General features: G+C 37.6%; 62 protein-coding genes and 1 pseudogene (1 of these 63 running past the window's edge). 42 read left to right on the top strand and 21 right to left on the bottom strand.

The features are described 5' to 3' along the window. From NY607_RS20235 to NY607_RS20175, 13 genes are all read left to right on the top strand, one after another. Positions 1 to 672, top strand: partial view of a cysteine desulfurase gene (locus NY607_RS20235; protein ID WP_048394396.1) — the 3' portion only. 558 nt of this gene lie to the left of the window's left edge; only the last 672 of its 1,230 coding nucleotides appear in the window; the start codon falls outside the window, past its left edge; the stop codon is at positions 670 to 672. After that, positions 662 to 1,087, top strand: a complete 426-nt coding sequence (gene sufU, locus NY607_RS20230; RefSeq protein WP_036078619.1) for a Fe-S cluster assembly sulfur transfer protein SufU — start codon at positions 662 to 664, stop codon at positions 1,085 to 1,087. The genes NY607_RS20235 and sufU overlap by 11 nt, the downstream gene beginning before the upstream one ends. A 98-nt stretch (positions 1,088 to 1,185) precedes the next feature. Beyond that, entirely contained in the window at positions 1,186 to 2,583 is a 1,398-nt protein-coding gene (gene sufB, locus NY607_RS20225) for a Fe-S cluster assembly protein SufB (RefSeq protein ID WP_016993620.1), read from the top strand. 252 nt (positions 2,584 to 2,835) lie between these two features. Further along, on the top strand, positions 2,836 to 3,831 hold the full coding sequence (locus tag NY607_RS20220; protein ID WP_259420264.1) for an ABC transporter substrate-binding protein: 996 nt from the start codon (positions 2,836 to 2,838) through the stop codon (positions 3,829 to 3,831). Positions 3,832 to 3,987: 156 nt separating this feature from the next. Continuing rightward, positions 3,988 to 4,845, top strand: coding sequence for a DUF72 domain-containing protein (locus NY607_RS20215; protein WP_259420263.1), 858 nt, complete (start codon positions 3,988 to 3,990; stop codon positions 4,843 to 4,845). Further along, positions 4,845 to 5,669 carry a sulfite exporter TauE/SafE family protein gene (locus NY607_RS20210; protein WP_131521222.1) on the top strand — a complete coding sequence of 275 codons (825 nt, stop codon included), beginning with the start codon at positions 4,845 to 4,847 and terminating at the stop codon, positions 5,667 to 5,669. Before NY607_RS20215 ends, NY607_RS20210 begins: the two co-directional genes overlap by 1 nt. A gap of 20 nt (positions 5,670 to 5,689) precedes the next feature. Further along, complete coding sequence (locus NY607_RS20205; RefSeq protein ID WP_131521223.1) at positions 5,690 to 7,057, top strand: bifunctional metallophosphatase/5'-nucleotidase; 1,368 nt, start codon at positions 5,690 to 5,692, stop codon at positions 7,055 to 7,057. Between the two features lie 33 nt (positions 7,058 to 7,090). After that, entirely contained in the window at positions 7,091 to 8,200 is a 1,110-nt protein-coding gene (locus NY607_RS20200) for an HD-GYP domain-containing protein (RefSeq protein WP_131521224.1), read from the top strand. Between the two features lie 43 nt (positions 8,201 to 8,243). Beyond that, on the top strand, positions 8,244 to 9,020 hold the full coding sequence (gene yunB, locus NY607_RS20195; protein ID WP_131521225.1) for a sporulation protein YunB: 777 nt from the start codon (positions 8,244 to 8,246) through the stop codon (positions 9,018 to 9,020). 107 nt (positions 9,021 to 9,127) lie between these two features. Beyond that, positions 9,128 to 10,045 (top strand): lipoyl synthase, encoded by a 918-nt coding sequence (lipA, locus tag NY607_RS20190; protein ID WP_004228269.1) that lies wholly within the window; start codon positions 9,128 to 9,130, stop codon positions 10,043 to 10,045. 33 nt (positions 10,046 to 10,078) lie between these two features. Continuing rightward, entirely contained in the window at positions 10,079 to 10,426 is a 348-nt protein-coding gene (locus tag NY607_RS20185; RefSeq protein WP_004228271.1) for a YutD family protein, read from the top strand. A 112-nt stretch (positions 10,427 to 10,538) separates the two neighbouring features. After that, positions 10,539 to 11,066, top strand: a complete 528-nt coding sequence (locus NY607_RS20180; RefSeq protein ID WP_131521226.1) for a D-glycero-alpha-D-manno-heptose-1,7-bisphosphate 7-phosphatase — start codon at positions 10,539 to 10,541, stop codon at positions 11,064 to 11,066. Between the two features lie 51 nt (positions 11,067 to 11,117). Next, the gene (locus tag NY607_RS20175) at positions 11,118 to 11,312 is read left to right on the top strand and encodes a hypothetical protein (protein ID WP_175400780.1); all 195 of its coding nucleotides are present in this window, start codon (positions 11,118 to 11,120) and stop codon (positions 11,310 to 11,312) included. An 83-nt stretch (positions 11,313 to 11,395) separates the two neighbouring features. On the opposite strand, the gene NY607_RS20170 is transcribed toward NY607_RS20175, so the two are convergent. Continuing rightward, positions 11,396 to 11,662, bottom strand: a complete 267-nt coding sequence (locus tag NY607_RS20170; protein ID WP_009371988.1) for a DUF3055 domain-containing protein — start codon at positions 11,660 to 11,662, stop codon at positions 11,396 to 11,398. 88 nt (positions 11,663 to 11,750) lie between these two features. Between NY607_RS20170 and NY607_RS20165 the strand changes: the two genes are divergently transcribed. Both NY607_RS20165 and NY607_RS20160 read left to right on the top strand, forming a co-directional pair. After that, entirely contained in the window at positions 11,751 to 12,203 is a 453-nt protein-coding gene (locus tag NY607_RS20165; RefSeq protein ID WP_009371987.1) for a DUF86 domain-containing protein, read from the top strand. Continuing rightward, on the top strand, positions 12,200 to 12,952 hold the full coding sequence (locus tag NY607_RS20160) for a TIGR01457 family HAD-type hydrolase (RefSeq protein ID WP_131521228.1): 753 nt from the start codon (positions 12,200 to 12,202) through the stop codon (positions 12,950 to 12,952). Before NY607_RS20165 ends, NY607_RS20160 begins: the two co-directional genes overlap by 4 nt. 79 nt (positions 12,953 to 13,031) lie before the next feature. Here the strand turns inward: NY607_RS20160 and NY607_RS20155 are convergent, their stop codons facing one another. Further along, positions 13,032 to 13,268, bottom strand: a complete 237-nt coding sequence (locus NY607_RS20155; RefSeq protein ID WP_004228286.1) for a YuzB family protein — start codon at positions 13,266 to 13,268, stop codon at positions 13,032 to 13,034. A 269-nt stretch (positions 13,269 to 13,537) separates the two neighbouring features. Between NY607_RS20155 and NY607_RS20150 the strand changes: the two genes are divergently transcribed. Beyond that, entirely contained in the window at positions 13,538 to 14,602 is a 1,065-nt protein-coding gene (locus NY607_RS20150) for an NAD(P)/FAD-dependent oxidoreductase (protein ID WP_004228288.1), read from the top strand. A 54-nt stretch (positions 14,603 to 14,656) separates the two neighbouring features. Here NY607_RS20150 and NY607_RS20145 read toward each other — a convergent pair whose 3' ends face one another. After that, positions 14,657 to 14,992, bottom strand: coding sequence for a YuzD family protein (locus tag NY607_RS20145; protein ID WP_054549443.1), 336 nt, complete (start codon positions 14,990 to 14,992; stop codon positions 14,657 to 14,659). 83 nt (positions 14,993 to 15,075) lie between these two features. Here NY607_RS20145 and NY607_RS20140 point away from each other — a divergent pair, with 83 nt between their 5' ends. Continuing rightward, entirely contained in the window at positions 15,076 to 15,312 is a 237-nt protein-coding gene (locus NY607_RS20140; protein ID WP_004228295.1) for a NifU family protein, read from the top strand. A 50-nt stretch (positions 15,313 to 15,362) separates the two neighbouring features. Here NY607_RS20140 and NY607_RS20135 read toward each other — a convergent pair whose 3' ends face one another. Continuing rightward, the gene (locus tag NY607_RS20135; protein ID WP_048394419.1) at positions 15,363 to 16,055 is read right to left on the bottom strand and encodes a DUF2225 domain-containing protein; all 693 of its coding nucleotides are present in this window, start codon (positions 16,053 to 16,055) and stop codon (positions 15,363 to 15,365) included. Positions 16,056 to 16,241: 186 nt separating this feature from the next. Between NY607_RS20135 and NY607_RS20130 the strand changes: the two genes are divergently transcribed. The 6 genes from NY607_RS20130 (at position 16,242) to NY607_RS20105 (ending at position 22,448) form a co-directional block, all read left to right on the top strand. After that, positions 16,242 to 16,616 (top strand): HesB/IscA family protein, encoded by a 375-nt coding sequence (locus tag NY607_RS20130; protein ID WP_048394421.1) that lies wholly within the window; start codon positions 16,242 to 16,244, stop codon positions 16,614 to 16,616. Between the two features lie 321 nt (positions 16,617 to 16,937). Continuing rightward, complete coding sequence (locus NY607_RS20125; RefSeq protein ID WP_036078588.1) at positions 16,938 to 17,435, top strand: NUDIX hydrolase; 498 nt, start codon at positions 16,938 to 16,940, stop codon at positions 17,433 to 17,435. Positions 17,436 to 17,460: 25 nt separating this feature from the next. Further along, on the top strand, positions 17,461 to 19,212 hold the full coding sequence (locus NY607_RS20120) for a sensor histidine kinase (RefSeq protein WP_131522540.1): 1,752 nt from the start codon (positions 17,461 to 17,463) through the stop codon (positions 19,210 to 19,212). Positions 19,213 to 19,218: 6 nt separating this feature from the next. Further along, complete coding sequence (locus tag NY607_RS20115) at positions 19,219 to 19,962, top strand: LytR/AlgR family response regulator transcription factor (RefSeq protein ID WP_131522541.1); 744 nt, start codon at positions 19,219 to 19,221, stop codon at positions 19,960 to 19,962. A gap of 117 nt (positions 19,963 to 20,079) precedes the next feature. Then, entirely contained in the window at positions 20,080 to 21,873 is a 1,794-nt protein-coding gene (locus tag NY607_RS20110; protein WP_237898570.1) for a carbon starvation CstA family protein, read from the top strand. Between the two features lie 245 nt (positions 21,874 to 22,118). Next, the gene (locus NY607_RS20105) at positions 22,119 to 22,448 is read left to right on the top strand and encodes a YuiB family protein (protein ID WP_004228336.1); all 330 of its coding nucleotides are present in this window, start codon (positions 22,119 to 22,121) and stop codon (positions 22,446 to 22,448) included. An 89-nt stretch (positions 22,449 to 22,537) separates the two neighbouring features. Here NY607_RS20105 and NY607_RS20100 read toward each other — a convergent pair whose 3' ends face one another. Beyond that, complete coding sequence (locus tag NY607_RS20100) at positions 22,538 to 23,020, bottom strand: divergent PAP2 family protein (RefSeq protein WP_131522542.1); 483 nt, start codon at positions 23,018 to 23,020, stop codon at positions 22,538 to 22,540. 123 nt (positions 23,021 to 23,143) lie between these two features. Here NY607_RS20100 and NY607_RS20095 point away from each other — a divergent pair, with 123 nt between their 5' ends. The 7 genes from NY607_RS20095 to cysI all read left to right on the top strand — a co-directional run bounded on the left by NY607_RS20095 (position 23,144) and on the right by cysI (position 30,693). After that, positions 23,144 to 24,652: a leucyl aminopeptidase gene (locus NY607_RS20095; RefSeq protein ID WP_131522543.1), complete on the top strand. Its 1,509-nt coding sequence runs from the start codon at positions 23,144 to 23,146 to the stop codon at positions 24,650 to 24,652. A 135-nt stretch (positions 24,653 to 24,787) separates the two neighbouring features. Beyond that, complete coding sequence (locus NY607_RS20090; protein WP_016991509.1) at positions 24,788 to 24,991, top strand: hypothetical protein; 204 nt, start codon at positions 24,788 to 24,790, stop codon at positions 24,989 to 24,991. 352 nt (positions 24,992 to 25,343) lie between these two features. Then, positions 25,344 to 26,117: a uroporphyrinogen-III C-methyltransferase gene (gene cobA / locus NY607_RS20085; protein ID WP_054549436.1), complete on the top strand. Its 774-nt coding sequence runs from the start codon at positions 25,344 to 25,346 to the stop codon at positions 26,115 to 26,117. A gap of 12 nt (positions 26,118 to 26,129) precedes the next feature. After that, the gene (locus NY607_RS20080; protein ID WP_131522544.1) at positions 26,130 to 26,870 is read left to right on the top strand and encodes a sirohydrochlorin chelatase; all 741 of its coding nucleotides are present in this window, start codon (positions 26,130 to 26,132) and stop codon (positions 26,868 to 26,870) included. Beyond that, a complete protein-coding gene (locus tag NY607_RS20075) occupies positions 26,870 to 27,019 on the top strand; it encodes a YezD family protein (RefSeq protein WP_004228347.1) in 150 nt (49 codons plus the stop codon). The genes NY607_RS20080 and NY607_RS20075 overlap by 1 nt, the downstream gene beginning before the upstream one ends. Positions 27,020 to 27,060: 41 nt before the next feature. Continuing rightward, complete coding sequence (locus NY607_RS20070) at positions 27,061 to 28,854, top strand: assimilatory sulfite reductase (NADPH) flavoprotein subunit (RefSeq protein ID WP_259420261.1); 1,794 nt, start codon at positions 27,061 to 27,063, stop codon at positions 28,852 to 28,854. Between the two features lie 123 nt (positions 28,855 to 28,977). After that, positions 28,978 to 30,693: an assimilatory sulfite reductase (NADPH) hemoprotein subunit gene (cysI, locus tag NY607_RS20065; RefSeq protein WP_259420260.1), complete on the top strand. Its 1,716-nt coding sequence runs from the start codon at positions 28,978 to 28,980 to the stop codon at positions 30,691 to 30,693. Between the two features lie 44 nt (positions 30,694 to 30,737). On the opposite strand, the gene NY607_RS20060 is transcribed toward cysI, so the two are convergent. Genes NY607_RS20060 through NY607_RS20045 form a run of 4 tightly spaced genes read right to left on the bottom strand, consistent with a single transcriptional unit; the run spans position 30,738 to position 34,607 of the window. Next, the gene (locus tag NY607_RS20060) at positions 30,738 to 31,808 is read right to left on the bottom strand and encodes a sulfate/molybdate ABC transporter ATP-binding protein (protein ID WP_259420258.1); all 1,071 of its coding nucleotides are present in this window, start codon (positions 31,806 to 31,808) and stop codon (positions 30,738 to 30,740) included. A 15-nt stretch (positions 31,809 to 31,823) separates the two neighbouring features. Then, positions 31,824 to 32,699: a sulfate ABC transporter permease subunit CysW gene (cysW, locus tag NY607_RS20055; protein WP_048394442.1), complete on the bottom strand. Its 876-nt coding sequence runs from the start codon at positions 32,697 to 32,699 to the stop codon at positions 31,824 to 31,826. A 10-nt stretch (positions 32,700 to 32,709) separates the two neighbouring features. After that, positions 32,710 to 33,543 (bottom strand): sulfate ABC transporter permease subunit CysT, encoded by an 834-nt coding sequence (gene cysT, locus NY607_RS20050; protein ID WP_131522549.1) that lies wholly within the window; start codon positions 33,541 to 33,543, stop codon positions 32,710 to 32,712. A gap of 11 nt (positions 33,544 to 33,554) precedes the next feature. Then, the gene (locus tag NY607_RS20045) at positions 33,555 to 34,607 is read right to left on the bottom strand and encodes a sulfate ABC transporter substrate-binding protein (RefSeq protein WP_131522550.1); all 1,053 of its coding nucleotides are present in this window, start codon (positions 34,605 to 34,607) and stop codon (positions 33,555 to 33,557) included. Positions 34,608 to 35,071: 464 nt separating this feature from the next. On the opposite strand from NY607_RS20045, the gene NY607_RS20040 reads away from it, so the two are divergent. The 4 genes from NY607_RS20040 (at position 35,072) to cysC (ending at position 38,650) form a co-directional block, all read left to right on the top strand. Next, entirely contained in the window at positions 35,072 to 35,773 is a 702-nt protein-coding gene (locus NY607_RS20040) for a phosphoadenylyl-sulfate reductase (protein ID WP_131522551.1), read from the top strand. 12 nt (positions 35,774 to 35,785) lie between these two features. Continuing rightward, positions 35,786 to 36,850: a sulfate permease gene (locus NY607_RS20035; protein WP_048394449.1), complete on the top strand. Its 1,065-nt coding sequence runs from the start codon at positions 35,786 to 35,788 to the stop codon at positions 36,848 to 36,850. A gap of 70 nt (positions 36,851 to 36,920) precedes the next feature. Then, positions 36,921 to 38,060, top strand: a complete 1,140-nt coding sequence (gene sat / locus NY607_RS20030; RefSeq protein WP_259420257.1) for a sulfate adenylyltransferase — start codon at positions 36,921 to 36,923, stop codon at positions 38,058 to 38,060. Next, positions 38,057 to 38,650, top strand: a complete 594-nt coding sequence (cysC, locus tag NY607_RS20025; RefSeq protein ID WP_259420256.1) for an adenylyl-sulfate kinase — start codon at positions 38,057 to 38,059, stop codon at positions 38,648 to 38,650. The genes sat and cysC overlap by 4 nt, the downstream gene beginning before the upstream one ends. A gap of 44 nt (positions 38,651 to 38,694) precedes the next feature. Here cysC and mnhG read toward each other — a convergent pair whose 3' ends face one another. Genes mnhG through NY607_RS19990 form a run of 7 tightly spaced genes read right to left on the bottom strand, consistent with a single transcriptional unit; the run spans position 38,695 to position 44,453 of the window. Beyond that, the gene (gene mnhG / locus NY607_RS20020) at positions 38,695 to 39,063 is read right to left on the bottom strand and encodes a monovalent cation/H(+) antiporter subunit G (protein WP_004228373.1); all 369 of its coding nucleotides are present in this window, start codon (positions 39,061 to 39,063) and stop codon (positions 38,695 to 38,697) included. Continuing rightward, positions 39,047 to 39,328: a Na(+)/H(+) antiporter subunit F1 gene (locus NY607_RS20015; protein WP_131522556.1), complete on the bottom strand. Its 282-nt coding sequence runs from the start codon at positions 39,326 to 39,328 to the stop codon at positions 39,047 to 39,049. Before NY607_RS20015 ends, mnhG begins: the two co-directional genes overlap by 17 nt. Beyond that, positions 39,325 to 39,804 (bottom strand): Na+/H+ antiporter subunit E, encoded by a 480-nt coding sequence (locus NY607_RS20010; protein ID WP_131522557.1) that lies wholly within the window; start codon positions 39,802 to 39,804, stop codon positions 39,325 to 39,327. The genes NY607_RS20015 and NY607_RS20010 overlap by 4 nt, the downstream gene beginning before the upstream one ends. Before the next feature lie 4 nt (positions 39,805 to 39,808). Continuing rightward, complete coding sequence (locus NY607_RS20005; RefSeq protein ID WP_281115513.1) at positions 39,809 to 41,296, bottom strand: Na+/H+ antiporter subunit D; 1,488 nt, start codon at positions 41,294 to 41,296, stop codon at positions 39,809 to 39,811. Further along, on the bottom strand, positions 41,289 to 41,630 hold the full coding sequence (locus tag NY607_RS20000) for a Na(+)/H(+) antiporter subunit C (protein WP_004228379.1): 342 nt from the start codon (positions 41,628 to 41,630) through the stop codon (positions 41,289 to 41,291). The genes NY607_RS20005 and NY607_RS20000 overlap by 8 nt, the downstream gene beginning before the upstream one ends. Continuing rightward, positions 41,630 to 42,052 carry a Na(+)/H(+) antiporter subunit B gene (locus NY607_RS19995; protein WP_004228380.1) on the bottom strand — a complete coding sequence of 141 codons (423 nt, stop codon included), beginning with the start codon at positions 42,050 to 42,052 and terminating at the stop codon, positions 41,630 to 41,632. Before NY607_RS19995 ends, NY607_RS20000 begins: the two co-directional genes overlap by 1 nt. Next, the gene (locus NY607_RS19990) at positions 42,039 to 44,453 is read right to left on the bottom strand and encodes a Na+/H+ antiporter subunit A (RefSeq protein ID WP_131522559.1); all 2,415 of its coding nucleotides are present in this window, start codon (positions 44,451 to 44,453) and stop codon (positions 42,039 to 42,041) included. The genes NY607_RS19995 and NY607_RS19990 overlap by 14 nt, the downstream gene beginning before the upstream one ends. Positions 44,454 to 44,608: 155 nt before the next feature. Between NY607_RS19990 and NY607_RS19985 the strand changes: the two genes are divergently transcribed. Beyond that, a complete protein-coding gene (locus NY607_RS19985; protein ID WP_131522560.1) occupies positions 44,609 to 45,172 on the top strand; it encodes a DUF5366 family protein in 564 nt (187 codons plus the stop codon). A 473-nt stretch (positions 45,173 to 45,645) separates the two neighbouring features. Here the strand turns inward: NY607_RS19985 and NY607_RS19980 are convergent, their stop codons facing one another. Then, positions 45,646 to 47,496, bottom strand: coding sequence for a transglycosylase domain-containing protein (locus NY607_RS19980; protein WP_259420255.1), 1,851 nt, complete (start codon positions 47,494 to 47,496; stop codon positions 45,646 to 45,648). Between the two features lie 237 nt (positions 47,497 to 47,733). Between NY607_RS19980 and NY607_RS19975 the strand changes: the two genes are divergently transcribed. Both NY607_RS19975 and NY607_RS19970 read left to right on the top strand, forming a co-directional pair. Then, the gene (locus NY607_RS19975; protein WP_004228389.1) at positions 47,734 to 48,321 is read left to right on the top strand and encodes a peptidylprolyl isomerase; all 588 of its coding nucleotides are present in this window, start codon (positions 47,734 to 47,736) and stop codon (positions 48,319 to 48,321) included. Positions 48,322 to 48,343: 22 nt separating this feature from the next. Next, the gene (locus tag NY607_RS19970) at positions 48,344 to 48,556 is read left to right on the top strand and encodes a hypothetical protein (protein ID WP_066038174.1); all 213 of its coding nucleotides are present in this window, start codon (positions 48,344 to 48,346) and stop codon (positions 48,554 to 48,556) included. A 50-nt stretch (positions 48,557 to 48,606) separates the two neighbouring features. On the opposite strand, the gene NY607_RS19965 is transcribed toward NY607_RS19970, so the two are convergent. Beyond that, complete coding sequence (locus NY607_RS19965) at positions 48,607 to 50,034, bottom strand: magnesium transporter CorA family protein (RefSeq protein WP_259420254.1); 1,428 nt, start codon at positions 50,032 to 50,034, stop codon at positions 48,607 to 48,609. A 110-nt stretch (positions 50,035 to 50,144) separates the two neighbouring features. Next, positions 50,145 to 51,317 carry a MalY/PatB family protein gene (locus NY607_RS19960; RefSeq protein WP_259420253.1) on the bottom strand — a complete coding sequence of 391 codons (1,173 nt, stop codon included), beginning with the start codon at positions 51,315 to 51,317 and terminating at the stop codon, positions 50,145 to 50,147. A gap of 72 nt (positions 51,318 to 51,389) precedes the next feature. On the opposite strand from NY607_RS19960, the gene NY607_RS19955 reads away from it, so the two are divergent. Beyond that, on the top strand, positions 51,390 to 51,650 hold the full coding sequence (locus NY607_RS19955; protein ID WP_004228396.1) for a DUF1871 family protein: 261 nt from the start codon (positions 51,390 to 51,392) through the stop codon (positions 51,648 to 51,650). A 78-nt stretch (positions 51,651 to 51,728) separates the two neighbouring features. Here NY607_RS19955 and NY607_RS19950 read toward each other — a convergent pair whose 3' ends face one another. Next, the gene (locus tag NY607_RS19950; protein ID WP_259420252.1) at positions 51,729 to 53,069 is read right to left on the bottom strand and encodes a sodium-dependent transporter; all 1,341 of its coding nucleotides are present in this window, start codon (positions 53,067 to 53,069) and stop codon (positions 51,729 to 51,731) included. A 197-nt stretch (positions 53,070 to 53,266) separates the two neighbouring features. Between NY607_RS19950 and NY607_RS19945 the strand changes: the two genes are divergently transcribed. From NY607_RS19945 to yugI, 3 genes are all read left to right on the top strand, one after another. After that, positions 53,267 to 53,815, top strand: a complete 549-nt coding sequence (locus NY607_RS19945) for an RNA polymerase sigma factor (protein WP_237898549.1) — start codon at positions 53,267 to 53,269, stop codon at positions 53,813 to 53,815. Next, complete coding sequence (locus NY607_RS19940; RefSeq protein WP_237898547.1) at positions 53,808 to 55,460, top strand: hypothetical protein; 1,653 nt, start codon at positions 53,808 to 53,810, stop codon at positions 55,458 to 55,460. The genes NY607_RS19945 and NY607_RS19940 overlap by 8 nt, the downstream gene beginning before the upstream one ends. Before the next feature lie 86 nt (positions 55,461 to 55,546). Beyond that, a complete protein-coding gene (yugI, locus tag NY607_RS19935) occupies positions 55,547 to 55,924 on the top strand; it encodes a S1 domain-containing post-transcriptional regulator GSP13 (RefSeq protein WP_004228409.1) in 378 nt (125 codons plus the stop codon). 41 nt (positions 55,925 to 55,965) lie between these two features. Here yugI and NY607_RS19930 read toward each other — a convergent pair whose 3' ends face one another. Beyond that, a complete protein-coding gene (locus NY607_RS19930; RefSeq protein ID WP_237898546.1) occupies positions 55,966 to 57,273 on the bottom strand; it encodes an AAA-type ATPase lid domain-containing protein in 1,308 nt (435 codons plus the stop codon). Positions 57,274 to 57,418: 145 nt separating this feature from the next. Between NY607_RS19930 and NY607_RS19925 the strand changes: the two are divergent. Beyond that, a pseudogene (locus NY607_RS19925) lies at positions 57,419 to 57,671 on the top strand (L-glutamate gamma-semialdehyde dehydrogenase); the annotation flags it as partial.

The raw sequence follows: 57,671 nt of genomic DNA, 5'->3' as shown, positions 1-57,671 counted from the left end.
ATTGCACATGCTAATGGTGCTGTCATGGTAGCTGATGGTGCACAGGCTGCGCCACATATGAAAATTGATGTGCAAGATTTAGATGTAGATTTCTTAGGTTTCTCAGGGCATAAAATGTGCGGACCAACTGGAATAGGTGTACTATATGGTAAAAAGGAACACCTTGAAAAGATGGAGCCAATTGAGTTTGGTGGCGAAATGATTGATTTTGTTGGGCTTTATGAGTCAACGTGGAAGGAATTACCGTGGAAATTTGAAGGTGGAACGCCTATTATTGCAGGTGCAATAGGATTAGGAGCCGCTATTGATTTCTTAACTGATATCGGGTTAGATAACATTCTAGAGCATGAGCATAAGCTTGCAGGCTACGCAATGGATCAACTTGAAACAATTGACGGTTTGAAAATTTTCGGCCCACGTGACCCTATGAAGCGTTGTGGATTAGTAACATTTAATCTAGATGATGTACATCCACATGATGTGGCAACGGTGCTTGACATGAACGGGATTGCTGTTCGTGCAGGACATCATTGTGCACAGCCACTAATGAAATGTCTTCAGCAAGTAGCGACAGCGCGTGCAAGCTTCTATCTGTACAATACAGAGGAAGATATTGACCGTTTAGTTGCAGGGTTACGTTCTGCGAAGGAGTATTTTGGCGATGTCTTTTAATAATTTAGATCAACTATATCGTTCAGTCATTATGGATCACTATAAAAATCCTCGTAATAAAGGCTCTTTAGAAGAGGATGCTGTAACGATTGATATGAACAATCCTACATGTGGTGATCGTATTCATTTAACATTAAAAGTGACTGACGGTGTTGTAGAGGATGCGAAATTTGATGGTGAAGGCTGTTCTATTTCTATGTCTTCTGCATCAATGATGACACAGCTCATCAAAGGGAAAAAAGTAGAAGAAGCTATTGAGCTTTCTGATATTTTTTCTAAAATGATGATGGGTGAAGAGTACAGTGATAAATATGACCTAGAGGATGTGGAGGCACTGCAAGGTGTTTCACAATTCCCAGCACGAATTAAATGTGCAACATTGGCTTGGAAAGCAATGGAAAAAGGTGTGAAATAAATCTTACTTCCTTGTTCTTGAGTGAAAGCTACTATGGCTTCACTCAAAGCAAGGGATGATTACCTAGAAAATACATCTCAATGAACGGAGGAGAAACGATGGCTAAAAAAATGCCTGATATCGGCGATTACAAATACGGTTTCCATGACAAGGACGTATCAATTTTCCGTTCAAAACGCGGTTTAACTGAAGAAATCGTCCGTGAAATTTCAAATATGAAACAAGAGCCAGAATGGATGCTTGAATACCGTTTAAAAGCTCTTGAAACATTTTATACAAAACCGATGCCACAATGGGGTGGCGATCTTGGAGATTTAGATTTTGATGAAATTACGTACTATGTAAAACCATCAGAAGCTACTCAAAAATCATGGGATGAAGTACCTGATGAAATCAAAGCAACTTTTGATAAATTAGGTATCCCAGAAGCAGAACAAAAATATCTTGCAGGTGTATCTGCACAATATGAGTCTGAGGTAGTTTATCACAACATGAAAAAAGACCTTGAAGATCTTGGTATTGTGTTCAAAGATACTGACTCTGCTTTACGTGAAAACGAAGATATTTTCAAACAATATTGGGGCAAAGTGATTCCTTACACAGACAATAAATTTGCTGCTTTAAACTCAGCAGTATGGTCAGGTGGATCATTTATTTATGTGCCACCAGGTGTTAAAGTAGAAACACCATTACAAGCTTACTTCCGTATTAACTCAGAAAATATGGGTCAATTCGAACGTACACTTATTATTGTAGATGAAGGGGCTCACGTACACTATGTTGAAGGTTGTACAGCTCCTGTTTACACAACAAACTCCTTACACTCAGCAGTTGTAGAAATTGTTGTTCGTAAAGATGCATATTGCCGTTATACAACGATTCAAAACTGGGCGAACAATGTTTACAATCTTGTAACAAAACGTACAGTTGTAGAAGAAAACGGTACAATGGAATGGATTGATGGTAACATCGGTTCCAAATTAACAATGAAATACCCAGCATGTATCCTAAAAGGTGAAGGTGCTCGTGGTATGACATTATCGATTGCATTAGCAGGTAAAGGACAACACCAACATGCTGGCGCAAAAATGATCCATATGGCACCAAATACATCTTCAACAATCGTTTCTAAATCGATTGCTAAACAAGGTGGTAAGGTAACGTATATGGGACAAGTTCGTTTCGGTCCTAAAGCAAGTGGTGCACGTGCTAACATCGAATGTGATACGCTGATTATGGATAATCAATCGACTTCTGATACAATTCCTTATAACGAGATCTTTAATGATAATGTATCTTTAGAGCACGAAGCAAAAGTTTCAAAAGTATCTGAAGAACAATTATTCTATTTAATGTCTCGCGGAATTTCTGAAGAAGAAGCAACAGAAATGATCGTAATGGGCTTCATCGAGCCATTCACAAAAGAACTACCAATGGAATACGCAGTAGAAATGAACCGTCTGATTAAATTCGAGATGGAAGGTTCTATCGGTTAATTTATTAGCCACCCCTAGTCACAACATAAATTGTGACTAGGGGTTTTTTGTGTTTTTACGTTGAGAATAAAAATGGATATTTATAATATATCGAAATAGTACTGGATTTTTTAAAGATTACATACTAAAATGATAATGAGAATCAATATCAATTAAAGGGGGCTGATAAATCTAGAAGATGTTCAGTTCTTCAATAAACCAGATGAGATAGTTAATCATCCTAACAATCATCATTCAAAGGAGAATCGGTAAATGAAAAAGAAGTTTTTATTTATTAGTTTCATAGCATTATTTATACTCATTCTCGCCGCATGTGGGGAGAAGAAGGCAGTAGAAGAGGAATCCTCCACTGATACACGAAAAGAAGATGTGACACAAACAAAAGAAGAATCAACAAATGAAAATGGCACAAGAACGATTGAATATCTTGGTGAAAGCTATGAAGTGCCAGAAAAAGTGGAAAGAATTGTTGTAACAGGAGCTATGGAAGCAATGGAGGATATGGTTGTGCTGGATGTTCACCCAGTTGGAGCTATTGCTATTGGCGGCAAATTCCCTGAGCTATATGCTTCGGTAACAGACAAAGCAGAATCTATTGGTGAGAAGATTAAACCAAATTTTGAAAAAATAGTAGAATTAAATCCAGATGTCATTTTAGGCTCCACAAAGTTTCCAGAAGAGGTACAAAGTAAATTAGAGAAAATTGCACCTACAATTTTGGTTTCACATATTTCGACGAACTGGGAATCTAATTTGAATTTACTAGCTGAACTAACTGGTAAGCAAGCAGATGCTGAGAAGATATTATCTACATATAAAGCTGATATTGAAGCTGTTAAATCCACGTTAACTGAAAAACTACAAGATCAAAAAGTGGCGGCTATTCGTATTCGTGGAGGACAAGCGTATGTTTATCCAAAAGAAGTATTTTTAAATGCAGTTCTTTATGGAGAGCTTGGTTTAGCAGTACCTGATGAAGTTGCTAAAGCTAAATCTCAAGAGGCTATTTCTGTTGAGCAGCTTGCAGATATGAATCCTGATTATTTATTTGTGCAGTTTTCAACAGATGAAAATGCGGACGCGCCGAATGCTTTAGAAGACTTTAAAAAGAATCCAATTATCCAAAATATTACTGCATTTAAAAATGATCAAGTATTTGTTAATGTACTAGATCCATTAATGGAGGGTGGCCCTGCATACAGCCGAATTAAGTTTTTAGAGGCTATTCAGCAAAATCTTGTGAAATAAACGTCGCCTGTTATAGTAGCATGAGTTCAATGGAATATGGACTCATGCTTTTTCTTTGGCATAATTAAGTGATAAAAGAAGGTAGATTTTTTACATGATGTTTATTTGTAGTGACATACTGTGTGCTATGATTATGTACATAGAGGAGGATGTCACATGATTGTAGTAGGATTAACTGGTTGGGGCGATCACCCTTCACTTTATAGTGGAGTGACTACTTCAAAGGATAAATTATTTGATTACACAGGTCATTTTTTAACGGTTGAAGTAGATACTTCTTTTTATGCCATACCAGCCAAAGAGCATATTCGGAAATGGTGTGAGGATACACCTGAAAACTTCCGTTTTGTTGTGAAAGCTTACCAAGGCATGACGGGTCATTTACGTGGAGAGATTCCCTTTGAATCAAAAAATGATATGTTCAATGCATTTATTGAGTGTGCCAATGAATTTAAACGTTATGGAAAGCTAGCCATGGTATTAGCACAATTTCCACCATGGTTTGATTGCCAGGGAAAAAATGTGCAATATTTATTGTATATCCGACAACAGCTAAAGGATTTTGAAGTAGCGATTGAATTTCGAAATCAAACATGGTATGCAGAAAATGTTGTCAAGCAAACGATAGATTTCTTACGAGAACATCAATTTATTCATACGATTTGTGATGAGCCACAGGCTGGTGTAGGATCTGTTCCTTTCTACCCTGTAGTGACTGCAAATAAAGCGTTGATTCGTCTTCATGGTCGCAATATACATGGATGGCGGAACACGGGAAATGCAGAAAATTGGCGTAAAGTTCGCTTCTTATATGATTATAATAAAGAAGAATTACTGCAGCTTGGGGATAGCATGAAAAAGCTTGAACCAGAGGTCAATGAACTCTTCGTTTTATTTAATAATAATTCTGGTAATCATGCAGCGAAAAACGCAAAGGAGCTACAAGGTATGTTAAATATTAACGATGTCGGGTTGGCACCTAAACAATTAAACATGTTTGAAGGGGAACTATAATGGAATTTATTTTATTAGTCATCATTGCCTTGCTTGCTGGTCTAATTGGCTCATTAGTTGGGCTAGGCGGTGGTGTAGTATTAGTACCAGCAACATTATACATCGGCTTAAATTTAGGAATGATTCCAGATATTACACCACAAAGAGTAGTCGGTTTATCAGTGGTGATGATGATTTTCACGGGACTTGCCTCCACGCTAAGCTATATGAAATCTAAAACGGTGGATTATAAAAGTGGTTTTATATTCTTTATTGGAAGTATTCCAGGAACAATCCTTGGCGCATGGGTCAATAAAGGGTTAGATTTACCATCCTTTAATTTGTATTTTGGTATTTTACTTATTATTTTATCGATTATTTTGCTTGTGCGGGACAAACTGAAGCCTGTAAAATGGTTTGTAAAAAATGGTATGCAACAAGAATTTACTGACTCTGAGGGAAAAAACTATGTATATGGCTATCCCATTTGGTTTGCTATTACATTAACATTTGGTATTGGCTTTGCTTCTGGTTTATTTGGAATAGGTGGCGGCTCCATGATCGTGCCAGCAATGATTATTTTATTCTTATTCCCACCACATGTCGCGGTGGCAACATCGATGTTTATGGTATTTTTAACGTCCATCGTTAATTCTGCAAGCCATGTTTATTTCGGTCATGTACCTTGGCTTTATACTATTCCAGTTATTCCTGGTGCTTATGTTGGAGCAAAGCTGGGTGCTGCGTTAAATAAAAGAATTAAATCCGATACACTTGTACTAGCTTTAAGGATTATTCTCTTATTACTAGGAATTCGGTCTATTATAGAAGGCATATTAGCTTAATTTGAAGTGAGGTGGCTTTAATGCTTGAAAAGATCCATATTTTTCACACAAATGATTTGCATAGTCATTTTAAGTATTGGCCACGAATGCAAAGCTATGTGAAAGAAATGCGCAATAAATTAGGGAGTATAGGGGAAACAAGCTATTTGTTTGATGTCGGAGATCATTTAGATCGTTCCAATATTTATACAGAAGCAACAGTTGGGAAAGGGAATGTGCGATTGTTAAATGAGGCGGGTTACGATGTGGTGACAATCGGCAACAATGAAGGCATTACATTATCCCATGAAGAGCTCTTCCACTTGTATGACAATGCTAATTTTGATGTTGTAGTTGCAAATGTATATGCCTCCCACGGGATGAAGCCAGCATGGATGAAGCCTTATGTAATCTTAACAACAGCAATGGGTACGAAAATTGGCGTCATTGCAGCCACGGCCATGTTTGAAGTATATTATGAAGAATTAAATTGGCATATGGACGATGCTCGAAGTACACTACTACGTTTAGCGCATCAACTACGTGAAGAAGTAGACATTGTTGTATGCTTATCCCATTTAGGCATTACAGAGGATGAGCTCTTAGCGGATGAGTGTCCAGAAATTGATGTTATATTCGGCTCTCATACGCATCATGTCCTACCAGAGGGCAAAGTGATTAATGGGGTTTTACTGACAGGTGGAGGTAAGTTTGGTCAATATACTGGACATCTTATCATAGAATATGATAAAAAATTGAGGAAAATTGTTGAAAAAAAGGATACTTTAATTCATAATAAGGATTTGCCAATTGTTAAAAATGAACAGATGATGGTACAGTTTTTGGAGGATGAAGGAAACAGAATATTGGATACTCCAGTTTTTACAACAAAAAAAGCCTACAACAAGGAATGGTTCCATTATTCACAGCTGTCTGATTTATTTGCACATGCAATTTTGGAAAAAAGCGGAGCCGACTGTGCATTATTCAATGCAGGGATATTTTTAGATGGTCTTCCTAAGGGAATAGTGACTGCTTTAGATTTGCACCGAATTTTTCCACATCCCATTAATTTATGTACAATTGAATTATCCGTCGCTGAAATGAAAGAAATTTATATGCAATCCAAAAATGAAGAATGGCCCTATATCGAACTAAAAGGATTAGGGTTTCGAGGCGTCATTTTTGGAAAAATATTGACATATGGATTTTCCATGAATGAAAATCGACAATTATTAATTAATGGTAAGCTAGCAGATCAAAATCACACTTATAAACTGGTCACATTGGATCTGTTTACATTTGGTTATTTTTATCCAAGTTTTAAATATGCAAAAAAACAATATATTTTACCTGAATTTTTACGAAACATTATGATAGATTATGGTCAAAGATTCTTTAAACAATAGAGAGAGTTTAAAGAATGGAATGGGGAAGAAGTCATGCGATTAATTTCAATCGATGTATTAAAAGAAGGAATGGTATTAGGAAGAACCATTTGGAATGAGGCAGGTCATCCGCTTTTAAAGAAAGATGTTGTCATTAATGACCGTATTATTCAAAGACTTCAACAGTTAAATACACATTATTTATATATTGACGATGAGATTTCTGAGGGTATCGAAGTAGAAGAGACTGTTCCACCTGCTATGCGAAATAAAGTCATCAAAACTATAAAGGATTCGTTCCAGTCCATTGATGGTTTGAATCCAGTAAATGCTTCTTATATATTAGATCAGCAATCAAAGACAATTGTTTCGATTGTAGATGAATTACTTTCTGCAGTTACTGGAAATAATGAAATTCTAACCATTTTAACAGATGCTTATTTATTTGATGAATATTTATATCAGCATTCTTTCCAAGTGACATTGTATTCTATTGCCATTGCCAAAGAACTTGGCTACTCTGCTGAGGATTTACGTTTGATCGGGATCGGTGCATTATTACACGATGTCGGTAAACTAATGGTACCAAAAGATATTTTAACAAAGCCAGGACGTTTAACGAATGATGAATTTGAAATGATGAAGATGCATGCTCGTTATGGTTTTGATTTATTGCGGAATTTACATTCAATCTCTCTGCTTGTGGCGCACTGTGCTTTCCAACACCATGAGCGTATTGATGGAAGTGGCTATCCAAGAGGACTTGTTGACTTTGAAATTCATCCATTTGCCAAGATAATTGGCGTTGCAGATGTTTTTGATGCGGTGACGACGAATCGTGTATACCGAGAGAAAATGCTCCCTTCACAAGGACTAGCTATTGTTGAAGCTGGCTCTGGTACTCTTTATGATGCTCGAATTGTAAAAGCTTTAAAAAGAGCTGTCGTTCATTATCCAAATGGTGTTATTTTAAAATTATCAGATGGACGCCGTGGGATTGTATCGAGACAAAACACGTTGGATGCGGCATTACCATGGATTCGTATTTTTGAAGAACAAGATCAATTGCTCACAGCTACATATGAAGTTAATTTAGTGGATTATCCTGATGTAACAATTGAAAATGTTGAGACGGATTATGTGGTTCCAGCAAAAGTAGAATAAATTCCTCCTCCTGTTCATACGTTATGGAACAGGAGGAGATTTTTTGTTTTTCCCTCGAAAAAGAATGAAATTACGCTCATATGGTAGAAGGGGAATGCGTCTTAATAAATTAACGATTTTAATTGTTAGTATGGTTGTTTGCCTTATATTATTTATTTATTATTTAAATGAACGGCTCATGCCAACCTATTTGCAATATGCGGAAGTGCAAACTACGAAGATTGCCTCATATGTTGTGAGTAAAGCCATTAATTCACGTACCTCTAATGTATTAGATGTCAATGATATCATTGAAGATATTCCTCCAGGTACGTCTGAAATGATGACGACTAAGTTTAATACAGAAATCATTAATCGTGTTCGGGCAGAGACATTAGAGCTTGTTAAAATGTATTTGGAGCAAGCTGAACAAGGAGAGCTATCCCATTTACCTGAATTAGATAATGTTGAATATGATATTAACAGGATCCAAGATGGTGATGGCATTGTCTTTTTTGTACCGCTTGGTCAAGCAGCTAATATCCCATTACTTGGAAATTTAGGGCCGAAGATCCCAATCCGTTTCCATGTGATTGGGAATGTTCATAGTAATGTGACATCCTCTATTCAAGAATTTGGTATCAATAGTGCTTATGTGGAGGTAGGTATTCATTTAGAGGTAAATGTTCAGATTATTGTTCCTTTCGCTAGTAAGTCTTCTACCGTTGCGCAGGATATACCTGTAGCGATGGGCCTAACAAGGGGACCTGTTCCAAACATTTATACCAATAGTAGTGACGCGCCACAACCGTCCATAGAAATACCTGTCCCTTATAAATAGAAATGTTTGTTGTGATAGTTGTTGGAGTGCCTTTAATATGTTACATTGACAACAGTGAAGATAGTTAATATTAAAAAATGTATATTTTTGATAGGGGCGATATTCGTATGACATCTTGTAAACCTACAAGTAAAGAAGAACATGTAAGAAAACCAGACTGGCTAAAAATAAAACTAAACACGAATGATGAATATAAAGGGCTTAAAAAGCTGATGCGTGAGAAAAATCTGCATACAGTATGTGAAGAAGCTCGTTGTCCAAACATCCACGAATGCTGGGGAGAGAGACGTACTGCTACCATGATGATTCTTGGTTCCGTTTGTACACGTGCTTGTCGTTTCTGTGCAGTGAAAACAGGTTTACCAAATGAACTAGATTTGGCGGAACCTGAGCGCGTTGCAGATTCAGTAGCCATTATGAATTTAAAGCATGTTGTTATTACAATGGTAGCACGTGACGATTTAAAGGATGGCGGAGCGCAAGTTTTAGCAGAAACAGTACGTGCAATTCGTCGTAAAAGTCCTTTCACATCTGTTGAGGTATTGCCATCAGATTTAGGTGGGATGAAGGAGAACCTTCAAATGTTAATGGATGCAAAACCAGATATTTTAAATCATAATATTGAAACAGTACGCCGTTTAACACCTAGAGTGCGCGCTCGTGCAAAATACGAACGCTCTTTAGAGTTCCTGCGTTTAGCTAAAGAGATGCAGCCTGAAATTCCAACGAAATCATCACTAATGATTGGATTAGGCGAGACACATGAAGAAATTTTAGAAGTCATGGACGATTTACGTGCAAATAATGTAGATATTATGACGATCGGTCAGTATTTACAGCCAACGAAAAAGCATTTACCAGTTAAAAAATACTATTCACCAATAGAATTTGGTAAACTGCGTAAGATTGCCATGGAGAAAGGCTTTAAGCATTGTGAGGCTGGCCCACTTGTACGTAGTAGTTATCATGCAGACGAACAAGTAAATGCTGCAACGAAAGAACGTCAATTACAAGCGGAAGTGTAAACGTCAAGGCTGAACGAAAAGGGTGGTGTCACTTTGATTATAGTTGAAGGATTAGAATATGAACTAATAGAAGATTATCGCGAGGCCTTTCAGGAGGAAGTTTTTCAGGAAAGATACTCAGATATCTTAGCCAGATACGATTATATTGTAGGTGATTGGGGCTATAACCAGTTACGTTTAAAGGGGTTTTTTGATGATAAAAATCAAAAATCCACTTTTGATACAAAAATAAGTACGCTTCAAGATTATCTATACGAATACTGTAATTTTGGCTGTGCTTATTTTGTATTACGTAAACTGGGGAAAGTTATGAAACAGCCAGAAGTAGTGGATATGAGTGAAGTAACAAAGCCTACAGACCATGAACCTTTAGCAGAATAAATTCTTATACAAAAACCTGATGTGATAGGCATCAGGTTTTTTTATCATTGTTAGCTTTTGTGTAATTGGGGAAAACTAAAGCACAAAACAGCTTATCGAAGGTGTGTTGCAAATGAAAAGAGCCGTATTTTTAGATCGTGATGGTGTTATCAATGAAGTGCTAACAAATCGTGTGAAGTTTGTGAATAAGCCTAAGGATTTGTACTTTTTACCGCAAGTGCCTGAAGCAATCAGAAAGCTAAATAAGCATTTTGATTATGTGTTTGTCGTGACAAATCAAGGTGGGGTTGGTTTAGGCTTTATGAAGGAAAGTGGTTTACAGAAAATACATGAACATATGGTGAAGGAGCTAAAGAAAAAAGGGGCAACGATCCATGAAGTCGTTTATTGTCCACACAAACCTAAGTCAGGTTGTGCCTGCCGCAAGCCCAATAGCAAATTAATTGTGGATTTAGGAAAGAAATATAACATTGATTTATCAAAATCCTATATGGTAGGCGATACAGATACGGATATTATTGCAGGAAAACGGGCAGGAACAAAGGGTGTTTTCCTAGGAGAACAAGATTCATTAGCAGATGCTGTCTTTCCAGATTTAATAAGTGCTGCCCAGTGGATTATTAAGGATGTCACAGCTTAAACGTATTGAGAAAAAGGGCGTATAAATCATTAAAAAAGGGATAATTTATGAATGGAGGTGATGATGTTGGCAAAAGAAAAACGCAATAAAAAGCCATTAGATCGAGAGGAATATGGGTATGGTTTTGATATTAGTGTAGACGATTTAGCTGTGATTGGTCAAAATCAGCAAGCGAAAAAGCAAAATGATAATGAAAATAAAGACAAGCCCCATAATAAAGATAATCCATCCACTTTAAATAAATAACAATACGTAAAAAGATTTCGCAATCGCTCAGGGTTAGCGAAATTTTTTTATGTTATATAAAAAAACACCCAATAAAATGGGTGTTAGTTCAATAATTCACGCAAGTATTCCCGTAATTCGATTGTTTCTTCCTCTGTGCGATTGTACACATGTTCTAAGTAACCAGGCTCTTCTACATCATCAGGACCAATAATAGCAAAGCGACCGAACTGGATATCCATGACAAGCACTTTTCCAAAGAAGCGGCCAGATTGTAATATAGCTAAATCATAACGTAGCTTTTGTCCAGCAAAACTAACAAATCTTGTTTTCGTATCTTCTACATCATCATATAAAAAAAAACGTTCCATCTTTTAATCTCCTTCCAATCCTATAGTTATGGTACTATAGAAGAGAAAAGACTATCAACTTTTAATGATTTGAATGGGGGCTTTCCTTGTGTATTTTGTAGATCGTAATAAAATCACAAAAAATTTACAGTACTTAGATGGGCTATTAACTATTTTGGAGACAGAGGATAACTGGCTTCAGAATGATATAAAGAAATTAGCTATCGAGCGAATTGGACACAACATTATGGAGTCAATGATGGATGTAGGAAATTTAATGATTGACGGTTTCATTATGCGCGATCCAGGAAGCTACGAGGATATTATTGATATTTTAGTCGATGAAAAAGTTGTAGCTGCTGATTTGGAAGCACCATACAAAGCAGTTGTTGGCTTACGTAAAATGCTAGTGCGTGAGTTTATAGAGGTAGATATCCAAGAGGTTATCCATGTACTAACAGCCAATCTAACGGCTTTAAAGCAGTTCTCGCCAGCAGTTCATAATTATTTAACAAATGAATTAGGACCTGTTTCAGCATTTTTGCCAGAGGATCATCAATGAAACAATATAAGGCCTATTGCTTTGATTTAGATGGTACTGTCTACCGTGGGAAGGAAGGTATTCCTTCTGCGGTAGCTTTTATTCATCGTTTACAGCAAGCAGGAATTGAGCCATTCTATGTAACGAATAATTCTTCCAAGACGCGAGAACAACTGCAAGAAGCTTTACTATCTATTGGTGTGAACGCGCCATTAGAGCATATTTATTCAAGTGCATTGGTCACAGCAAAGTATGTGGCCCTACATTTTTCAGGCAAAAAAGTAGCGATGATGGGTACAGATGGTATTCGTCAAGCACTACTCAATGAAAATATTGTGCCTGTTGAGCATGAACCCGATGTATTTGTTATGGGGATTGATCGTACGCTTGATTATATGGCACTTGCTAGAGCAACGGTTTTTGTTCAGCAAGGAGCGACCTTTATTGCCACGAATCAGGATATTAAATTTCCAACAGAATACGGGTTCTTACCAGGCAATGGTTCTTTTGCACGCTTGGTAGGAGAAGTTGCAGATGTTGAACCAATCTATATTGGTAAGCCATCGCCAGCCATGCTTGAAGTAATTACTACCGAACATGGAATTGCGAAAGAAGACATGGTAATGATCGGTGATAATTATGATACGGACATTATGTGTGGCATTCGCTTTGGCTGTGACACCATTCATGTGAATACTGGTGTGACGCCTACAGAGACTGTCCTCAAAAAAGAATGCCAACCTACATATGTAGTGGACGTACTAAAGTAATAAAAGGATGTTTATGCTAATTTTCAGCATAACATCCTTTTTATTTGTTCAAATTTATTCATATAGGTATTTTAGAAAACTACCATAAAGGATTTTCTTCAATAAATTGATAAATGGCTTTCGTTAATTCATCAGGAGAATCTGCTTCTACTAATTCACCGTTTACTATTGCATAAAAGGATTCTGAGCACTTTGTACAATAACTGAGGCAGCCATATTCCAAAACGTCGATGTTTGGATCGCGTTCGAGTACTTCATAAGTTGCTTGAGAGCCATTTGCTAAATTACTTATACAAAATTCAACCATTGGATTCATCCATGTCACCTCACCAAAGTAATGCTACTCGGTTTTACGATTTTCGTCAATTATTTATGTTTAAGAGAAAAGAAACGTTTTTTAATAAAAGATAAAGGGAATTTGTTATTAATGGCTTAAAAATCAATAGAAATGAACAGGTTCTCGTTTATTTTGTGAAATCTTTCACAAAATTTCATTCTGATATTGTGAAACTTCTCACAATCGGTTATACTCGTTTGTGGATACTTTGTGAACAATTATTAAAAGAGATATAAAAGGAGACTATTATGGGAAAATTAGTACTTTTAGGTGGCGGCTACGGCAATATGCGTGTCATGCTTCGTCTATTAAACAGCCTACCATTAGACAGAGAGGTAGTTATAGTAGATAGAGCCCCTTTCCATAGTTTAAAAACAGAGTTTTATGCATTGGCGGCAGGGACAGCAACAGATAAAGAAATTCGTGTAAGCTTCCCAGAGCATGAACGTTTAACAGCCGTATATGGAGAAGTCGTTGAAATTAATCGTGCGGAAAAAGTAGTCATTCTTGAAGACGGACAACGTATAGAATATGATGATTTAGTCATTGGGCTTGGCTGTGAAGATAAATATCATGGTGTACCAGGTGCGGAAGAGTATACGTACAGCATTCAAACAATGGGTAAATCACGTGCAACATTCCAAGCACTTTGTGGGTTACCAGCTGGGTCTACAGTTGGAATTATAGGGGCTGGCCTAAGTGGAATTGAGCTTGCAAGTGAGCTACGTGAAAGTCGCTCAGATTTAAAAATCAAGCTATTTGACCGTGGTCAACGTATATTGAAAGATTTTCCAGAAAAACTAAGTAAGTATGTAAAGGATTGGTTTGTAAAGCATAATGTTGATGTGGTTGCCAATTCAAATATTACAAGAGTAGAGCCAGGTAAAATTTTTAATCATGATGATGAAATTTTACTCGATGCAGTGGTTTGGACTGCAGGTGTCCAGCCAGTCAAAATTGTGCGTGATATGGATGTTGAGAAAGATAAACATGACCGTCCACTTGTCACACAGTATTTTAATTTACTCGATGATGAACATGTCTATGTTGTAGGAGATTGTGCTTCATCAGATTTAGCCCCAACAGCACAATTAGCAGAGGAACAAGCGGAGCAAATTGTGAAAGTACTTCGTATGCGTTGGAAAGGTGAACATTTACCAGAGAAGATGCCAGATATTAAATTAAAAGGCTTTATGGGAGCTCTTGGTAAAAAACAAGGCTTTGTATACTTAGCTGATACAACAGTAACTGGGCGTATCGCTCGCTTAATGAAATCAGGATTATTATGGTATTACAAACGTCAAAATGATTAATTAGCTGAAAGGGATTGTTTCAAAAATCATTTTGAAACAATCCCTTTATTTTTATTAAACCGTTTCGTCTGGGACAAACCCTAAATTTTCAAGGGCCGTAAATACAGGCTTTAATTGGACATAGCCCTCTCCAACTACCTCATTGTTAATGAGGACAAGGGGGTAGAAAAATTCATCGTCTTGAATACGTGACGCATACTCTTGGTCGCGTTCATTCTCAATTGGACCTTCAATATCGATATAGCGAATATCATATGCTTGATCTGGATATTTGCGATTGATGGCTGCTTGTAGCCACTCATATGTATCCTTGGAAGATGGGGCATTGACACAACTAGCACAGATGACAGCTGTTCCATAAATTTCAATCATAGGTTTTGTTGATGGCATAGTATTTTCTCTCCTTGTGATTCAATATTGGATTTTTTCTGTTGCTAACATTATAATCATTATAAGGAAAGGAGTCGAGATAAATGGCAGAAGCAACAATTAACGACCAAGTTCAAGAGGTATTAGATAAATTACGTCCATTCTTACTACGTGACGGTGGAGACTGTGAATTAGTAGATGTTGAGGATGGCGTTGTGAAATTACGTTTATTAGGTGCTTGTGGCAGTTGCCCAAGTTCTACGATTACATTAAAAGCTGGTATTGAACGAGCATTATTAGAAGAAGTACCAGGTATCGTGGAAGTAGAGCAAGTATTCTAAGCCTTTTTAAAAAGTTCTAGCTGTTTGCAAGCTAGAACTTTTTTATTTACCTATTTATGACGCGCATGTTCTTTTTCTTCACGAATAATGGCCCACTGTTCTTTCGCCATATCTATAATTTTTGCCTCACCACCGACACTTTGTTTTTCAATGACTCTAGAAAAGAAGCGTGTCGCATTTTCAATATCTCCAATACGTCTAGATAATTCAGCAATCATATACATAATTCGGACAGCTGACATTTGTGTAGAGCTGTAGTCCTCGGTAGAATAAGATTCCATATAATAATCACGTGCTAATTTCATAAAGCGCTCTTCTTGTCCACTATTGTTTAAGGAACGATAAAGCCATGCAAGACGTAAAGTTAGTCCAGCAATCGCTACATTTTTTTCTTTTTTAATCGTGCCACAAAGAAACGCTAACTTATAGGCTTGAATGGCTTGAAATACGGTACGTTCACCCTTGAAATCATGATGCACCCATTTTTCTGTAATTTGTGTACGTATATCATCTTGGATACCCGGTGCAAAATATTTTGTAAAGTCTTCTGTAAAGGAAAAGCCACAATGCTCACATACAAAAACATTATAATAGAGAGCATTCACTTCATCTGCATAAATAGGTTGAAAATCTGTTTCCGTATGATCTACTTTAATAAATTTTGAACGCACTTTTAATGTTGGAAATTCTTTTTTGCAATTTAAACATTGAATTTTTTTCTCATAATATGGTGAAATCTCCATATATATTACCCCCTGCCAAGAATTCGTTGTAACTATTATACCAATGATGTTTTTATTAACATGAATAAAAAATACTATTAATGTGAAAAATATGAGAATTATAACTTATAATCGACTTGAAGCTGAATGTTTGTCATACAATGGTCAAAATTGTTATGATAATACGTAAGAAGGAAGGTGATTGGGATGACAAGTACAAAGCAAATTATAGAAGTGACACAGGCTGCTGGCTTTCATATTAATGAAATGATGGAGCATAATGAAGAACAAGGTTCTTTTTTACGTGTAGTGGTGAATGGTGGCGGCTGTAGCGGGCTATCCTATGGCATGCATTTTGATAAAGAGAAAAAAGATGATGATTTTGAAGATGTTCAGCATGGTTTAACAATTCTTGTTTCCCGTGAAGATGCGCCGATTTTGATGGGAACAAAAATTGACTATAAACAATCGCTAATGGGCGGTGGCTTCACCATCGATAATCCAAATGCCATTGCATCATGTGGTTGTGGTACGTCTTTCAGAACAGCAAAGCGTGAAGGTACGCCTGAGGTTTGTGAGTAAAAGTAAATAAATCCATTCGAATAATGGGCTAACAATAATAGGCTTCTTTGATTGATGATGTTGCAAAACATGATGAATGAAAGGAGCTTTTTTCTTTCTTTTTATTTTCCCGTTTGTAAGTAACTATGTTAAAAATCATTTGACACTTCCAACAAATTTTTATGACCTTATTTAGTGAAATTCAAGGCAATGTATAATAGCTTCTTTCATTGAGGTTGAATGAAAGAAGCATTTTCACTGTGGATTAACTGTAAAATTCAGAATAAATGCTTCATTCCATAGAAAATGAGCAGGTATAATAGGTAGATAGAGGTGAAGGTTATGAGAAAAGATCGAGGGAAAATATGGTTGGGTGTATCAGGTGTTACGGTGAATGAGCTTGGACAATGGTTAGTTGTGAAAAAGGCTTATAGCGGATTGAAAGGACGTTGGTCATTGCCAGCAGGTTTTGTTAATGCAGGAGAAACGGTAGATGAAGCGGTTATTCGTGAAATCAAAGAAGAAACAGGCATCGATTGTAGAGTTTCAGGCTTAATTGGATTTAGAACAGGTGTCATCCGTGATGATATCAGTGATAATATGGCGATTTTTTATTGTCGAATGCTAGATGAGCAGCAGCAGGTTTCCATTCAAGAAAAAGAAATTTTAGAAGCTAAATGGTTGTATCCACAGGAACTAGCACAAGATGAAACAACCTCTGTGATGTTAAAGGAAATGGCTTCCAATCAATTTGAAAGACATCAATTAGAGGCGATAGAAGGGATTAATCCTGGTGATATTTTTGGTTATACCTCTTATCGTTTATTCTTTAAAAAATAATATGACTTTTAGGAGGTGACCTTTGATGGAGCTGTTTTTATTTATGTTAGAGCGAGTTGGGCTGATCATTGTGTTTGCCTTTTTAATGTCAAGATGGCGACTCTTTCGAGAAAAGCTGTTTCAGGAGCAAGGAACGAAAGAGAAAATATGGCTCATTATTATCTTTAGTAGCCTATGTATTATCAGCAGTTATACAGGGATTAAAATTGAAAGTGGGACAATCCATCCTTTAAATCAGATGATACATAGTACGATCAATGCGGAGGAGGCCATTGCTAATACGAGATTAATTGGTGTCGCTATTGCAGGAATTTTTGGTGGACCACTTGTTGGTGTATGTGTAGGAATTATTGCAGGTATTCACCGAATTACACTTGGTGGTTTTACAGCAATAGCCTGCGGTGTTTCAACAATTCTAGCTGGCTTTATTACAGGTGGTTTAAGTAAACGCTTTAAAATACGTCAAACTTTTTCCTATAAGAAAGCAGTCATTATCGGCATCTGTGCAGAAACGATTCAAATGCTGGTGATTTTAGTAGTCGCGAAGCCATTTGAGCAGGCCTTGCAGTTAGTTTCATTAATTGCAATGCCGATGATTTTAATGAATGCCTTTGGGATATTTTTATTTTTCATGATTATTAAAACGTTTATTGATGAAGAGGAGCGAACAAAGGCATTACAAACCCATCAAGCTTTTTCAATTGCCCAACAAACAATTGAGCATTTTCGTAAGGGCTTGAATGAAGAATCATGCCAAACGGTTGCAGAAATTATTAAAAGAGAAATAAAAGTAGATGCGGTCGCTATTACCGATAAAAATGGGGTGTTAGCACATGTTGGCGTTGGTGAGGATCATCATTTAATTCATCGTGAAATTATGACGGCTTTGACGAAACGGGTATTAGAGGAAGGCAAAATTTTAATGGCTACATCTGAAAAGGAAATTCAATGTCCACACGCTAGCTGCCCATTACGTGCTGCCATTGTCCTGCCCTTGAAGGTACAGCATCGAACAGTTGGAAGCTTAAAGCTTTATTTCACTAAAGCGGATTCTTTGACAGGGGTGAAGAAGGAGCTAGCAGAGGGCTTAAGTAGACTTTTCTCCTCACAGCTTGAATATGCTGAAATTGAACAGCAGCGGAAATTATTAAAGGATGCTGAAATAAAAGCATTACAAGCACAAGTCCATCCTCATTTCTTCTTTAATAGCCTTAATACTATTTCGAGCTTGATTCGAACAGATGCAGATGAGGCGAGAGCGTTGTTAATCAAGCTTAGTACATTCTTTAGAAGCAATCTGCAGGGCGCACGACAAATGCTTATTCCATTAAAAAATGAAATTGATCATGTTGAAGCCTATTTATCCATTGAGCAAACAAGATTTCCGAATCGCTATGAAGTTGAGTTTATGATGGATGAATCGCTCTTTGATGTCCAGATTCCTCCATTTACCTTACAGCCTCTTGTCGAAAATGCTATTTATCATGCCTTTAAAAATCGTAAAGAAGGCAAGATTTATGTCAAAGTACAACGCGTGAACGATAAGCTACTGCTGTTGACCGAGGATAATGGGTGTGGCATGAGGAAAGAACAGGTGAAACAACTAGGTAAACGTATTATGGAATCGGAACAAGGGACAGGCACGGCTTTATGGAATATTTATCAGCGAATTCATGAAATTTACGGTTCGGAGGCTGATTTTCATATAACAAGTACGTTAGATGTGGGCACAAAAATTATGATTCAACTGCCGTTAAAGGCGACTAGATGGGAGTAGAAAAATTTGAATGTATATATTGTGGATGATGAACCGTTAGCACGAGCGGAACTGCGTTATTTATTAGAACAAACAGCATTAGTGAATGTTTGTGGTGAATCTGAAAATCTTGAGGAGTTGTGCAAAGCGGCACAGCTTGAAGAAGTCGATTGTATATTTTTAGATATTGAATTAGGCATAAACAATGGACTTGACTTAGCTAAACAATTATTACGGAATGCACAGAGACCTGAAATTATTTTTGCTACAGCCTACGATGACTATGCTTTACAGGCATTTGAAGTCAATGCATTTGATTATATATTGAAACCCTTTGAGGCAGAAAGGGTACAAACAGCTGTGGAAAAACTGTTAGCTAAAAAAAGAGCTGCTCAGGCAAAAACAATGGAGGAGTTAAAGGTGTCGCAGCTGGATAAGCTCGATAAGTTAACAGTTTATGCAAACGATCGAATTTTATTATTGAAAATACAGGATATTTTATATTGTACCTCTGAGGATAGTAAAACGGTTGTTGTAACAGAGCAGGGACGTTTTATTGCTTCCGAATCATTGGCAGCGTTAGAAAAAAGACTTACTTTAAAAGGCTTTGTACGTGTCCATCGCGCGTATATTGTCAATTTAGAGCATATTGTGGAACTTGAGCCTTGGAGTAGTTCTAAATTTAATTTAATTGTGCACAACAGACATTCTATTCCTGTCAGTAGGCTGTATATGAAGGAGGTAAGGAAAATTTTTGACCTATCAAAGTAATTGCATTTCAACGGACAAATACAACCTTTCAGCTTTAAATTCTGACATTTCAGTTATTTTATGAATAATAGGGACATTCCTTTGCTATGATGTGGAAAAAGTAAAAGGGGTGTTTACATGAATGCGATTACAATAGTGATAGGGTCTATTTGTATTTTGATGATCAGCTATCGTTTGTATGGCATTTTCTTTACAAAGAAGGTACTTAAAATAAAAGATGATACGCCCACCCCAGCCCACGCTTTGGAAGATGGTAAAGACTATGTTCCGACGAATAAGTGGGTAACCTTTGGGCATCATTTTGCAGCGATTGCAGCAGCAGGGCCTTTAGTTGGACCAATCCTAGCGGCACAATTTGGGTATTTACCTGGACTTCTATGGCTATTAATCGGGGCAGTAATTGGCGGGGCAGTTCATGATGCTGTTGTTTTATTCGCTTCCATGCGTCATGGTGGTAAATCCCTATCGGAAGTGATGAAGGAGGAGTTAGGTCCTATCGCAGGTTTCTGTACAGGCCTTGCGATGCTATTCATTATTACGATTACAATGGCAGGTCTCTCGATGGTGGTGTTAGGTGCTTTAGAGCGCAATCCATGGGGAACGTTTGCGGTAGGTATTACGATACCAATCGCCATGCTTGTGGGTATTGCCTATCGTAAAACAGGCAATTTAATTGTTACATCTACTGTAGGCTTTATTTTATTAATGATTGGGGTATTTATCGGACCGCTGATTCAAGGCACAGCATTCGGTGATTTTTTAACATTTGATCGGGATACACTAGCTATCATCTTACCGATCTATGCCTTTTTCGCCGCTGCATTACCTGTGTGGCTATTATTAGCACCTCGTGATTATTTAAGTAGTTTCATGAAGATTGGGGTATTTATTGCACTAATTATTGGCGTTTTCTTTGTTAATCCTGCTATTCAATTCCCTCCATTGACAGAGTTTATTCATGGTGGTGGACCAGTAATTGCCGGTCCTGTGTGGCCGTTTGTTTCTATTACAATTGCCTGTGGTGCCATTTCTGGCTTCCATGCTTTTGTAGGCTCAGGAACAACACCTAAGATGATTGATCGTTGGGAGGACATCCGTATTGTAGGCTTTGGTGCTATGTTAGTAGAGTCACTAGTAGGTGTGATGGCTTTAATTGCAGCTACTGCTCTTCATCCAGCCGACTATTTTGCGATTAACTCAGCACCAGCTGTATTTGCTACATTAGGAATGGAGCCCGTTCATCTACAAGCATTGTCTCAAAGTATCGGCATGGACTTGGAAGGACGAACAGGAGGTGCTGTAACGCTAGCAGTTGGTATGACAGATATCTTTACAGGTATTCCTTGGTTCGCAGAGTTATCTTCGTACTTCTATCAATTTGTCATTATGTTTGAGGCGGTTTTCATTCTTACAGCCATTGATGCTGGAACAAGGGTAGCTCGTTATTTAATACAAGACTTTGGTGGCAATGTTTATAAACCACTGAAGCGTACTAATTGGGTACCAGGTACAATTTTTGCTAGTGCACTTGCCTGCTTTATGTGGGGCTATTTATTGTATTCAGGGGATATAAGCTCAATCTGGGTATTATTTGGTGTATCCAATCAGCTAATGGCAGCCATTGGTCTAGTATGTGGCGTGACGATGGTATTGAAGGTCGCAGATAAACGCATCTATGCATTGACATGCTTTATCCCATTGGCTTATTTATACATTACGGTCAACGTTGCAGGCTATTGGATGATTAAAAATGTATACTGGAATCCAGCCGCTGCAGGCTTTAATATGTTAAATGGGATTTTATCTGTTATCATGTTAATGCTTGGCTTCTTAATTGTGCTGACAGCATTTAAAAAATGGGCACAGCTTTGGAAATCACCAAAGTTTTTAGTAGCTCAATCAACTTCATAAAATCATAGAAACTATTGAAGATAAGCATTTGTCTTCAATAGTTTTTTGGTGAAAAAAGCATCTACGACGAAGGAGAAGCAAATACCCGCGGAAGAAGCATATACCCCTAAATTCAAAGATCAACCATAGATGATCGATTGATGATTTTCCTAAATATGACGAACAAGCGAAAACAAGGATATGTTCATTGAAAGCGGTGTCGTAATCATGTAAACTAATGAGAGGAAAACGGAGGTTATACATACATGGATGGTCCAGTTTCATTAGTACAGTTAATCATTTCTATTTTGTTATTTTTCGTCATGTTCTTTGGTATCGGATTCTTGTTAAATATGCTGTTACGAATGACATGGTTAATGGCAATTGTGTATCCAATTGTTGTCATCTTTATTGTAGATGAAGTAAGCTTCTTAGATTATATTTTTAAGCCAGGTTCTGCATTCCCAGCATTAATTGATAAATTACAGGCACTTCAGTTTGTGGATATTGCTATTTTATCAGGTGGCTTTGCAGGTTCTATTGTGGCGGGTATCGTGATGATTTATTTACGTAAAAGTGGCTATCGCATGTTCTAACATGCTTAGTATTCTTTCTTCAATTGAAGGGGGAATACTTTTTTTATACAAAAAAACACAGCCTCCTCTAGAGGATGTGTTGATGTCTGTTAGATGAAAAACTCATAGGCTATGATAGCGATAAAAATACCCGTGAGAGCCCCAAAAAATACTTCACTTCGTTTATGGCCTAATAATGTTTTTAATTCCTCCATTTTTTCTTGTCCGTCCATCTGTGGCCATTTTTTTAAATCATGAAGCAATGTTTGGAAATCCTTACGCAGTTGATTTAAAATGGCTGCATGCTGCCCTGCTTGGTAACGAACACCACTAGCATCGTACATTACGATAATGGAAAACATGGCGGCTACCGCAAAAATTGGGGATTCCAAACCCGTCTCATAGGCAATTGAGGTTGCCAAACCAGTGACAGAAGCAGAGTGAGAACTAGGCATTCCACCCGTTGAGGTAAAAAGCCCCCATTTTACTTGTCTGGTCATTAAAAAATGAATGGGGATTTTAACAAACTGTGCAAAGAGAACCGCAAAGAGGGCAATTAGTAATGGGGTATTTTGGAGTAAACTCAATCTCATCACAACCTTCGTAAATAATTGCTTTTATTATAACATTCATTATTTTCTAAAAGAAGATTTAGGCAAATATTACGCGCTTTTCAGAAACTTCGTTATAATAGTATATGGAATGGAGGAATTTACATGCATATTGTAAAAGAAGCAAAAACATTTGAAACGATTTCTACTGAACTATTAGTGGTAGGAGTCACAAAACATCGTGAACAAATGCAGGACTGGGCAAGCTTTTCAACTTTTTACGGTGAAGCCCTTGATACATGGATTAGTGCAGGGGACGTCTCAACTGAATTAAAGAAATTAACGAAATTACCATTTGTGAAAGACCATGCCAACCTGAAACGTATTGTATTCGTAGGTTTAGATGAGCGTAAAAACCTAACAGAAGGTGATATTCGCGCAGCATTTGGTTTGGTAGGAAAAGAATTAAGATCTTTAAAAGTAAAAGAGTATTCCATCTGGCTTGAATCATTTACAACAGAGTCAATTTCAACAGCAGATGTAGCATTTTTAGCGGGTGAAGGAATTGGCCTTGGCTATTATGCTGTCCCACATTATAAAACCACTTCAAACGAAGTAGATAAACGTATTGATGCTGTTCACCTTGTGACTACAGCAGAGGATTTAGATGAAGTGGTGGCAAGCTTTGAGGTAGGTGTGATTTACGCGGATGCTGTCAATGAAGCTCGTAGCTTAATTAATTTACCTCCAAATCTACTAACAGCTACGGATTTAGCTAACTATGCACAATCTCTTGCTGTGGAATACGATTTTGAAGTAGAGATATTAGATAAAGCACAATTAGAGGAACTAGGTATGGGTGGTATATTGAGTGTTAACCAAGGCTCTTATGAAGAACCACGATTAATTACCTTAAAATATAAAGCGACTGAAGATTTTGAAGATCCAATTGGCCTTGTTGGTAAGGGTGTAACGTATGATACAGGCGGCTATTCTTTAAAACCAAAGGACTCTATGGTTGGTATGAAAGGTGATATGGGTGGTGCTGCTGCTGTACTTGGTGCGATGAAAATTATCGGAGAATTACGTCCAAATAAAAATGTTGTAGCCGTTATCGGTTCTACAGATAATATGGTGTCTGATACAGCGTTTAAACCAGATGATGTGATTACGACGTACAGTGGAAAAACGGTAGAAGTATTAAATACGGATGCAGAAGGGCGTTTAGTTCTGGCAGATGCAACTACATATGCTAAACAGCAAGGGGCTACATCACTGATCGATGTTGCTACTTTAACTGGAGGCGTTATTACTGCACTAGGTATGGATAAAACAGGTGCTCTTGCAAATGATGATGCATTTTTTGAAGCATTTATGGAAGCTGCAAAAGAGACTGATGAATTTGTTTGGCGTATGCCTTTAACAGAAAATGATAAAAAACGAATTCGAAAATCAGATGTAGCTGATTTAAATAATTCACCTGGTCGTGATGGTCATATGATTTTCGGCGGCGGTTTTGTGGGCGAATTTGTTGGTGATACACCATGGATTCACCTGGATATAGCAGGCACATCTGATGCAGTAGCTGTACATGATTTAGGACCTAAGGGTGGTACTGGTGTTATGGTCCGTACACTCGCGAATTTTGTCCAACGTTTAGGGGAAGAAAAATAATAAAGCGTGTCAATCAGCGGGAGTTTATTCTCGCTGATTTTTTGTGATTTATGTACTAATCCCGATGGAATAGGCATTCTACATATGATAGATGTATCTTCCTTCATACGATAGAGTAAAAAGGGGAGGTAGCATATGCGCAATTTCGGAGGTTATCCAGGCGGAGGATTTGGAGGCTTTATTTGGCCATTTGGCGCACCGTTTTTTGGTGGTTTTTTAGGCAGTTTCCTTGGCTCTCAATTTAATCAATATCCTTACAATCCATATTATCCAAACTATCGACCATATCCACCAGGTCCATATTTTCGACCAGGTCCGCGATATCGTAGACCATGGTAAGCACATAATTAGATCAGCCAGTTGTCGATCTTGATATCGACAACTGGTTTTTATTGTGCCTAACGAAGTATCAAAATTAGTGTTGACAGAATATACTAAATTATTTATTATTCTTATTATATTACTAAGAATTAAATATGTGGCTGACTAGCAAACTAGAGGCTTTTATTATTCATAGGCATTTTTGTGTCTAAGGATAATATTAGCCTTTTTTCTTTATCTTAATTTAGTAAAGGTTTTTGTACCGAAAGCAAAGTGTCAGGTTTAGAAAATCGAGGACCCTTATTAGTAAGTTTAATCAATCTGAAATGCCATGACAACGAGGCGTAATTGACAGAAGGAGTGAGATGAAATGGGGAAAGTTTATATTGTCGGTGCAGGTCCTGGAGATGTTGACCTCCTTACGATTAAAGGATTACGTTGCATTGAATGTGCAGATGTCATTTTATATGACAGACTCATTAATAAAGAGCTGTTAGCCTATGCCAAGAAAGACGCTAAATTAATCTTTTGCGGGAAGTTGCCTCAGCAACATGCCATGATTCAGGAGCAAATCAACCAAACGCTTGTTGATTATGCCCAACAAGGATATGTTGTCACAAGATTAAAAGGAGGAGACCCATTTGTTTTTGGTAGAGGTGCAGAGGAGGCAGATGTGCTGGCGAAGCATCAAATTCCCTTTGAAATTGTGCCTGGTATTACGTCAGGTATAGCAGCTCCAGCATATGCAGGTATTCCTGTCACACATCGTAACTTAGGTTCGAGTTTTGCTATGGTTACTGGGCATATGCAGGACGGAAAAGAAGATGCTATCCGTTGGGAAAGTCTTGCAAAAGGGATTGATACAATTGCTATTTATATGGGTGTTGGTAATCTTCCGTATATCCGTCAACAATTACTCAAATATGGCCGTGATGAAAAAACGCCTGTGGCTGTTATTCACTGGGGAACAGTTTCTACTAAGCAAAGAACTGTTACGGGTACTTTAGCTACAATTGAGGAAATTGTGCGTACAGAAAATATTCATAACCCTAGCATCATATTAGTAGGGAAGGTTGTGACCTTAAGAGAAACCATTCATTGGTTTGAGCAAAACCCAGCACAGCCAATCCAAATAACGGGATAAGGTTGTGGGATTATGCAGGCTATTTTATATATTGCACATGGCAGTCGTGTCAAGGAAGGTGTAGAGCAGGCCGTAAACTTTCTTCACGGCGTTCAACAAGAAGTGGCAGTACCTATTCAGGAAATATGCTTTCTAGAGCTGGCAACACCAACCATTGCAGAAGGCATTGCTAGCTGTATTCGGAAAGGGGCAACAGCGATTGCCGTAATGCCTATTCTCCTACTAGCTGCTCAACACGCAAAGCATGATATTCCGAAAGAAATGGCAAAAGCTCAAAAACTATATCCATATGTAAAGTTTACATATGGTGAGCCTCTTGGCATTCATGAACGATTAATTGACACGTTACAAGCTAGGATAATAGAAAAACAGCAACCTAACAGCAATGCGAGTGTTTTACTCATTGGACGGGGGAGTAGTGATCCAGCCGTTAAGAGGGATTTAGCCAAAATAGCCAAAAGGCTACGTACTAAATATCACTATAAAGCCGTTGATACATGCTTCTTATACGGAATGGGACCAACCTTTGAAGACTGGTTGCTGCAAGCTAAGGGGAAGCAACAGCAAATTTTTATTGTCCCTTATTTATTATTTACAGGCATTTTAAGACAAAGTATTGCCAAGCGATTACAAGGCTTTGACAGCCATAACATTTTGTTATGTGAAAGCTTAGGCTATGACAACAATGTGAAAAAAGTATTAGTGGAACGTATTGATGAATTACTACATTTTAAAGAGGAAGGTGTTTCGTAATGGTAGATAAAAGAACTGAAAATGTAAATCTAGCATTAGATAATGTCCGCCAAATGTTAAATACTGTGAACCACGGATCAATTACATTGATTGTTCAAAATTCTTATGTGGTTCAGATTGAGAAAAAGGAAAAAATAAGACTTCGATAAATTAAAAATACGAAAAGATGATATTCGTGAGGTGGCAAAGATTGAAATTACAAGTAATAAACAGTCCATTTAATGAAGAGCAGGTGAAGTTATTAAACGAGCTTCTCCCTAAATTAACAATTGAACAAAAATTTTGGCTAAATGGTTACCTAAGTGCTCCCCAAGCAACTCTTGAAGCAATTGTTGAACAGGCACCACCAGCAGCCCAGCCGATTACCAAAACAATAACAATTTTATATGGTTCCCAAACAGGCAATAGTCAAGGATTAGCTGAAAAGTATGCAGCAGCTTTAAAAGAGCAGCAGGTAGATGTAACTGTCTCATCATTAGGGAAATTTAAAGCTAGTAATTTAAAGAAGATCACCAATCTATTACTTATTGTGAGTACACATGGAGAGGGAGATCCACCAGATCAAGCGATACAATTCTATGAATTTTTGCATAGCAAGCGGGCGCCTAAGCTAGAACACCTACACTATTCGGTTCTTGCTTTAGGGGATAGCTCCTATGAATTTTTTTGTAAGACAGGTAAGGACTTCGATGAGCGATTTGCGCAATTAGGTGCAACAAGAATTGTTCCTCGTATAGATTGCGATGTAGATTATGATGACGCAGCTGCACAGTGGTTCTCTGCGGTTCAACAGGAATTTCTTCAGCACGCAACTTCAGCAACGTCTACTTCAGCACACAACGAAGGGGCGCAAGTACTTGAAGCATCTACATATTCAAGAAAAAATCCATTTTACGCTGAAGTACTTGAAAATATGAATCTAAATGGTCGTGGCTCCAATAAAGAGACGCGTCATCTTGAATTATCGATTGAGGGAGCTAATTTTCATTTTGAACCTGGCGATAGCATTGGCATTCTGCCAGAGAATGATGAACAATTAGTCAATGCATTGCTGACAGCACTTCAATTTGATTCGGAGACAGAAGTGACTGTTTTTGATGAAACAATAACAATAAAAGAAGCACTACAGAAAAAATTAGAAATTACGGTGTTATCTAAGCCGTTACTCGATAAAATTGCTGCTTATACAGAGCATAAAGAATTTACTAAGCTATTTGAAGAACCAAAAGCATGGAAGGACTATGCAAAAGGAAGAGACTTACTCGATCTAGTAGAGGAATTTACACCATTTACTTGGAGTGCACAGCAGTTTGTAGAGTTACTGCGAAAAATTCCAGCTCGACTTTATTCTATTGCTAGTAGCCAAAAGGCCAATAGCGAAGAGGTTCATTTAACGATTGGCAAGGTAAGCTATGAAACAGCAGGTAGACAACGCCTTGGTGTTTGCTCTGGAAGTGTGGCAGAACGAATACAAATAGGTGATACATTACCAATCTATGTTCATAAAAATCCGAATTTCAGATTGCCAGAGAATAATGAAACGCCAATTATTATGATTGGTGCAGGCACAGGTGTTGCACCATATCGAGCTTTTCTAGAGGAGCGAGAAGAGTTAGGGATTGAGGGGAAAGCATGGCTCATCTTTGGTGATCAGCATTTTGTTACGGATTTCCTCTATCAAACGGATTGGCAGCGTTGGCTAGCTGCTGGCACATTAAGTCACATGCATGTAGCCTTTTCACGTGATACAGACCAAAAAATCTATGTTCAACATAAATTGCAAGAAAATGCCGCAAGTTTTTATGAGTGGCTGGAGCAGGGGGCTGTCATTTATGTATGTGGTGACGAAAAATCAATGGCATCTGATGTGGATGCAACCATTCATCAAATTATTGAGCAGCAAGGACAGAAAACACCAGAGGAAGCAAAAGCCTATGTGAATGAATTAAAACAGCAAAAACGCTACCAACGTGACGTTTATTAATGGAGTTCAACACAAATTTCTTGAAAACCTTCCCTTATTAATGAGTTGATCTCTTTGTTAGCAAGTAAACCCTCAGGTATGCCCAATATGCTGAGGTGTAATGGATTAAAGGAGCGATAAAGAATGACTGAAAAAATAGTGTTACCTCCACAGCCTGGGAAACCAAGTGATGTAGAGCGTATTAAAACCGAAAGTAATTACCTACGTGGAACACTCGAACGTACCATGAACAATCCATTAAGCTCTGGTATTCCAGAGGACGATAATCGCCTTATGAAATTTCATGGCAGTTACTTACAGGATGATCGAGATCTTCGGAATGAACGTCAGAAACAAAAGCTAGAACCTGCCTATCAATTTATGGTACGTGTACGAACACCGGGTGGAGCAGCTACCCCAGCACAATGGCTTGTGATGGATGAAATGGCTAGAAAGTATGGCAATGGCTCTTTAAAATTAACAACACGTCAAGCATTTCAAGTACATGGCATTTTAAAATGGAATGTTAAAAAATATATGCAGGAAATCAATGAGGTGTTATTGGATTCTCTTGCGGCATGTGGAGATGTGAACCGTAATGTGATGTGTAATGTCAATCCAAACCAGTCTGCATTACATGAAGAGGTTTATAATTGGTCTGCCAAACTAAGTGAGCATTTACTGCCGCGAACACGCGCTTATCATGAATTATGGTTAGATGGAGAAAAGGTAGTAGATAGTCAGGATGAAGAAATTGAACCGATTTATGGAGCTCAATATTTGCCGCGTAAATTTAAAATTGGTATTGCGATTCCACCAAGTAATGATGTAGATGTTTTTTCACAAGATATCGGACTGATTGCCATCGTTGAAGACAATCAGCTTGTTGGTTTTAACGTAGCGGTTGGTGGAGGTATGGGCATGACACACGGTGATCATGAAACCTATCCACAGCTTGCTCGTGAAATTGGCTTTATAACGCCAGACAAATTACTAGAAACAGCAGAAAAAATAATCACGATACAGCGTGATTATGGAAATCGCTCTGTCCGTAAAAATGCACGATTTAAATACACGATTGATGCGAGAGGACTTGAATGGTTCCAAGAAGAATTAACGCGTCGTCTAGGCTGGGAAATTCAGCAGGCTCGTCCGTATACTTTTGAGCGTACAGGTGATGAATTTGGCTGGATTAAAGGGGCAGATGGTCATTGGCATTATACGTTATTTATTCAAAATGGCCGTTTAAAAGACTTTGAGGATTATCAGTTGTTAACTGGCTTACGTGAAATAGCTAAGGTGCACACGGGTGATTTTCGTTTAACACCGAACCAAAATTTAATGATTAGCAATGTAACACCCCAGAAAAAGAAACAAATAAATACGCTTATTGAACAATACAAGCTAACAGATGGTGCGCATTATTCTGCCTTACGCCGCAATTCCATTGCCTGTGTCTCATTACCGACATGTGGCTTAGCCATGGCAGAAGCAGAGCGCTATTTACCTTCTCTTATAACAAAAATTGATGCCATTATTGATGATGCTGGCTTAAATGAAACAGAAATTGTTATTCGCATGTCTGGTTGTCCAAATGGCTGTTCACGTGCAGCAATGGGTGAAATCGGCTTTATTGGCAAAGGGCCAGGTAAATACAATATGTACCTTGGTGCAAGTTTTACAGGCAATCGCTTAAATAAAATCTATCGTGAAAATATTGGTGAAGAGGAAATTTTAGCAGAGCTACGCCCCATTCTGCTGCATTTTTCAAAGGAACGATTAGAGGGCGAACATTTTGGAGACTTTGTCATTCGTGCTGGCTATGTCACAGCAGTGTATGATGGAAGAGAATTTCATTAAAAATAAAAACCATGTAGCAAATTTTTCTTTGCTACATGGTTTTTTTATATAGAATAATCCTCAGGAATAAACACCTTTAATTGTTTCGGCTTTACAAATACCTGATCGCCCACCTTCAGTTGAAGAAGATGAAATTGTTCCTTTGATACCTCTGCTTCTAAAAATTCATCAAGATCCTCACGGCGTAGTTCGATTTGAACGATAGGTCCTAGCAAATGAATGTGGCTGATTTTAACAGGAACTGTACCTGAAATACTTGTTTTCTCAATCTGAATATCATGTGGACGTACATAGCCTATCGCATTGTCCTCTGAATGTGTTAGGGCATCAGGTACATCAAGTACAACTTCACCCTGCATGAGCTTACCATTATGTAAGCGACCTTTAAATAGATTAACATTGCCCAAGAAATCATAGACAAATGGACTTTTGGGGTTTGTATAGACCTCATCTGGACTACCAATTTGCTCGATTTTGCCATTGTTCATGACCACAATGCGATCTGCGACATCGAGAGCTTCCTCTTGGTCATGTGTCACAAAAATACTTGTAATATGAAATTCATCATGTAACTTTCGAAGCCAGCGACGTAACTCCTTACGTACTTTTGCATCGAGAGCTCCAAATGGTTCATCTAATAATAGTACCTTTGGCTCTACAGCAAGCGCTCTTGCCAGTGCGACACGTTGTCGTTGCCCACCTGAGAGCTGTGTTGGATATCGATCTGAGAAATTTTCAAGCTTCACAAGTTGCAATAATTCCATCACTTTATCTTTGATTTGTTGTTTTGAAGGTCTGCTTTTTCGAGGACGTACCTTCAGGCCATAAGCTACATTGTCAAAGACCGTCATATGGCGAAAAAGCGCATAATGTTGAAAGACAAAGCCCACATTGCGTTCCTTTGGATGACGATCTGTGATGGATTGACCATCAAATAAAATATTGCCGACATCCGTTGTTTCAAGCCCAGCAATCACACGTAATAATGAGGTTTTTCCTGATCCAGAAGGGCCAAGCAGTGCTACTAGCTCCCCAGACTGAATATGTACGGATATATCCTCTAGTGCCTGAAAGGACCCATATTTTTTGGATACGTTTTGAATTTGTATACTCATTGAGACCATCTCCTTTTAACTAGATTTTGATTTCCAAGCAATAATGTCTTTCACAATTAATGTAAAGATGGCCATTACGCTCATTAAGGAAGCAACTGCAAAGGCTGCTGCAAATTGATATTCATTATAGAGAATTTCAATATGAAGGGGCATCGTATTTGTCATGCCACGGATATGACCAGATACCACAGACACAGCCCCGAATTCTCCGATGGCTCGTGCATTACATAAAATCAAACCATAGAATAGTCCCCATTTAATATTGGGTAAAGTGACATACCAAAAGGTTTTAAAGCCACTTGCCCCCAATGAAATGGACGCTTCTTCCTCAGATATACCTTGGGTTTGCATCAGCGGTATTAATTCACGTGCAACAAAGGGCAATGTGACGAAAATTGTGGCAAGGACAATGCCAGGTAGTGCAAAAACAATTTTAATATCATGTGCAAACAACCATTCACCAAATAGTCCCTGTGAGCCAAACAATAAAATAAACACTAAACCTGCGATAACAGGTGAAACTGCAAAAGGTAAATCTACCATAGTAAGTAATAGATTTTTCCCCTTAAAATTAAACTTTGTAAGTGCCCAGGCAGCCATTACGCCAAAGATCGCATTGAGGGGTACAGTAATGGCTACGACGATTAATGTAAGCTTAATAGCAGCTAATGCATCTGGATGTGTAATCGCAGCAAAGTAAACATCGGATCCTTTTTGAAAGGCTGTAATAAAAATAGATACTAAAGGTAGTACGATAAAGAAAGCTAAAAAAGCTAAGGCAATAAATATTAACGTATAGCGAATAATACGAGGCTCCTGTAAGGCAGCAGTCTGTGTAGCTGCTTTCCTTTTTCCTGTACTAGCCTGCTGAATAAAAGTTGATTGTTCCATATAGTACCTCCTAATGTACAAACCGACGATTGGCTAGCCATTGTATCAAGTTAATGGTGAACAACAAAATAAAGGATGTCACAAGCATGACAACAGCTATGGCAGTTGCCCCCGCATAATCATATTGCTCAAGCTTTGTCATAATAATTAACGGCGTAATTTCCGTTTTCATCGGCATATTTCCTGCAATAAAAACAACCGAGCCATATTCACCTAAAGCGCGCGCAAAGGCCAAGGAAAAGCCAGTTAAAATTGCTGGTACTAGCTCTGGTAAGATGACTTTACGGAAGGTTTGTAAACGATTGGCTCCAAGGCTTGCCGAAGCTTCCTCCACCTCAGCACTGATATTTTGTAAAACGGGCTGGACCGTTCGTACAACAAATGGTAGCCCGATAAAGGTTAAAGCAATAATGATGCCAAGAGGTGTAAAGGCAATTTTAAAATCAAAAAATTGACCAATCCAACCATTGGGTGCATAAAGAGATGTTAAAGCAATTCCAGCGACAGCAGTAGGCAATGCAAAAGGTAAGTCTACAAGCCCATCAATGATTCGTTTAAAGGGAAATTGATAGCGAACGAGAACCCATGCCATAGTCGTACCGAAAAAAACATTTAGTAAGCCTGCAATCAGTGCAGTGCTGAAGCTCACTTTGTAGGAAGCAACAGCACGGGGATCTGTAATGATATCGATAAATGCTGACCAGCTTAAGGACATGGTATGAATGAAAATCATGGAAAGTGGTAGTAACACTAGTAAACTTACGTAAAGCATTGTATAACCAAGAGATAAATGAAAGCCTGGAATAATTCGACGCGATTTTTTAGGAATGATTAAACTGCTCATCAAAACGCTCCTTATTGTGGTACGTATATTTCATCAAAGGTACCACCATCTTTAAAATGGGTTGCTTGTGCTTGTGACCAACCACCAAAATCATCGATGGAAACAAGTTCAAGCTGAGGGAATTGATCTTTATACTTTGCTAGAATCGTTTCACTACGTGGTCGATAATAATTTTTCGCCGCAATTTCTTGCCCTGTATCACTATATAAATGCTGTAAGTAAGCTTCAGCGACTTCACGTGTCCCTTTTTTATCTACGATTTTGTCTACAATTGCAACTGGTGGCTCTGCTAAAATACTTAATGAAGGCGTGATGATTTCAAATTCATCCTTACCTAATTCATTAAGAGAGAGGTATGCTTCATTTTCCCACGCAATTAAGACATCTCCAATTTTACGTTCTACGAATGTTGTTGTAGCTCCACGAGCGCCAGAATCAAGTACTTCTACATTGCTGTAAAGTGATTTCATAAATTCTTTTATTTTTGTCTCATCATTGTTATATAACTTTCCGGCATAAGCCCAAGCAGCTAGGTAGTTCCAACGTGCACCTCCAGAGGTTTTGGGATTAGGTGTAATGACAGCTACATCATCTTGAATCAAATCATCCCAATCTTGTATGTTTTTTGGATTGCCCTTGCGAACTAAAAAAACAATTGTAGATGTATAGGGAGTCGAATTATGATCAAATTCGGTTTGCCAATCTTTATTCAGCAGCTCACGCGTTTGAGCAATTTCATCAATATCGTAAGCGAGTGCGAGTGTCACAACGTCGGCTTCAAGACCATCAATCACTGCACGCCCCTGTTTGCCAGATCCACCATGTGATTGATTGATTGTGACGTCTTGGCCAGTATCATCCTTCCATTTTTTTATAAAATCTTTGTTGAACTCATCGTAAAGCTCCCGTGTTGGATCATAGGAAACATTTAGTAGCTCTACAGACTTCTTGTCTTCCTGACCGCTTGCTTTTTCATCTGAGTTAGCACTTCCACAGCCAGTTAAACTAAGCGTTAGAATAGTTAATAATGCCAATGATTGGAGAACATAGCTCTTTTTTTTCATAGTAAATCCGCCCCTTTTCTGTCTTAAGAATGCAAAAAGCCATCACCCACAATGACATGACAACATTGGGTAGATGGCCTTCAGATCCTCTGATCAGCGTTTTTTTTTAGGTCAAAGCTTTAGTAATACATTAAACATATATTTCCTATTAGTCAACAAGGAATTATAAAAAAGATTATTTATTTTGAAAATTAATAAAAGTGTCCTTAGATACCACTCATCATATGCAGCAAAGAGCAAAAAAAATGGGTGTATGGAAAAGATATTTAAAAAACCTAGTTGACTGCTTGGTGTACTTTAGTATATATTTGGTAATAAGAAGAATGATTGTAGTACGAGGTAACAACTACTAGTGAACAATCATTAAATATAGAGCTGGCTAGTCAAACTAGAGGCGTTTTAACAAAGACCTGTTTTTCCTATGTCTTTTGTTAAAACGCCTTTTTTGCTATGAGGGGGATTCGATGTTAACTTACGAAAATTGGCAAGAACCGATCATTGATTTTCAGGTTGATGATATGTATAAGGCTGCACTAGAGGTTTTACAGTGGAGCTATCAAGAATATGGAGATGAAATCGTCTATGCATGTAGCTTTGGTATTGAGGGCATTGTCTTAATTGATCTCATTTCAAAGGTAAAGCCTAACGCTACGATTGTATTTTTAGATACAGATGTACACTTTAAAGAAACATATGAAACCATTCATAAAGTCAAAGAAAAATATCCACAACTCAACATTGTCATGAAAAAGCCAACCCTTACACTTGAGCAACAAGCGACACAACATGGTGACGAACTATGGAAAACCAACCCAAATAAGTGCTGTGATATTCGTAAGATAAAACCTTTACACGAAGCCTTATCAGGTAAAAAGGCTTGGATATCAGGTTTACGTCGTGAGCAATCACCAACACGTCAACAAACAAACTTTTTAAATCGTGACGATAAATTTAAATCGATTAAAGTTTGTCCATTGATTCATTGGACTTGGAAGGATGTCTGGCGTTATGTTTCAAAGTACAGTTTGCCATATAATCCGTTACACGATCAAGGCTATCCAAGCATCGGCTGTGAGCATTGTACGAAACCAGCATTTACAATGGAGGATTTACGTTCAGGTAGATGGCAAGGCTCTGGTAAAACCGAGTGCGGGTTACATGAATAAAGGAGTTCTGCCATGCTTGAATATTTTGCAATAGCTATTAGTTTATTTTTTGCGATGAACATAGGAGCAAGTGGTGCAGCAGCCTCAATGGGTGTTGCTTATGGGGCAGGTGCCATCAAAAAAGCGTGGCAAGCATTGCTTTTATGCGCGATAGGCGTCTACAGTGGAGCTGTATTAGGCGGAGGAGAGGTAGTTAAAACGATAAGCTCAGGCATTATGCCCCAGGAATATATTACGGTAAAGGTTGTTATCATTATCTTGATTTCTGCGACAAGCTCGTTATTTTTCGCCAATCTTTTAGGCATTCCCTTATCAACGAGTGAAGTAACAGTGGGTGCTGTCGTGGGTGTAGGAATTGCCTATAAAGTACTATTCGTCAATTCGCTGCTTGTCATTATATCATTTTGGGTGATTGTACCGCTTGTTGCCTTTGTCATTGCTCTTGTCTGTGGAAAGTTATTATATAAGTTACAAAACACAGGGTTGCTGAAAGATCGACCAATTTTAACTGTTCTTCTCGTTTTAGCAGGATTTTTCGAAGCATTTTCAGCGGGGATGAATAATGTTGCCAATGCAGTTGGGCCGTTGGTGGGAGCAGGAATGATGGATGTGACAACGGGCATTGTGCTTGGCGGTGCATTTGTCGCAATAGGTGCTCTGCTACTTGGTAAACGAGTGCTTGAAACAAACGGTAAAAAAATAGTGCGCTTTCAAAAGGCAGAGGGCATTCTCATTTCAAGTACAGGTGCACTGCTTGTTGGCGTAAGCTCAATTTTTGGGCTTCCAGTACCCTTAACACAAGTCACTTCTTCTTCCATCATTGGTATGGGGATGGCGAAAAACGGAAAGCAAATCTTCCATAAGCATATAGTGAAAAAAATTATACGTATTTGGGTTGTATCACCCATCTTTTCATTAGTCATTTCTTATTTTTTAGTGCAGTTATTTTTAGAAAAAGACCTTTATGCCATTATTTTAAATGGCAGCATTATTGTTGGGACGCTAGGGGTCATTAGTCTGATGCGTACGATGCGTGAAGAAGAGCAGTCTATCTATGATGCAGGGGAAGGCATTTAAATTGAATCATATCATCACTATCTTTTGACTATAAAACTTAGTATTTAACTAGAATTAGGAGGAGATTTTTATGAGTCTACAACCACATGGTGGACTACTTGTGCAAGCATTTAATCCGGAAAAAAAAATCACAACTATTCATAAGGAAATTGAGTTGGATGCAATTTCGTTGAGTGATTTAGAGCTAATTGCTATAGGGGGGTATAGCCCAATTGAAGGTTTTTTAACACAAGTAGACTATGAGTCAGTCGTGGCACAAAGTCGTTTAGCATCAGGTGTAGTATGGAGTATTCCGATTACATTACCTGTTACAAAAGAGAAAGCGTCCATTTTACAGCCTGGTGACGAGGTGAAGCTGGTTTATGGTGATGAAGTATATGGCGTTATTGAAGTAGCAGATATTTATGAGCCGAATAAACGAAAAGAGGCTTTACTTGTCTATGGAACAGAGGATTTAGCACATCCGGGCGTTCAAAAACTTTTTGATCGTCCTGCCATTTATGTTGGAGGAAAAATTACGTTAATTAAACGTCTTACACAAAAGTTCCCTGCTTATTCATTTGACCCAATAGAAACGCGACAATTATTTGCTGACAAGGGATGGAAAACTATTGTTGGCTTCCAAACACGTAATCCAGTCCATAGGGCGCATGAATATATTCAAAAGGCAGCACTTGAAACGATTGATGGGTTATTTCTAAATCCACTTGTTGGAGAAACAAAGTCAGATGATGTGTCAGCTGCTATACGTATGGAGAGCTATGAGGTTTTATTAGAAAACTATTATCCTGAAAGTCGTGTACAATTAGGTATTTTCCCAGCCGCTATGCGGTATGCAGGACCAAGGGAAGCTATTTTTCATGCACTTGTTAGAAAAAATTATGGCTGTACGCATTTTATTGTTGGTCGTGATCATGCAGGTGTTGGTGATTATTATGGCACATATGATGCACAAAAGATTTTTGAGCAGTTTACTGAAGATGAATTAGGAATTGTCCCACTGAAATTTGAGCATAGCTTTTATTGCCAGCAATGTGAAGGCATGGCGACGACAAAGACGTGTCCACATGATAGCTCTGCCCATGTCATTCTATCAGGAACGAAGGTACGTGAGATGCTACGAAATGGAGAAGTACCACCAAGTACATTCAGTCGTAAAGAAGTCGTAGACATTTTAATTAAAGGTATGAGTAAGGAGGTAGTGAAATGAGTTCAAACATTGTTTGGCATGAAGCCTCCATTACAAAAGAAGAACGCCGTTCAAAAAATAAACATCAAAGCTTTATTTTATGGTTTACGGGTTTATCTGCTTCAGGGAAATCATCAGTGGCCAATGCATTTGCCCGTCGATTATTTGAAAGGAGCAATCAAGCCTTCGTATTAGATGGTGATAATGTGCGTCATGGCTTAAATAGTGACTTAGGATTCGATGAGGTAGGGCGCAAAGAAAATATTCGTCGAATAGGTGAAGTCTCAAAGTTATTTATAGAGAGCGGTCAAATTGTGCTAACGGCTTTTATTTCACCTTATCGCGAAGATCGTCAGGTAGTCCGTGAACTTGTAGAGGATGGTGAATTTTTAGAGGTCTATGTAAAGTGTTCAGTAGAAACATGTGAAAAAAGAGATCCTAAAGGTTTGTATAAAAAAGCAAGGAATGCTGAAATTACTAATTTTACAGGGATTAGCGCTCCATATGAAGAACCAATTAACCCAGAAGTTATTTTGGATACAGAACAGCATTCCATAGAAGAATGTGTGGAGCAACTGACAAATATTTTAACTGCCAAGGGATATATTTAACTAAAAAAATCTGCTCGATTTAGTAATCGGGCAGATTTTTACGTTTATTTTACACCTTGTTCCTTTTTCATTCTGTCAATTTCAGGACCTAGTTCATCACGTACGGTACCTTTCCATGGCTTAACACCAGCAATATAGGAAGAACGCGTCATAATGTGTCCACCAACAGGACCAGTAATAAAGAGGAAGAGTATCCCCAGTAAAATACGAGGGTTGAAATGATCTTCAATCAGCCAAAAGTGAAAGAATACACCAATTAGTACACACATGACGCCAAGTGTTGCACTTTTTGAAGCGGCATGTGCACGTGTATACAAATCGGGTAAGCGGACAAGTCCGATAGCTGTCACGACAATAAAGAGTACTCCAACAGTAATGAAAAAGATAACTAAGCTATTAGCGAGAATTGTCACGTTTGATGATATCTCCTTTCTCTATGAATTTAGAGAAAGCCATCGTACCGATAAACGATAAAATTGCTAGCAATAAAATGATTTCAAGAAAGAAGCTTGTTTCCACTAAAATCGAAAATAGTCCGATTAGGGAAATGAGTGAAACACCTAGTGAATCCAAAGCTACAACACGATCGGATGAGGAAGGACCTTTTACCATTCGATAAATGACCGCTATCATTGATAAGCAAATCACTACGATTACAGCAATAATAAATGTTGTCATGATTTACTCACCTCCAAAATCGCTTTTTCAAATGAATCTCGAATGGAAGCAATGGCTTCATCCACATCGTTAATATCAATGGCATGTACATACAATGTTTTCGCATCATCCGAAACATGCACTACCACTGTTCCTGGTGTTAAAGTAATAAGACTTGATAATAACGTAATTTCCCAGTCTTGTGTTAAAACAGTTGGATAAGCAAAAAAGGCTGGTTGCATGTCCAGTTTAGGCTTCAACACTACTTTCAACACTTGAACATTTGCTAAAATTAATTCTTTAAAGAACAACAACGTTAATTTTAGCAGAGCCCATAATCGATAGACATAAAGACGAGACTTGAAAAACCTCCGCATGAGAATAAGTAAAAGTATGCCCATTATGAATCCTATGATAAAACCAGTTGCTGTGTAATTAGAGGAAAGGAACATCCAGACAAAGGCAAGTACAAAATTTAAAATCATTTGAAATGCCATAGTGCTAATCCTCCTTCATCACAGCATCTATATAGATAGATGGATCATTTAATAGTTTTGCAGCATCATCCATAAATGGCGTAATCCATTCAGAACCCACACCATATGCGACTGTAATAAGTACTAAAAAGGCAGTAGGCATAAACAGCATTTTATAGGTAGATTTGTCGACGGTACCTTGTGTTTCTTTTTCCTCACCCCAAAAGGCATAAAGGAAAATACGAATCACGGATAGTAAAACAAGCAATGAAGATGCTAAAATGAAAATACTGCTCCACATACTTCCAGCCTCAAAGCCTCCCTGAACAATTAACAGCTTTCCAACAAACCCGCTAAGTGGTGGAATTCCAGCTAAGCCAAACGCTGCTATTAAATAACACCAACCCAGTGCAGGGTATTTTTTCATAAGTCCACCCATTTTACGCAAGTCAGATGTACCAGTAATGTAGATGACAATGCCGATTAACATAAAGAGTGCTGCCTTAATTAGCATATCGTGAATTAAATAAAACATAGCTCCTTTTAAAGAAGCCTCATTCATTTGAGAGACACCAAATAAAATGACACCTACTGCAATGACAATGTTATAGATAATAATGAGCTTTACATCAAAATAAGCGAGCGCCCCAATACAACCAGCCACAATTGTTGCAATAGCTAATGCCATTAGTAAATCATGCGTATAGGATAAATCATGTACAAAAAATAGTGTATAGGTACGTGTAATGGCATATACCCCAACCTTTGTGAGCAGTGCGCCGAATAGAGTTAAGACAGGTATCGGTGCTGCTGCATACGAAGTAGGAAGCCAAAAATATAATGGGAAAATAGCTGCTTTAAGTCCAAATACCATTAAAAATAGTACTGCAATAACAGTAATAATTCCTGGTTGATTAATTTCAGCAATTTTTACCGCAATATCAGCCATGTTTAATGTTCCTACTACAGAATATAAATAGGCAACGGTTATGACAAATAAGGCCGAAGAAATAACATTGATTAAAATATATTTAATAGACCCTTTCAGTTGCCCCTTCTCACCACCTAAAACAATGAGTAAATAGGAAGCCATTAACAATACTTCAAAGAACACAAATAAGTTAAAAATATCTCCTGTTGTAAAGGCACCATTGACCCCAGTTAAAATAAACATAATACCAGGGTAATAAAAGAAGCGTTCGCGTTCCTTCGTGATGGAACCGAAGCCATACCAAACAACAAATAGCGCAATGAGCAATGTCGTTGTAACGAGCAATGCAGACACCATATCAGATACCATTGTAATACCGTAAGGAACAGGCCAATTTCCAAATGTGACCTTTTGAATACCATCTTCTTTCACTGTTAAAAGCAGAGAGAGGGCAGAGAGGAGGGCTAGTCCAATCCCAAGTAATGAAAATGATCGCTGATAAGTTAGATTTTTTTGTCCAAACATTAAAATCATACCGAAGAAAAACGGGATGATAATGGGTAATAGTAGGAAGTTATTCATCCTCATCACTTCCTCTCATTAAGCTAATATCATCCGTGTTAAGCTCTTGATAGGAACGGTAGGCAAGTACAAGGAAGAATGCTGTCACCCCAAAGCTTATAACAATTGCAGTTAAAATAAGTGCTTGGGGTAAGGGATCAGCAAATGTTTTGGCTCCTTCGTTTAAGACGGGTGGAGCTTCACCACCAAGACCACCCATTGTTAAGATGAGTAGATGAGCACCATGACTTAACAGACCTGTTCCAATAATAATGCGCAATAAACTTTTTGATAAGATTAAATAGACCGCTGCCATAAAGAGAAAGCCGATCACAAAGGCCATAATTATTTCCATTATTCATCCTCTCCAATCGTTTGAATAATGGTCATCGTAACGCCGACAACAACCAAATAGACCCCGCTATCAAAAAGCATAGCCGTGTGTAATGACTGTTTGCCTAGAAGCGGTAAATCGAAATAATCAAAGAAATGTGTGAAAAACGGTTTGCCCACAAACATTGGGTATGCCGCAGTAGCAAGGGCTAATAGTAAGCCAATGGCTGTTAAATACGTGTAATTAATAGGTAGAATATGGCGGACTGTGTTGATATCATAGGCTAACACTAAAAGAACAAGTGCACTTGATGTTAACAGCCCCCCAACAAAGCCTCCACCAGGCGTATAGTGACCAGCTAAAAAAATATGAATGGAGAAGAAGAAAATAATGAAAAATACAATTTTAGCTGTAAATTGTATTATCACATCATTTGTTTTCATGAGTGTTCTCCTTTCTATTCATACGTAACTTAATCATAGCTAAGATGCCCATGCCAGCTATGCCGAGTACTGTAATTTCAAACAATGTATCGAAACCACGATAGTCTACTAAAATTACGTTTACAATATTTCCACCACCAGCTAATGAATAGACGGTTTCCTCGTAGTACTTAGCAATAGAGGGAATTAGTTTTTGAGAATGAGCTGATAGCGCAACAAGTGTTACCATCACACCAACTGCAACTGAAACAATGGCACGATTTAACTGGAACCTCATTCGCTCCTCTCGTTTACCAAGCTTAGGTAGATGGTAAAATGCTAATAAAAATAGTGCAACTGAAATCGTTTCAATAACGAGCTGGGTCAGCGCTAAATCAGGTGCGTTAAAAATGACAAAGAATAAGGCGACTGTATAGCCAACAGTACCAAGCCCAATAATGGCCGTTAATCGCGATTTTGCCAAGATGGTGATGCCAGTACCAATTAATAAGACAATGATCAAGATAATTTCGTATAGATTAATTGGTGAGGCTCCTTGGAATGAAATATTAAATGCATCTTTCACGAATAGAGAGCCGATAACAATAATAGTAATTCCGCTAAACATATAGAGTAAATAGTGACGCATAGAACCTGTCATATAGCGTCGAGATATACGATTTAAGCCAACATCTAATCCCTGCATGATTTTGTCATAGGCATTGTTTAATGTTAACGCTTGCGGGAATCGTTGATACATCCCTTGCCATTTTGGTAAGGCAACAAATAACAATACCCCTACAATTATAATTCCAATAGTCATCAGTAGCTCAGGAGTGATCTTACCATGCCAAGCTGATACATGAATATCAACAGCTTGAGGCGAATCATACAAAAATGGCTGTATCGCTTGAACGGCTGGTTTTACAAAGATATTACCGATAATGTTTGGAATAAAGAAGATTGTCACAACTAAAGTCCCTAAAAGAATAGGTGAAATTAGCATACCAATCGGCGCCTCATGTGGTTTATGAGGTAACTGCTCTGGTTTGTAATTCCCATTAAATGTTCGGAAAACAAAATAGAAGCTATAGATAAATGTAAAAATACTAGCAATCCACGCAACAATAGGGAAGAGTGCTCCCCATGTTTCAAAGCCAAATAATTCAAACTTCTGAAGTGCAAGCATGGCTGTTAAAAACATTTCTTTACTTAAGAAGCCATTAAATGGCGGAAGACCAGCCATTGATAAACTTCCTATTGCAGCCACGGTAAAACTAATTGGCATAATACTCATTAAGCCACCGAGTTTACGAATATCTCTAGTTCCTGTTTCATGATCCACAATGCCTGCAATCATGAAGAGACTACCTTTAAATGTGGCATGATTAATAAGGTGGAAAATGGCAGCAAATGCAGCAAACTTAATGGTATCGACTGAGCCATTTGCATGAAAAGCAACAGCACTTGCCCCAAGTAGTGACATAATAAGCCCAAGCTGACTGACTGTAGAGAATGCTAGAATGCCTTTTAAATCAGTTTGCTTCACTGCAAAGAAGGAACCCCAGAATAAAGTTAAGATACCTACACCTGTTACAAGCCACACCCAAAGCTCAGAGGCTGCAAAAATCGGCGTAAATCGTGCAACTAAATAGATACCTGCTTTGACCATTGTTGCTGAGTGAAGGTATGCACTTACTGGTGTTGGCGCCTCCATGGCATCTGGTAACCAAATGTAGAATGGGAATTGCGCGGATTTTGTAAATGCTCCCAAGAGTAATAGGACAAGTGACCAAGTGAATAAAGGCTGATCTACTAAATTTGGTGCCATGACAATCAATTCTCGAATAGAATAGGTTCCTCCCATTAAATAAAGAAGAACGAAGCCACCTAGCATCATTAAGCCGCCGCCAACTGTAATCATCATAGACTTTAATGCGCCGAAGCGTGAGGCATCCCGATTATACCAATAGCCGATGAGTAAAAATGATGATATGGATGTTAGCTCCCAGAAGAAATAGAGTGTAATTAAATGATCTGACTGTACTACTCCCAGCATGGCTGACATAAATAACAGTAGGTAAACATAAAAGTTATGTAATTTTTCTTTATGTTTATCTAAGTAAAAAATGGAGTAAAGCACAACTAACGAGCCAATTCCAGTAATGAGTAATGAGAATAATAAGCTAAGTCCATCTAAATATGAGATGATGGAAATATCAAGCGATGGAATCCAAGGTAGCTCTGCAGTAAATACTTCACCTTTAGCAACTTGAGCAATATATGTTGCATAAATAACAGCAAGCGTAACAGGTACAGCAAGAACAAACCAACCTGTGTGAATATTATTCATGCGTTTATATAAAAATGGCACTAATATTGCAACAAGCATTGGAATAAAAATATAAAGTACTTGTAACAAAAAAACCCTCCTTTATGCAGGTAAGTAAATCAATTATAACGTACTTTAATTGGGAATGCATATGTACTATTGGGATTTAGCTTGCGGTCGTTGGAGAATTTTCGTTATATTATAAATAGGAAGTTATCAATAAAAATAGAGGAAAAAAATTTTTTATGAAGAACCCATATATCTATGGTTATCTACCATTAATTACAATTTTATTGTTTAGTTTGACATTTGGGATGTATGCTGTTGGTAAATCATTACAGATTTTTCAAGCCATCGGTGTATATTCAGGAATGCGAGAGTTTTTATCAGATTTTGAATTACGTGTATTTCTTCTCATCGTCTTTGCCATTGTTTTTTTTATGTTATTTTCTGCCCTTAAACTTGTAGGCGAAACCATTCATGAGGTAGGAATGCTGTTCTTTTCAAAGGACAACGAAGGAGCCACAGTTAGTCAGGCTCGAGGTGGCTATATTATTTTATTTGTAGGTGCTATGTGTTCTGCATTTGCCATCCAATTTATTTATGTTTTAATAGGTATTTTTGTCATAACGATATTTACCTACTTTGTTTATCTGATTTATAAAATGAGTCATTTTATATCAATGGGCGGCACAATCGGTCTATTAATCTTTGAACTTTTTATGTGGACGATTCTTTTAACATTAGTTGTTTATGTCGTATTAAAGCTATATAATGGCATTTTGGCAAGTCTGCCGTTTGCAAATTAATACATACTATTAAAATGGTGATGTTAATAGTAGAAAAAGCGAGGGATTGATTTCCTTTCCGCCAGCGTCCCATCTGTGACGCTAAATCCCTAGGAGTGAAGCTGGCTCCTCTCCAATCAACCAGGTGCAAAATTGCCTTTTCCTTATTTTTACTAGCTGCATAAACAAAATAACCCGTTTTTTGTATAATTAGAGAGAGGATAGGCTCTTATTTTCAATGTTGAGAAGCGATGAGTGAGACCCACCCTCCATAGAGAATAGTGAACACTTTCACTTTATTTGAAAACTGTTGCTAAAAAGCTAACCTTTTTAAGGGTTAGAGTAGAAGGCTTTTGATGCTCGCCCACAGGAAAGCAAGTAGCCTGAAACGGAAAACCATTTACACCTTTCATAAAAATTTTATGGATGGTTTTGTTTTTTAACACGTTGAAAAGGTAGTAGTCGATTGAGACTACTACCTTTTGCATGTTTCACTACTCAAGCAAAACATTAAATAATTGGTGATGGATTTTGTACTCTTCTAATTGCTGCATCGATTGAGGTTTATCATACCCTAGCCATACAGCAGCAGTATATTCATTATTGAGTCCAGCAAGCCAGTAGTCACGATAGTCATTCGTTGTCCCTGTTTTTGCACCAACGTAGCTGCTGTTACTATAGACACCTTGACCCGTACCGTTTGCTACAACATCTGCAAGAAGTTCACGCATGTATTTTACTGTTTTCGGAGACCAAATTTGATCACGCTGTGTATCCCAACTATAAAGCTCTGTTCCATCTAATGCTGTGACTTTGCGAATACTATGAGCAAGTACATAAGAGCCATCAATAAAGCTAGTATAAGCATCTGCTAGTTCTAATGCTGTTACACCATAGGTTAATCCTCCTAATGATGCAGAATAATTATAATCTTTCTCTACAATCGAGCGGAAGTGAAAGCGATTAAGATAATGAAAGGCTGTCTCGACGCCAACGGTTTGAAAGAGACGAAGTGCAGATGTATTATAGCTATGTCGAAAAGCAGTACGAATTGACACATCACCATACGTATAGCCCCCATAGTTTTGTGGGCAAAACGAGCCCACACAATAACGCCCACCATTGACAATCGAATCAGGTGTATGAGATGTTGTTTCGAAGAATGGTGCATAGACTGCCAGAGGCTTAAAAGCTGAACCTGGCTGACGTGTTCCTTGGAATGCACGATGGAAATCAAATTTTTCATAATTCTTTCCTGCATACAGACTGACTATTTCTCTTGATTGGTTTTCAATGGCTGCACCTGCTGCTTGGAATGGGCTAGTACCTAAAATAGCTGACATTTTTTCCTCATCATGCTGCTGTTTAGTAGGATCAAGCGCTGTGTGAATGATGAGTCCATTTTGAAATAATGTATTGAGTCGATTGTCTAATTGTGCTTTAATTTTTTTCTTTTCTTCCTCATTCTCTGTTAAGCTTAGTCGATCCGCATAACCTTCTTTTTCTGCAATAAGCCATTTTAGCTCTTGAAGAACATAAGTGCTATACATTGGATAACTTTGAATTTTATCTTTCACATTTAATGTAATGGGATCAGCCTTATAGTTTTTTGCCTCTTCCTCTGTAATAGCTTCATTTGCTGCAAGGGTATCTAACAAACGCTCCTGCCTTGCTTTAGTTTGATCATAATTCTTTAAAGGATTATAAAGGGAAGGGTTATTTGGGATGGCAGCAATGAAAGCTATTTCAGCTATGGATAATTCTTGGAGTGGCTTTTGAAAATAATAGGTGGCTGCTCCGCCAATGCCATAAACTTGATTGCTGAAATAGGACTCATTTAGGTACATCGTTAAAATGGCTTCTTTATCAAATTCTTTTTCTAATTCATAGGCATAAAAAAGCTCTGTTAATTTCCGTTCATATGTTTTTTCCTCAGATAAATAACGCATCCGGACAAGCTGCTGCGTAATTGTACTACCTCCTTGAGAGGTTGTGTTGCTATTTGAATTGGCTACAACTGCACGAATAATAGCACTTAAATCAAAGCCAATATGCGTATAAAAATCAGCATCCTCACTAGTAATGAATATTTCCTGGGCAATTTGTGGAATTTCTTGTAAACTTAGTGGCTGCCGCCATTCGACATATTCCTCACTAAATGTTTGCCCATTTCGATCAATAAGGGTAACAGGTAGTTGGGCCTCTACCTCGGGTAAATGTATTGCATTAGTCATTTGTTCCTCATGTGCTTGTGCAATATTGATTTCTGTTTTAATGTTTGAGCTAATCCACCATAAAGCAGGAAGGGATAGAGCTATAATAAAAAAACCAAAAGCCTTTTTCATGTGTGCCTCCACTCTTTCTATAAATCCTTCATCAGAATAACATATTTTGGATTGATTCCAAATACTCGCTCAGACCTATTTACATAGTTTTAAACATGAATAGTAAAAGTGCAAAAATCGTCAATACTTAGAGGGAGAAAACCAGTAGGAAGTATGTTAGACTAAAATGAGGTCAGAAAAGGTGCAAGGGCATCTTTTTCATTGAAACTGAAATTTATCATTAAAGGAGAGACTTCCATGTTTCCACAGTTAACAACAGACGTACAAGCAGGCGAAGTGCTTGTAGAAATGAACACAACATTAGGTGCTATCAAAATTAAATTATTCCCTGAGCACGCACCGAAAACGGTTGAGAATTTTTTAGGTCATGCTAAATCAGGCTACTATAACGGCATTATTTTCCACCGTGTTATTCAAGACTTCATGATTCAAGGCGGCGACCCAACTGGTACTGGAATGGGCGGAGAATCAATTTGGGGTAATTCCTTTGAAGATGAGTTCTCAGAGCAATTGTTTAACCTACGTGGCGCGCTATCAATGGCAAATGCAGGACCAAACACAAATGGTTCTCAATTCTTTATTGTACAAATGAAGCACCTTCCAAGTGATATGCTTCGTCAATTACAAGGAGCGGGCTTCCCTGAAGAGATCATCGAAGCTTATGCTCAAAACGGTGGTACACCTTGGTTAGACCATAAACACACAGTATTCGGTCATGTAGTAGAAGGTATGGACATTGTGGATAAAATTGCAGATGTGGAAAAAGATTTCCGTGACAAACCGTTAGAAGATGTGAAAATTGAGTCAATTACAGTCTTTGAATAATACGTATAAGGACGTGTAGAACATGCAGAACTTTATGTATCAATTTTTATATTTCCCAGAAGACAAATCAGGTTATATTCCAGCAGCATTTGAATTTTTAATTATGCTTATTCTATGTATTATCGTGTTTACGCTTTTTAGAAAAATTTCTAAGAAACAAGAATTAAAATCAAAAGAAATTGAAGCACGTATTTTAGCAGAAAAGAAAAACACAAACAATCAACAGAATGTCTAATAAAAAGAATCTGCTTGCCACAGAGGGCGAGCAGATTCTTTTTTATTGTATCAATTTTTTTTAAAGCGTCGAATAGTATTTTGCAGGGCCTTGATGGCAGTGAAACAAACCAGTACAAGTGACAAGCCAATCCCACTCAATGCAGTAATAAAGGCTACCCATTCAAAGAGTGTATAACTACCGATGCTATCGAAATCACTGCTATCTTTCCACCCTTCAATGACTAAGTTCATCCCATAAATGCCCGATACCACAGTAAAGACTGTTAAAATAAATAGTAAATTATTACTTCGATTATCGGATTGATCTTCCTGTGTTCGATACAAACTATTCAATGTTTCTTTTGTTTCTACATAATGTTCATCTATACGGAAGTACTTTCGTAGCAATTGAGCAATTTCTCTGCCTTCTGTTCGTACGATAACTTCTTCAAAATAATAGCGTGCAGAAAACTTTGTAATCAGCTCGATTAGTTCATTGACAATCTGTTTATCTTTGCCCCACTTTATTTCACTATACTCATAGGAAAGCTTTAAGAGCATCATTTTATAAAAATAATGAATGAACAAATTATAATAGTGCGTACCCATAAATTCTTGAATACTATGTGTACATTTGGCAAACGGCCTATTTGTAATCGTTATTTGTGCTTGTGAGGAGGTGATAATATAACTGTTAGGAGCCCAGCGTTTATGGGCATGCTCTTGTACATAATTAGAGATATATGAAGGATTAGTGCTAGAAATAAAGGGTTTGCCAGCAGGTGTCCTACCGTCTACTTGTCCTAAGCGAAATAAATGCTCAGGTATAATTTTAGCTTCTTCCTCTGCCATTAAATAAGCTGAGGCAAACATTCGCTCATCTTCAAAGAAAGGTAAGCCTTCGTAGCTATGGTCTTGTTGATGTAATAGAAAAGGTTTTAAAAAAGGTATAAAATACTTAAATAATAATTCACTCGTAGAAGAACAATGACCAAATGAAAAATGATGACTTGCACCTTTCTCCTCTCTTAGTTTAGCCTCTAATACTCTAAAATAGTGGATAAAATTTAAAATATCACTTAGATCATGTGATTGATCTGTAATATTTGTTCTTACTGTTATAATCCCATTCCCAAAAGGACATAGTGTCACATCAATACTCATCACTTCGTAATCATATTTGATTTGACTTTCTTGAAGATGTAAGGCGCCTTGTGTATAAAAAGCTTTCGAAAAACGAATAAAGTCAGGGTTATTCATTTCGTTTGGAAATAATTTATCCTCCAAAAAAGGATAGAAAAATTGGGCAAGTTCCTCATGTATAATCGTCATATCACCATAAAAAGCGTCTTCAAGAGATGTATTGTGTAAGGTGAAAAAGAAAAAGCCCTCGTTTAGTAGTATATCACTGATTTTTTGACGATTTTTTTCGGAATAGGCGAAGGGGAATAGGAATGTCATATAAGCACGTTTAATCGTTAATGGGACAATGTCCATGTAAAATCACCTCTTTATAAATCCGATTGATAAGAACCTTTTCCACAAAATTTTGTTTTTAAACATAGAAAAAGGATAGCTCTAAGGGGAGAGATATCCTTTCAATCATTTTATTGCGCAAAGACCTTTTTAAAACGCTCGACTCCATCTTTCACAGTATCAAATGAACAAGCAACATTCATACGTAGGAAGCCACGACCTTCTTCTCCGTATTTTGTCCCTGGTTCTAGAGCTAGCTTCCCGATTTCAAGTAAGCGGTTCATGATCTCCTTCTCTTCAAGCGCTAGTTCTCGGTAATCAATCCAGATTAAATAAGTGGATTGAGGAATCGTAACACGAATACCTGGAATCTGCTCTAACTCCGTTTTCACATAATCCATGTTGGCAGAAATATAAGGAAGTAATTCATGTAACCAAGGAGCCCCTTCTGTGTATGCTGCATGAAGGGCAACAGAGGCAAATGTATTTAATGAGCCTTGACCACTTGCCATATTGATGGCCTCTAGCTTCAAGCGTTTTTCCTTATCTGTTACGATCATATATGAAACTTGAATTCCTGCTAAGTTAAATGTTTTAGTAGGAGCCATACACGTAACAATGCGATTAATTTCATCACCTGCAACTTTAGCTAAAGGAATATGTTTATCCCCATTAATCATTAAATCAGCATGGATTTCATCAGAAATAATGATGACATCATATTTAGCACAAAGTCGTACAATTTCCTTTAAAGTAGCTTCATCCCATACATAGCCTCCTGGATTATGCGGGTTACATAGTATGTAGGCTTTCACATCTTGAGCTAAAGACTTCTCGAAGGATTCAAAATCATAGACAAACAATCCATCTTTTTCAATTAATGGACAGCTCACAACTTCACGACCATTACTTTTTGGTATGTTAAAGAATGGCGGATAAACTGGTGGTGAAATGAGTACTTTGTCACCAGGGTTAGTTAGGGCAACAACGCTGTTAGCTAATGCAGCCACCACACCATTACAGAATAGGATGGCTTCTTTCTCAATGTCCCAGTCATGGCGAGTACTTTGCCAGTCTACAATGGATTGAATCGCTTCCTCACTCATATAACTATAGCCAAAAATAGTATGTTCGGCATGTTGTTGTAGAGCCTTTGAAACGGCTGTTGGAGCCGCAAAATCCATATCGGCTACCCACATAGGTAAGATATCTGAGGCATCGTTTAGGCCATAAACCTTTTCCATTGCGTCCCATTTGACAGAGTTTGTACATCGACGTTTGATAGTTTGATCAAAAATAGACAAGTAAATCACTCTTTTCTTTTTTTTTTACTATGGTATCATACGAGTATGATCAAAGGATAATAGGTGAGTATTTTGGAAAATATAAAAATGAATCAAGCAGCTGTCCATCTGCTAGAGGAGTGGGATCCATTCCACTTAGGTCCAGACCATTATGATACAGAAACAGCAGATGTAGTTGCAGCATTACAAGGGATTGATGATCCATCAACACTTGCAAAAGTTATTCAAGAAACATATGAGCATTCGTTTGAGCAATGGATTCCATTTGAAGATTGTGTAGCCATTTCTTACAAACTAATTGCCATTAAATTTGAAGCGAAATGTATTATTTAAAATATTTTGCATATTCCTTATAAAAAAAGGGGTTGTCAATGGACAACCTCTTTTTTGATACATCTTTGAGGCTAAGACTTATTTAAATAAAGGCAAAATCCCCTGAATGAAAATAATAAGAATGGCGAGTGGGGAGACGTAGCGAATTAAAATGTACCAAATATGAAACATGAAGCTTGACGCAGCTAATTCTTTACGTGAAATATCTCTTGTATAATAATAACCTGCAAAAATTGAAATCAACATAGCTCCAATCGGCATACCGATGCTATTAGTCATAAAATCAACAAAGTCAAAAATAGAGCGATCTACTATTTTTACATCTGCTAATATACCAAATGAAAGGGCACTTGGAATACCAACGATGAAAATAATGATTCCACCAATCCAAGCCATTTTTCTGCGTTTTTCTGGTTTATCACCAATAGCGATTGCTACGACTATTTCTAACATGGAAATGGAAGAAGTGACTGTAGCAAAAAGCAATAGAATGAAGAAGATTATTAAGAATAAGCCACCAAGAGGTAACTGCTCGAATACAGCTGGCAAAATAATGAATACTAAGCCTGGCCCTTGATCAGGTGTATAACCAAGCGCAAATACTGCTGGGAAAATAACAAGTCCTGCAAGTAAAGAGATAATAATATTCATAGATGCTACATTAATCGCAGAGTTACCAATCTTCTCTGTTTTAGATAAATAGGAAGCATATGTAATCATAACCGCAATACCTACACTTAGTGAGAAGAATGCTTGTCCTAAGGCCATTAAAAATGTTTCAGCATTCAAATAGGACCAATCAGGTACAAACATAAATTTAACGCCTTCCATAGCCCCGTCTAAAGTTAAAGAGCGAATAACTAGGACAATAAAGAAAATAAAGAGGAGAGGCATCATCCATGTGCTAGCTTTTTCAATTCCGCCCTTAATACCTGCTGACACAATGACCACTGTCAATAACATAAATAGTCCCTGTACAAGTACTGCTTCAAAAGGGCTTGAAATAATATCGCCAAATAAATCAGCGTAGTTGATGTCAGAGCCAGCATTCGTTAGCTTAAATGTAAAGGCACGACCCAAGTAGCTTAAAATCCATCCACCAACAACGCTGTAGAATGATAGGATAAGGCCTGCGATTACCATACCGCCCCAGCCAATCAAATACCATGGCTTTCCTGGCGCTTGTTCCTTAAAGGAAGTAACGGCATCCTTTTGACCTCGACGACCAATCATGAACTCAGCAATGAGGACGGGTAAGCCAATAAAGAAAGTACATAAAATAAATAATAAAATAAAGACACTACCGCCATTCGTACCCGCCATATAGGGGAATTTCCAAATAGCTCCTAACCCTATAGCACTTCCTGCGGCAGCTAAAATAAACCCAATTTTTGTTGTAAATTGATCCCTCGATGACACGAATAAATCCTCCTTATACTAAAGTATTATTTTACCTCAATATTCTCATAACACAAGCAAATATCAGAAAATTGATGATAGCAAGAAAGACATTTGAAGGAGTAAAAATATAGAGAGATGACATGTGAGGAAAGACATTTAAATTATGTAACAATTAGGTAGAATGCTTCGTTTCATTATCAAAAGGGGGGGTAGCTATGACGGAGGTTGAACTAATAGCAAGGGCGCAGCAAGGAGATAAAGATGCCTATATCGAGCTTATCCGCATACATCAGCAAACCGTTGAAAAGTTTGCCTTTCAATGTGGCGTACATACAAATGATTTAGCTGATGTTTCACAGGAGGTATTTGTTAAACTGTATCGCTTTTTACACCAATTTAAACAGGATCGATTTACCACGTGGCTCTATAAAATCACATTAAATGCTACGCGTGATTATTATCGTAAGGAAAAACGGCAGCAGGCTAAAGAGGACAAGCTACAGGCCCAACAGCAAAAGACTCATTCATCTGCTGAAGAGAATGTTCTTTTGTTTGAAGAGGACAGGCATCTACATGGTGCTATTCAGGCACTTGACGAAAAATACCGTTATCCTCTCGTGTTGTTTTATTTCCACGAATTAAAATACGAAGAAATCGCTGAGGTTTTAAATATTTCGTTATCGACGGTGAAAGTGCGATTATTACGAGCGAAGGAAAAGCTAAAGGCAGCATTAATGCAAGATGGGAGTGTTGAAAATGGATGATAAGCAATTTGACCAACGTATGGCACTACTGAAAAAATCCTATGAACGAATGGAAGCGAAGCTTGATCCTGATACTGTCTTTAAACAAATTGAAGAAGAGGATATATCCAAGGAATTATCTTTTGAAATTATCAATAAAGGTCATCAGCGCCCCTCCAGATGGCAAAAGTCGGTTGTTTGGTTTGTAAGTATTGCGAGCGTGTTATTAGTGGGTTTATTGGGAACTTCATATATGATTGGACAGCCTGAAACATACAATAACAGTGATAAACAGATTTCCCAAGAAAATGATGACAACACGATAGGGACGTATGAAAAATGGGTAGAGCGAATCACCAAGAAATACAAGAGAGTGAAAGAAGATATAAGTAGGGAGTTGAAAGTTTCAGTAGAAGAACTGAATACTTTTTCATATATTCAAAATGCAGATTCCATGTTGGCCTTCTATACGAGTTACGAACGTCCGATAAAGGAGGATTGGGAATTGCAAATAATGGAGAAGGAAATTCTAGACGGATTAATGACCCCGAGACGAGCCTTAGAGACAATCAAAGGATACGGGCCATTATCCTTTAATGAATCTTATGGAATCTTTAACTTATATAAGCAATCGCTTAATGACATAGAAATGTATTTTAATTCTTTACTTGAACCTTATGAACAGTTTTTAAAGAAAAAGATAGATCGTAGTCAGTATCCATCAGATTTAAAAGCAATCATTGAAACAGCAAACAAGCAATATATGGAACTTCATTTGGATGTGGATGGTTCCTATTATTTTAAAGCTAATCCCATCGATGGGGAATTTGCTTTTGAACCTATAAAATACATGCATCCTGATATTTTTGGTTACTTTGAGTTTTTACAAAAGGGATTTTTAGTAGGAGAAGAAGGCTTGAGGTATACACGAGAAGAAACAGCTGAATCCTTAAAAATTATGGAGCGTTCATTGCTGTTTGATATCAATACGGGGAATGTTACTTATAAGGAATTAAAGGCAGTATTTGAAAATACTTGGTTAGCTCTAATGAAAGGATCCACTAATTATCAAGTGTATGCTGAAAAGGGAATCGTTAATAAAGAATACCTGAATTTTTTACAAAAAGTCGCTAATGGAAAGTATGGGGAGGTAATGACAAAGAATGCAGCAACTATTTTAAATGAATTACACCAATATAATAACTCAGAAACGTTAGTAGGGCTGACAATACAAGATATTTCAACGGCCATTTTGCAAGTTAGGAAAGATACGGCAGTTGAAGAATTTAATATTGTAGACATCGATGATGCGGAGATTGCACAAGTTAAGAGAATTTATGATCAGTATTTGAAAAGTGACCCTGAGCCATTTATTAATCAGCTCAGTCCTTTAAATATGGTTTCCCTTTATTTATATGCAATTTCTATTGGAGATGAATCATTGCAAGAGAAAGTAATCCTATCAAATGTAGAAATAGAGTCTGATTTTTTAAACAAAGTAAAAAACTTATCCATTATTAGCCAAATGTCGCAATACAACGGAAATTACCCAATGGTGGCTGTACGACTTGATGAAGAACATCAAAAAGAGTATGGCAAGCAGATTTTGTTTAGATTATCTCAAAATGAAGATGGCTTTTACCGTATAATTGGTATCATGGATTGATGAGATGATTTTTTGCCCCGTTTTTACACGTATGTTATAATTTAAGCGATATATACGTAGCAAACAAAAGAAAGTGGGCAAAGGTTATGGTAAAAAAATATGAATTAGGAGACGTGTTGACCGGAAAAGTTACAGGTATTCAACCATACGGTGCATTTGTTGCACTAGATGACAATACGCAAGGCCTTGTGCATATTTCGGAAATAACATACGGCTTTGTGAAGGACGTTAGTGAATTTTTAGCTGTTGGGCAAGAAGTTGAAGTCAAAATTCTTGAAATCGATGAAGAGGCCGAAAAAATTAGTTTATCGATGAGAGCGCTACAGGATCGCCCAGCAACAGTAAGAAAAAAAGACGCACCACCACGTAAATCATTGCAGGACCGTGTAGATGAATCGGATGCAAATGGTTTTAATTCCTTAAAAGATAAATTGCAGGACTGGATTGAACAATCTGGTCAATAAAAAAACGAGGATGCTTTCGAATGAAAGTATCCTCGTTTTTTCTATTGTTTTTTTATTTTGCGGATTCGATATTGTAGGTTTTGTCTGCTCATACCAAGTGCATTTGCTGCCTTTGTAATATTGCCCTCATATAAATTTAAGACATTTTGCACATAATATGATTCGGCTTCACGCAAATAGGCATCGAGTGGCATGACATTGTTATTTTGATGGAACATAAAAAATTCTGGTTCACGATTATTTGTATCTTGCTGCTGCACTTTGAAGCGGAAATGTAATGGTAATAAATCTGAAGTAACAGTGGATTCCGTTGTCATAAATGAAACAATTTCATCCAGTAGCAGCTCAAGCTCTTTTAGATTTCCTGGCCAATCATATTGTAAAAATAATTCCTGTACGTCTGGTGCAAGTTCAGTGACTTGTGAGGCAAATCGTTCTCGATGTCGACTAAAATAATCTTCTACAAATGGAAGTATGTCTTCTTTTCGATCCGTTAAATTGGGAATAGTAATAGCCATTGTTGCAAAGAAATAATATAGCGATTTTGACAGCTTCTTTTCGGCAATCAATGTAATGGGATCACTACCCACACTGCCAATTAGCATATATTTGGACTGTGGAAGTGAATGTAGTATATCTAAAAGTTGCTCTTGAATGTCTAAGCTCAAAAAATCGATACGTTCGAAGAAAAAGGTGTAATCCTTATCTTCTTCTAGTAATTGTTGTAATTTATCGAGCACCGATTGAGCTGAACGGCGACTAACGAGTGTCACAAAGGCATCAGGATCAGGTGAAGCTGCGTGGTGAATTCCCTCTGCTACTAAATCTTTCCCTGTGCCAGATTCGCCAATTAATAATACTGGTAATTTTACAGCAGCTGCTTTTTTAGCGTTGTCGATAACCTGCTTCATGGATTCAGAATCAGCTTTAATCATATCAAATGTTAAAGGTTCATCGTAACGACGAAGGGGTTGATAAACAAGCTTTTCCAGTGAGGTAATATCACGTGCAAATTCGATTGCGCCAATCAGTTTGCCTTCAACAAAAAGTGGAAAAGTATCATTGATTGTTGTAATTTCATGACCATTTTTATTCCAGTAGGATTGTTTAACATTAATTTCTTTTTTTCCTGTTTGTAGAACACGCATTAATGTACTTTCATGTTGACGGAAGGAAAACATTTCAATAATGGAACGATCCGCAAGTTCATCAAAATGAAACCCTTCAATTTCTTTCATTTTCGTATTGTAAATAATCGTTTTACCAGATAGGTCTACTGCATGAATACCAACGGATACATTTGTTGCAATAAACTCATAAAAAGGTAGTAAAGGTTCAGAATTTTTCATAAAAATGTGCACCTCAAAAATTTTTTACTTGAAATATGCAACGAAATTTTGCATTATAATAAGTGTAAGAATATTTTATACGCAAAGATATTTTGCGTCAATGTTTTTTGCATACCCAAACACATCTCACAAGGGAGGATTAAGTATGATTCCATACAAACACGAACCATTCACAGATTTTTCACAAGAGGCAAACTACAATGCTTATGTAGAGGCTTTAAATAAAGTTGAAGGTTACTTAGGTCAAGACTACCCACTAATTATTGGTGGTGAGCGCATTACAACAGAAGATAAAATCGTTTCGTACAATCCTGCAAAGAAAACAGAAGTCATTGGTCGCGTTTCGAAAGCAAGCAAAGATTTAGCTGAAAAAGCGATGCAAGCGGCAGATGAAACAT

Source organism: Lysinibacillus sp. A4, from assembly GCF_024919535.1.
Taxonomy (GTDB): Bacteria; Bacillota; Bacilli; order Bacillales_A; family Planococcaceae; genus Lysinibacillus; species Lysinibacillus capsici.
The sequence above is the reverse complement of the archived record's forward strand: the minus strand, read 5'-3'. Positions and strand labels throughout refer to the sequence as shown.

Excerpts from the sequence above, each read along its gene's own strand:
- sufU (WP_036078619.1), top strand. The coding sequence starts at position 662 with ATGTCTTTTAATAATTTAGATCAACTATATCGTTCAGTCATTATGGAT.
- sufB (WP_016993620.1), top strand. The coding sequence starts at position 1,186 with ATGGCTAAAAAAATGCCTGATATCGGCGATTACAAATACGGTTTCCAT.
- NY607_RS20220 (WP_259420264.1), top strand. The coding sequence starts at position 2,836 with ATGAAAAAGAAGTTTTTATTTATTAGTTTCATAGCATTATTTATACTC.
- NY607_RS20215 (WP_259420263.1), top strand. The coding sequence starts at position 3,988 with ATGATTGTAGTAGGATTAACTGGTTGGGGCGATCACCCTTCACTTTAT.
- NY607_RS20210 (WP_131521222.1), top strand. The coding sequence starts at position 4,845 with ATGGAATTTATTTTATTAGTCATCATTGCCTTGCTTGCTGGTCTAATT.
- NY607_RS20205 (WP_131521223.1), top strand. The coding sequence starts at position 5,690 with ATGCTTGAAAAGATCCATATTTTTCACACAAATGATTTGCATAGTCAT.
- NY607_RS20200 (WP_131521224.1), top strand. The coding sequence starts at position 7,091 with ATGCGATTAATTTCAATCGATGTATTAAAAGAAGGAATGGTATTAGGA.
- lipA (WP_004228269.1), top strand. The coding sequence starts at position 9,128 with ATGACATCTTGTAAACCTACAAGTAAAGAAGAACATGTAAGAAAACCA.
- NY607_RS20180 (WP_131521226.1), top strand. The coding sequence starts at position 10,539 with ATGAAAAGAGCCGTATTTTTAGATCGTGATGGTGTTATCAATGAAGTG.
- NY607_RS20175 (WP_175400780.1), top strand. The coding sequence starts at position 11,118 with ATGGAGGTGATGATGTTGGCAAAAGAAAAACGCAATAAAAAGCCATTA.
- NY607_RS20170 (WP_009371988.1), bottom strand. The coding sequence starts at position 11,662 with ATGGAACGTTTTTTTTTATATGATGATGTAGAAGATACGAAAACAAGA.
- NY607_RS20160 (WP_131521228.1), top strand. The coding sequence starts at position 12,200 with ATGAAACAATATAAGGCCTATTGCTTTGATTTAGATGGTACTGTCTAC.
- NY607_RS20155 (WP_004228286.1), bottom strand. The coding sequence starts at position 13,268 with ATGAATCCAATGGTTGAATTTTGTATAAGTAATTTAGCAAATGGCTCT.
- NY607_RS20150 (WP_004228288.1), top strand. The coding sequence starts at position 13,538 with ATGGGAAAATTAGTACTTTTAGGTGGCGGCTACGGCAATATGCGTGTC.
- NY607_RS20145 (WP_054549443.1), bottom strand. The coding sequence starts at position 14,992 with ATGCCATCAACAAAACCTATGATTGAAATTTATGGAACAGCTGTCATC.
- NY607_RS20140 (WP_004228295.1), top strand. The coding sequence starts at position 15,076 with ATGGCAGAAGCAACAATTAACGACCAAGTTCAAGAGGTATTAGATAAA.
- NY607_RS20135 (WP_048394419.1), bottom strand. The coding sequence starts at position 16,055 with ATGGAGATTTCACCATATTATGAGAAAAAAATTCAATGTTTAAATTGC.
- NY607_RS20130 (WP_048394421.1), top strand. The coding sequence starts at position 16,242 with ATGACAAGTACAAAGCAAATTATAGAAGTGACACAGGCTGCTGGCTTT.
- NY607_RS20125 (WP_036078588.1), top strand. The coding sequence starts at position 16,938 with ATGAGAAAAGATCGAGGGAAAATATGGTTGGGTGTATCAGGTGTTACG.
- NY607_RS20120 (WP_131522540.1), top strand. The coding sequence starts at position 17,461 with ATGGAGCTGTTTTTATTTATGTTAGAGCGAGTTGGGCTGATCATTGTG.
- NY607_RS20110 (WP_237898570.1), top strand. The coding sequence starts at position 20,080 with ATGAATGCGATTACAATAGTGATAGGGTCTATTTGTATTTTGATGATC.
- NY607_RS20105 (WP_004228336.1), top strand. The coding sequence starts at position 22,119 with ATGGATGGTCCAGTTTCATTAGTACAGTTAATCATTTCTATTTTGTTA.
- NY607_RS20100 (WP_131522542.1), bottom strand. The coding sequence starts at position 23,020 with ATGAGATTGAGTTTACTCCAAAATACCCCATTACTAATTGCCCTCTTT.
- NY607_RS20095 (WP_131522543.1), top strand. The coding sequence starts at position 23,144 with ATGCATATTGTAAAAGAAGCAAAAACATTTGAAACGATTTCTACTGAA.
- NY607_RS20090 (WP_016991509.1), top strand. The coding sequence starts at position 24,788 with ATGCGCAATTTCGGAGGTTATCCAGGCGGAGGATTTGGAGGCTTTATT.
- cobA (WP_054549436.1), top strand. The coding sequence starts at position 25,344 with ATGGGGAAAGTTTATATTGTCGGTGCAGGTCCTGGAGATGTTGACCTC.
- NY607_RS20080 (WP_131522544.1), top strand. The coding sequence starts at position 26,130 with ATGCAGGCTATTTTATATATTGCACATGGCAGTCGTGTCAAGGAAGGT.
- NY607_RS20075 (WP_004228347.1), top strand. The coding sequence starts at position 26,870 with ATGGTAGATAAAAGAACTGAAAATGTAAATCTAGCATTAGATAATGTC.
- cysI (WP_259420260.1), top strand. The coding sequence starts at position 28,978 with ATGACTGAAAAAATAGTGTTACCTCCACAGCCTGGGAAACCAAGTGAT.
- NY607_RS20060 (WP_259420258.1), bottom strand. The coding sequence starts at position 31,808 with ATGAGTATACAAATTCAAAACGTATCCAAAAAATATGGGTCCTTTCAG.
- cysW (WP_048394442.1), bottom strand. The coding sequence starts at position 32,699 with ATGGAACAATCAACTTTTATTCAGCAGGCTAGTACAGGAAAAAGGAAA.
- cysT (WP_131522549.1), bottom strand. The coding sequence starts at position 33,543 with ATGAGCAGTTTAATCATTCCTAAAAAATCGCGTCGAATTATTCCAGGC.
- NY607_RS20045 (WP_131522550.1), bottom strand. The coding sequence starts at position 34,607 with ATGAAAAAAAAGAGCTATGTTCTCCAATCATTGGCATTATTAACTATT.
- NY607_RS20040 (WP_131522551.1), top strand. The coding sequence starts at position 35,072 with ATGTTAACTTACGAAAATTGGCAAGAACCGATCATTGATTTTCAGGTT.
- NY607_RS20035 (WP_048394449.1), top strand. The coding sequence starts at position 35,786 with ATGCTTGAATATTTTGCAATAGCTATTAGTTTATTTTTTGCGATGAAC.
- sat (WP_259420257.1), top strand. The coding sequence starts at position 36,921 with ATGAGTCTACAACCACATGGTGGACTACTTGTGCAAGCATTTAATCCG.
- cysC (WP_259420256.1), top strand. The coding sequence starts at position 38,057 with ATGAGTTCAAACATTGTTTGGCATGAAGCCTCCATTACAAAAGAAGAA.
- NY607_RS20015 (WP_131522556.1), bottom strand. The coding sequence starts at position 39,328 with ATGACAACATTTATTATTGCTGTAATCGTAGTGATTTGCTTATCAATG.
- NY607_RS20010 (WP_131522557.1), bottom strand. The coding sequence starts at position 39,804 with ATGGCATTTCAAATGATTTTAAATTTTGTACTTGCCTTTGTCTGGATG.
- NY607_RS20005 (WP_281115513.1), bottom strand. The coding sequence starts at position 41,296 with ATGAATAACTTCCTACTATTACCCATTATCATCCCGTTTTTCTTCGGT.
- NY607_RS20000 (WP_004228379.1), bottom strand. The coding sequence starts at position 41,630 with ATGGAAATAATTATGGCCTTTGTGATCGGCTTTCTCTTTATGGCAGCG.
- NY607_RS19995 (WP_004228380.1), bottom strand. The coding sequence starts at position 42,052 with ATGAAAACAAATGATGTGATAATACAATTTACAGCTAAAATTGTATTT.
- NY607_RS19985 (WP_131522560.1), top strand. The coding sequence starts at position 44,609 with ATGAAGAACCCATATATCTATGGTTATCTACCATTAATTACAATTTTA.
- NY607_RS19980 (WP_259420255.1), bottom strand. The coding sequence starts at position 47,496 with ATGAAAAAGGCTTTTGGTTTTTTTATTATAGCTCTATCCCTTCCTGCT.
- NY607_RS19975 (WP_004228389.1), top strand. The coding sequence starts at position 47,734 with ATGTTTCCACAGTTAACAACAGACGTACAAGCAGGCGAAGTGCTTGTA.
- NY607_RS19970 (WP_066038174.1), top strand. The coding sequence starts at position 48,344 with ATGCAGAACTTTATGTATCAATTTTTATATTTCCCAGAAGACAAATCA.
- NY607_RS19965 (WP_259420254.1), bottom strand. The coding sequence starts at position 50,034 with ATGGACATTGTCCCATTAACGATTAAACGTGCTTATATGACATTCCTA.
- NY607_RS19945 (WP_237898549.1), top strand. The coding sequence starts at position 53,267 with ATGACGGAGGTTGAACTAATAGCAAGGGCGCAGCAAGGAGATAAAGAT.
- NY607_RS19940 (WP_237898547.1), top strand. The coding sequence starts at position 53,808 with ATGGATGATAAGCAATTTGACCAACGTATGGCACTACTGAAAAAATCC.
- yugI (WP_004228409.1), top strand. The coding sequence starts at position 55,547 with ATGGTAAAAAAATATGAATTAGGAGACGTGTTGACCGGAAAAGTTACA.
- NY607_RS19930 (WP_237898546.1), bottom strand. The coding sequence starts at position 57,273 with ATGAAAAATTCTGAACCTTTACTACCTTTTTATGAGTTTATTGCAACA.